Consider the following 57671-nt stretch of genomic DNA (forward strand, 5'->3'; position numbering starts at 1 on the left):
TTCTTTTAGGCTTGGCTTTCTGTCGCTTTTCATATTTGCGTTGAGCTAAATCTGCATCGTATTTACCACTGCGTAAATCACAATTACGTTGTAGCTCTCGTGTTAAGACAGACTTGTCCTTTTTAATAAATAATGCTATTTGGCTTTTGCTGAAATTTTGTTCTAATAATACGCTAATAGTATATCTTTGTTCGCGGGTTAAATGGCTCATTATTTACAACTTTGGTCAGGAGCAAATAAAGACAATTTATTCCATTCGAGAGAGAGGGCTTTTTTGCCCTCTCTCTCGAAAAAATTGTCTTATCGATTTTCCTGAGAGTTGCATTAATTAATTGAATCTAGTATTTTTATTAATTTCTAATTGTTCAGTTTTAAAACAGTAGCAGTTTCTTGTCTGACTTTCGTTAATAAATCAGGATTATCGTTTAAATTCTGGCCAAAAGAAGGAATCATCGTTTTTAATTTTTCCTGCCATTCCGGCGTTTCAAATTGATCTTTAAAACACCTTCCAATCAAATCAACCATAATAGAAACAGCGGTTGAAGCGCCCGGCGAGGCGCCCAACAAAACAGATAGAGTACCATCGGCAGTGGTAATTACTTCGGTACCAAATTCCAGAATTCCACCTTCTTTCTCATCTTTCTTAATCACTTGTACACGTTGCCCAGCTCGTTCTAAAACCCAGTCTTTGGATTTAGCACTTGGCACATATTCTTTTAAGGCATTAATTCTATCTTTCGGAGACTGACGCACTTGCTGAATTAAATATCTAGTAAGTGGTATATTCTTAATACCTGCGGCAACCATAGGAATAATATTATCCGTTTTTATGGATAAAGGCAAATCAGAATAAGAGCCATTTTTTAAAAATCGAGTCGAAAAACCAGCAAAAGGCCCAAAAAGCAATGCTTTTTCTCCATTTATCATTCGGGAATCAATATGCGGAACTGACATTGGGGGTGCGCCTACACTAGCTTTACCATATACTTTTGCCTGATGCTTTGCAATTACTTCTGGATTAATACACTTTAACCACTGTCCGCTCACTGGGAAACCGCCATATCCCTTTCCTTCTGGAACATTTGCTTTCTCTAATAACGGCAATGAACCGCCACCAGCACCAATAAAAACAAACTTAGTGTACGCTTTTTTTGTTTGGCCTGTAGCCACGTCAGTAATTTTTATTCTCCAGGACTTATCGTCTCTTTGTTTTAATTTTTGAACTTCATGGTTGAAATGAATCGTAACACCTTCTAATTTTGTTAAATAGCCAAAAATACTGCGGGTTAACTCTCCAAAATTTACATCGGTACCAATTGCCATTGAAGTGGCGGCAACTTTGTCTGACTCCTTTCTGCCTTCCATAACCAGAGGCATCCATTTTTTCAACTCAGCAAAATCAGTGCTAAAAATCATATCCTTAAATAAAGGATTCGAATGCAAAGCCTCAAATCTTGTTTTTAAGTAGGCTACATTTTTTTCACCCCAAACAAAACTCAGGTGTGGAATGCTTTTTATAAAATTCTCAGGAGACGGAACTTTATTTTCTTGAACGAGATACGCCCAAAACTGTCGGGAAACCTCAAAAGATTCTGCGATACTGATTGCTTTTTTTGGATTGATGATTCCATCTTCGCTTTCTGGAGTATAATTGAGCTCGCAAAAAGCAGAATGTCCCGTTCCAGCATTATTCCAGGCATCAGAACTTTCGGCAGCAGCAATATCCAATCGCTCATAAATTTCAATTTTTATATCAGGCTGCAACTCTTTTAGGATTAAGCCAAGAGTGGCGCTCATAATTCCAGCTCCTATAAGAACTACTTCACTATTTGTACGTACGGTTTTGTCAGACATCACTACATTTTAAAGTGCAAAGATAAATTATATAATTGCAAAAAAAGCATAAATTTTGCCTCAAAAGTTACATTTATCAAACCCTTTTTTGCGAAAACACAGCTTTTTTATATTGATTTTAAAATCTTTTTCGGGTCAAATAATCCTGAAGCATTATCGTTGCCGAAATCTCGTCAATCAGTGCTTTGTTAAGACGTTGTTTCTTACTCATTCCGCTATCAATCATGGATTGGAAAGCCATTTTTGAAGTAAAGCGTTCATCAACCCGAATAACTTTCATCTCCGGAAAATGATTTGTAAAATGCGTTACAAAACCTTTTATAATGGAAGCACTTTCTGAAGGCTCGCCGTTCATTTGTTTGGGTTCACCAATAAGGACAGCTTCAACTTTCTCTTTGGAAAAATAGTCTTTCAAAAAAGCAATTGCGGTTGTGGAAGGAATGGTTGTCAATCCTGAAGCTATGATTTGCATTTCATCGGTAACGGCAATTCCGGTTCGTTTTTGTCCATAATCTATGGAGAGAATTCTTGGCATTTCAATTTTTTTCAAAGGTAACTATTTTAATATCTCAATTCTTAGCAGTAACAGAAAAGTCACTTCGCTATCATTTTTTTTCAAAATTTATTTTTCCCCCATTGAAATACAAAGAACAATTATTATTTTAAATTAAATATTAAAACAAGAAGTTAAATCTGTAACATTTTCTAATCATTTTGCTTTTTTGCTTTTGGCTAAAAATCCTATCTTTGTCAAAAATTATCAAAAAAAATGAATCCATTACAACCGATTATAGAACAAGCTTGGGAAAACCGCGCTTTGCTGCAGGAAACTACAACTACTGACGCAATCAGAGAAGTTATCGAGTTATTAGACACAGGAAAACTGCGCGTAGCTGAACCAAAAGGAGACACCTGGCAAGTAAACGAATGGGTTAAGAAAGCCGTGGTTATGTACTTCCCAATTCAAAAAATGGAAACATGGGAATCAGGAATTTTTGAATACCATGACAAAATGTTATTGAAAAGAGGCTATGCTGAAAAAGGAATTCGTGTGGTTCCTAATGCAGTCGCGCGTTACGGCGCTTACATCTCAAGTGGGGTTATTTTGATGCCAAGTTATGTAAATATTGGTGCTTATGTTGACGAAGGAACAATGGTGGACACTTGGGCAACCGTAGGAAGTTGCGCTCAAATTGGTAAAAACGTACACTTAAGCGGTGGTGTTGGTATTGGTGGTGTTTTAGAACCATTGCAAGCTGCTCCTGTAATTATTGAAGATGGTGCTTTTATTGGTTCACGTTGTATCGTAGTTGAAGGAGTTCACGTTGGCAAAGAAGCCGTTCTTGGTGCTAATGTTTGCTTGACTGCATCTACAAAAATTATTGATGTTACAGGTGAAACTCCTGTTGAAATGAAAGGTTTTGTTCCTGCTCGTTCGGTAGTAATTCCAGGAAGTTATACAAAAACGTTTCCAGCAGGAGATTTTCAGGTGCCTTGTGCTTTAATCATTGGAACACGCAAGCCTTCAACAGATTTGAAAACTTCATTGAATAACGCTTTACGCGAATATGACGTAGCGGTATAGTGCGTTTTTAAAATCTATAAACAAAAAACCTATTGGATATTTCAATAATTATTGTCAATTACCGGGGTTGGAAAGCCTTAGCTGAATGTTTAGAATCTATTGAAATAATTATTTCGAAAACATTCACATTCGAAGTCATCATTGTTGATAATTTTTCTAAAGAGGGGCAATTTCCTGTTTTTAAACAAAAATATTCCAAGTTTACATTTATAGAAAATAATGGTAATAATGGTTTCTCAAATGGTTGCAACTTTGGTGCAAACATTGCTTCGGGAAACCATTTCCTTTTTTTAAATCCAGATACAAAACTTACTCTTAGAGCCCTTGAAACCCTTTTAGAAACAACCGTTTCCCATCCAGAAATTGGAATTTTATCCTGTTTGCAAATAAACGAAAACAAAGTTTTTTACAAACAGAATAATTTATTTCCGGCTTTAGGACGCTTTTTCGGAATCTCAAGATCTCTTTATAGAAAACTAAATAAGGCAAAATTAGAAAAACGTTTTAACAACAACAATGATTTGTTTTACCCAGATTGGGTTACCGGAGCGGTCATTTTTATAAGCCGAGAATGGTTTAACAAAATTAAAGGCTGGAACGAAGATTATTGGCTGTATTTTGAAGATGTTGACCTTTGCAAAAAAGTTTGTAATCTTGGAGGAAAAGTTGCCGTAACCAGAAAAGCAACAATTTTTCATCAGCATGGCGGCGCCTCCCGATTAAATGTAAAAACTAAAGCACTCACAAAAACAGAAGTAATTATTTCTAAACATGTGTACATCAGCGATCAATTTTCAACAGGAATACAACTTTATTTGCATACATTATTAATTTTAGGAGTTCTTAGTGAGAAACTATTTTTGTCGCTTTTAAGCGTATTTTTATTTTTTATTCCAAAATTAAAAGTGAATCGGCTGATGCTTAAAAACCTATCCGTATATTATTTAAATGCCCTACGAAAACAAACCTGGATTAGTCCCCGTGCAATGAATTACTTGAAAACAAAAGCATAATTTTTTCAAATTTACTTCAAATGAAAATACTTGTAATTCAACAAAAAATGATTGGAGATGTTTTAGTCAGCTCCATTTTATGTGATAATTTGCGGAAAGCCTATCCCAAAGCGCAAATTGATTTTATGGTTTACGAATCTACAGTTGCTGTTTTACAAGGAAATACAAGTTTTGATAACCTCATCCTTTTTAAGGAAAAACATCAAAAAAGCAAATGGGAATATTTTAAATTACTAAAATCCATTCGAACGGAAAAATACGATATTGTTATTGATGCGTATTCCAAATTAGAAAGCTGGCTCGTCGTATTATTTTCCGGTGCAAAACAAAAAATATCGTACTGGAAAAAAGGAAGAGGCTTTCTTTATACGGATACCGTGAAACGAAAAAAAACATCTAATATTAATTTGGGTTTAATAATTGAACAACGATTAGCACTGCTAAATCCTTTGCATCTGGATATTGAATTAGAAACTTTGCCCCGAATTTATGTAACTCAAGAAGAAAATGATTTAGCTGCTTCTCTTTTTGATTCTTATGGAATAGACCTGTTTAAAAAAACAATTATGGTCAGTCTCATTGGGAGTAGTTCTGATAAAACATATCCGCTGGAATACATGTCGAAATTAGTGGATTTTATGGCAGATAAAGGGGATATAAATATTCTTTTTAATTATTTTCCAAAGCAAATTGAAGATGCGAAAAAAATCTACAATGGGTGTAAAGAAAGTACCAAACAGATGATTTATTTCTCCCTTTTAGGAAAAAATATCCGGGAGTTTATCGCCATCATGAATCATTGTGATATGATAATTGGCAACGATGGCGGGGCAATAAATATGGCAAAAGCGTTAGAAAAACCCTCTTTTATTATTTTTTCGCCTTGGATTGACAAAAAAGGATGGGCCACATTTGAAGATGGAATCAATCATGTTTCACTGCATTTACAAGAGTTTAAACCTGATTTATTTGAGGGCAAAACGGCTAAAATTATAAAAAAAGAAACCATCGCGTTTTACAAAGAGTTTACTCCCAAGTTAATTTTTCCTGCTTTAAATACTTTCTTGAAAACACATTTAGAATAATGCTCTATTTTTGTAAAACATCCAAAAATTAATGAAATACGATTACAATATTAACATTTCAGTTTTAATAATTACATTAAACGAAGAAAATCAAATGAAAGCACTTTTAGCTGATTTGGATTTTGCTGCCGAAATTATTGTTGTAGATTCATTCAGCACAGATAGCACTGAAGTTATTTGTAAAGCATTCGATAACGTAAAATTCATTCAAAATAAGTTCGAAAATTATTCTTTACAAAGAAATTTTGCAATTGCTCAGGCAAAAAATGATTGGATTTTATTTCTCGATGCCGATGAAAGATTAACTCCTGAATTAAAAAAAGAAATTGTAGGTACTGTAAAAAATAATGAAAATTACGCCGCTTTTCTATTTCGAAGAATTTTTATGTTTGAAAATAAAGTTTTGCATTTCAGCGGAAATCAAAATGATAAAATATACCGTCTGTTTCATAAAAAACATGCGGAATACACTACGGATAAACTCGTACATGAAAAATTAAAAGTAAATGGAAATATAGGTGTTCTAAAAAACAAACTCATTCATTATTCCTACTCCAATTACCAAGCATATAAGTCAAAAACTACTCGCTACGGAAAATTTAAAGCTCAAGAGATGTTCATGAAGAAACAAAAATCTTTGGTTTTATTTCATCTTTTACATCCAATATATAACTTTTTATTCAATTATATTGTACGATTAGGCTTTTTAGACGGAGAAAAGGGGCTGATTATTTGTTATTTAAATGCTTATTCGATTCACATTCGCTATCAAGAATTAGGACAACTTTGGAAAAGAAAACTACAGTTACCTCCAAAACAATAATTTCTTTTTACGAGCAATTTTTCTACGAAATTTTGACTGAAAATCATTCGTATAAAAACACATTTTATTGAATATCTCATCGTATTTCTTATCGTACAATTTTGCATACTCATCACTCATTACAGCCAACATTTCAATTTTTGGCGTAAGCCGATGAAAATTTTTCATACGAGAATCAAAATCCATTACATCATGAAAATTCATTCGGTTTAAATCTACCAAATAGAAATTATATTTACCTTCCAATCGCTTTTGTATCAATGTATTTCCCGGAGAATGATCTAAAAACTCAATTCCTTTTTGATGTAAATCAAATGTAAATTGGGTAAACTGACGCAATATATTCTCATGGTCTGGGTAATCCGGATTTTGTACCAATTCTCTAAAGGTCAATTCGGACGGAAGGTGTTCACTAATGTAAAAACTGTTTTCCAGTCCTAATATCTTAAAATTTTCAGCATAAGCAATGGGTTGTGGCGTTCCTATACCGTTTGTGATTAATTTATTTGCATACTCAAAAGAACGTCTGGCTTTAGATTTTCTGAAATATTTATAGGCGAATTGATTAATAAGATTAGGGATTTTAAACGATTTGATATTAATCGTTTTGTTTTCTAAATCGAAGAGTTTTATCTTATTTCTTTGACCGTCACCAAATAATGTTCCCTGCTTATCAAAATTATTTACACAGTTCCGAATTTGTTTCTCAAAAGATTTAAAAGAAGGGTTAAAGATATATTTCATAAAAAGGAGAATTGATTGACAAAAGTAGGTATTGAATTCAAGACTTAAAATATTTAATGTAATTTTACCTGAAATTATGCCTAAATCCTACTGTATTATTATATGTATGAGAAAGTATATTAGGATTTAAATAAATAAATATTAGAATTATAAACAAACTTTCTAATAAAAACCAAAAATTAGTAAACAAATTTAAATACTAAAATCAATACATGACCATTCTACATATATCTGCAGTAAAAAGTTGGGGCGGTGGCGAAAACCATATTGAAACCTTATGTTATGAATTGAAACAATCCAATCCTGAAATAAAAAATATTGTCTTATGTGTTGAAAACACTCTTTTTCATGAACGTCTAAATCAAACCCAAATAGAATTTCAAACTGCACCTTTAGCTTATAATTTAGATCTCCGCTTTTCATTAAAAATCATTAATTTATGTAAAACTAAAAAAGTTGATATTATTCACATTCATGATCCATCTGCAATTGCGTTGACAATCATTGCGGATAAATTCGCTAATTTACCACCTTTTATTTTTAGCAAGAAAACATCATTCCCAATAAAAAACAAAAAACTTACACTTTATAAATATAATTATTCTAAAATAAAAAAATATTTATGTGTTTCAGACGAGACTAGAAGAATTACTTTACAGTCAATAAAAGATCGAGATAAAGTAATTACAGTTTACCAAGGCACCTCTATTACCAATAAAAGCACTGCAACAGATTTTTTATTACGCGAGAAATTTGCTATTGATGACTCTAAAAAAATAGTGGGAACAATAGGAAATCACATTAGGGCTAAAAATCTTGAGACATTCATAGAAACAGTTAATCTAATTGTGAATGTAAAAAAAAGAACAGATATCATATTTGTGCAAATTGGCTCTTTTACGGAGCGCACAGAAGATTTATTAATAAAAATTAAAGAATTAAAATTAGAAAACTACATCCATTTTTTAGGATATGTACCGAATGCTTCTAACTTCATCCCACAATTTGATGCATTATTGATGACATCACAAAGCGAAGGTATACCCGAAGTAATTTTTGAAAGTTTTTATCATAAAAAACCTGTAATAAGCACTGATGTAGGAGGAATTCCTGAAATTATACAAGAAGGTATTAACGGTCTATTAACCCCCAAAGAAGATTTTGAGATGATGTCAGAAAAAATAATTTATTTGTTTAACAATAAAGAGCTTGAGGAAAAATTTGTAACGCTTTCTTACGAAAAATTAATTTCAAATTATACTGCTTCAGTAATGGCTCAAAAAACTTTAAAAGAATATAAAACTATTTTAAATGGAAATTAACGACGAAATACATAAAGCTTACGAAGTTATAAAAGAAGGCGGAATAATCCTATATCCTACTGATACTGTTTGGGGAATTGGTTGTGACGCCACAAATCCTGAAGCTGTAGCCAAAATATACAAGCTCAAAAAAAGAATCGAAACTCAAAGCATGATCGTTTTGATGAATGGTGAAAAAATGATGTACAATGTCTTTAAAGACATACCAGAAGTGGCCTGGCAAATAATGGATTTATCTGAAAATCCAACCACTTTAGTTCTGGACAAACCCAGAAACGTAGCTCCAAATTTAATTGCATCAGATAATACGTTGGGAATACGAATCGTGAAAGAGCCTTTTTGTTTTAAGTTAATGGAAAAAATGAAAAAACCATTGGTTTCGACATCGGCAAATATCTCGGGACAACCTACTCCAAAAAGTTTTAAAGAAATTAGTCCTGAAATTATAAAAGGCGTGGACTATGTTGTAAATTTGCATCGCGAAAAAATTGCCGGAAAACCTTCTACAATTATAAAATTAACGAACGATTCTCAGGTAAAAGTGATCCGTAAATAGTAATGAGTTTTCAGTCGCAGTTTTCAGTTTTCAGGACTTAAAACCTTAAACTTCAAAATTTAAACACACAAGAATGAATATTAAAACTTCCTATAAAGAGTTTTTAAACAATAAAATTTTCGAGGTCATCTCTCAAGCTTCCCAAGAACTTAACGTTGACAGTTATGTGATTGGTGGTTTCGTAAGAGATTTACTTTTGAAAAGAGACTTTAAAAAAGACATTGACATTGTTGCTGTTGGCAGCGGAATCGAATTGGCTTTAAAAGTTTCTCAACTACTTCCTAACAAACCAAAAGTTCAAGTTTTCAAAACCTACGGAACAGCGATGTTGCGTTTTGAAGACACCGAAATTGAATTCGTAGGCGCCAGAAAAGAATCCTATAATCTCGATAGCCGAAACCCCGTTGTAGAAAACGGAACATTGGAAGACGACCAAAATCGCCGCGATTTCACTATAAACGCTTTGGCTTTATCCTTAAACGCAAAGAATTTCGGAGAATTATCCGATCCTTTCAATGGACTGGAAGATTTAAAACACAAAATAATCAGAACACCTTTAGACCCAGATATTACTTTTTCTGATGATCCGTTACGCATGTTGAGAGGGATTCGTTTTGCGAACCAATTGGGGTTTGAAATTGAAGGAAATTCGTTGAACTCTATAACCAAAAACGCAGACCGAATCAAAATCATTTCCGGAGAACGCATTGTTGATGAATTGAATAAAATACTTTTGACAGACAAACCTTCTGTAGGTTTCTTGTTGTTGTATAAAACTGGACTTTTAGATATTATTCTTCCAGAACTGACTGCTCTGAATCAAGTTGAAGAAATTGAAGGCCATACACATAAAAATAATTTTTATCACACGCTGGAAGTTGTAGACAATATTTGTCCGAATACTGATGATGTTTGGTTGCGCTGGTCAGCATTATTGCACGATATTGGAAAAGCACCAACGAAACGCTTTAATAAAAAGCAAGGCTGGACTTTTCATGGACATGAATTTCTTGGTGGAAAAATGGCGAAGAAGATATTTGAGCGTTTGCACATGCCATTGAATCACAAAATGAAATTTGTACAAAAAATGGTCATGATGAGCTCACGTCCGATTGTTTTATCTCAGGATACGGTTACGGATTCTGCGGTGCGCCGTTTAGTTTTTGATGCTGGAGAAGATGTTGAGAATTTAATGACATTATGCGAAGCGGATATCACTACCAAAAACCCAAATAAATTCAAAAAGTATCATAGCAACTTCGAAATCGTCCGCAAGAAAATTGTGGAAGTCGAAGAACGTGATCAGGTGCGAAATTTCCAGCCGCCTATCTCGGGAGAAGAAATTATGGAAATATTCAACTTGAAACCATCCAAAGAAATTGGGATATTAAAAGAAGCGGTAAAAGAAGCCATTATAGAAGGTGAAATCCCAAATGAATATCAAGCGGCTTATGATTTTGTTTTAAAAAGAGGAGAGAAATTAGGGCTAAATAAAGTTTAACTAGTGTTTAGTTTAAATTTTTAAAGATTTTATTTAAATTTACTAAAAATTAGAAACATGAATATTTCCGATTTAAAACGAGATCTGATTAAAAAAATATCTGAAACTGAGGACAGTGTTTTGTTGCTACAAATCAATGCTTTATTGAACGAAAAAAACGAAAATGAATCAGAAAAAAATATGTCTTCAGTTCATGAACCTGGCTTAAAATATGAAAGTGTCAGAATCTTTTCAGCAGAAGAACAGCGAAAAATAAACATCGCCTTAAAACAAGTTGAAAATGACGAATTTATTTCTGATGAAGAAGCCCAAATTGAAATAGAAAAATGGTTCGAAGAACAAGAAAAGTAGTTTGGACTACATTTGCAAGAGAATCAAGAACTGCAATTTTTTTATATTGGAATAAGAGAAATAAATCTACGAATTACAGTAAAAAACTTCATTTATTATTTCAAGATTCAATACAACAACTTACGATTTTTCCTGAAAGCTCTATAAAATCTAACAATGAAAATGTACGACTCAAAATTGCAAGTCATTTCGAAATTATCTACACTATTTCAGATACTCAAATTTTTGTTTTAGACATTTGGGACACAAGACAAAATCCTCAAAATTTTCCAATTCAATAAATGAAAAATAAAAATAAATCCGTAATTATCTGGCTACTTTCAGGATGCTTATTATTGTTTATGATGGTTGTAGTTGGGGGAATTACCCGATTGACCAATTCCGGCTTATCCATGACCGACTGGCATTTAGTAACCGATACTTTTCCGCCTTTGACAGAGGAAAAATGGTCGCAAGCTTTTGACGAATATAAAAAATTTCCAGAGTATCAAAAAATCAATGTTCATAATGAATTTAAACTCAGTGATTATAAATTTATCTACTTCTGGGAGTGGTTTCACCGCTTTATAGGACGAATTATCGGTTTGGCATTTATTGTACCCTTTGTCTATTTCTTGTTCAAGAAACGTCTTTCTACTGAAACTGTTAAAAAATGTGTCATATTGCTATTTATGGGCGGTTTTCAGGGTTTTCTGGGCTGGTTCATGGTTCGTAGCGGATTAATAGACAATCCGGACGTAAGTCATTTTAGATTGGCATTACATCTCACATTTGCCTTTATTACTTTTGCTTACACGCTTTGGGTAGCTTTGGATTTAATTTACCCGAACAAAACCGCGGTTATTCAACCATTGCGAAATCTTGCGCGTGTCGCATTAGTTTTTCTGGTGATCCAAATCATTTATGGCGGTTTTGTTGCCGGTTTAAATGCCGGATTAATTCACAATCATTGGCCTTTAATGAGCGACGGACAATTCATTCACGACAGCGTCTTCATTGAAAAAAGCACCTTGTTTTTGAATTTTATTGAAGGAAAAAGCGGCGTTCAATTCGTACATCGAACCATGGCGTATGTCGTGGTAGGCTTAATTCTCGCACTTTATTTCACCAGTAAAAAACATATTCTTTCCTCGCTTCAGAAAAAAGGAATTAATATATTGGTGTTGATTGTATTTTTGCAGTTCCTATTAGGCGTGTTTACTTTACTTTATAGTGTTCCACTTTGGCTGGGATTATTACATCAAGTAATGGCTTTCTTTTTACTAACGGCAATGACATTTACATTACATCGATTATCAAAATAAAAGCATAACAACTGTTACACCTGACTATATTGTCGCATTTCTTTGTTTAAAAACATAAATGTCTAAACTTGCCGCTCAAGATAAATTTCTGGATTTATCAGATTATGGAAGACCATTTGGAAAATTTCTTGCCAATAAATTAAAAGATACGCGCTTCACGCCTATTCATGTCACCTTTCTTTTTGGTGTTTCAGGCTTGATTGCCATTTATTTTATTTTGGACGGATCTTACTTTTTAGCAGGTTTTTTCATTTTGTTGAAATCAGGAATTGATGCTGCAGATGGCGAACTGGCACGATTAAAAAAAACGCCTTCTTACACCGGAAGATATTTAGACAGCGTATTTGATATTATCCTGAATTTTCTCTTTTTGATGACAATTTGTTACGTTTCAAAAACGAATATCTGGATGACAATTTTGGCCTTTATCGGCATCCAGTTACAAGGCACATTATACAACTATTACTATGTCATTTTAAGAAATAAATCAGTTGGCGGAGATACAACCAGTAAAATTTTCGAAAATAAATCTCCTGAAGCTTTACCCGGCGAAACGCAAAAATCAGTTGATATTTTATTCCTAATTTATACTATTGTATACGGTACTTTTGATAAAATAATTCACACACTTGATAAAGATGCTTATAAAGTAAAAACGTTTCCAAACTGGTTTATGACTCTGGTTTCTATCTACGGATTAGGCTTTCAATTATTGATTATAGCTGTAATGTTACCTATGAATTTAATAGAATATATCAGTCCGTTTTTTATACTTTATACCGCATTAATTTTTGTTATAATTGGTATTCGAAAAGTATTTTTCAAGGTTTAGATTCATTATAGACATAATCTATATCATAGGCACAAAACACACATTACCAATATTTTAAAAAACTTTACCTCTACTTATAATTTAGTATTTATTTTAATCCCATTTGATACATTGTAACAAAAGGGTGTAATGTAATTTATCGGAATTATATAATAGTTCCCTTTAATTGTATAACAATTTTATGGTTTAAAATTGCAAAATTTGTCAAGAACAAATAGTAATTTAAAACTTGTATATTATGCCAAATTCAAAAGAGATTGAAGGAAACTGGAATGAGTTAAAAGGAAAACTTAAACAAAAATTTGCCGATTTGACGGATGATGATTTATTATACGATGAAGGTAAAGAAGATGAAATGTGGGGTAAATTACAACAAAAATTAGGCAAGACACAAAAAGAAATTAAATCATTACTTGATTAATTTTTAAATCCTAAACTTACATAAACTGCTTCAATTGCAAGCGTCAAAATTTTTCCTTTTCAGGATTTTTTTAACCGCATTTGAAACAGTTTTTTTTACGCTCTAAAACTACCCAATCCAGGTTTTAAAATCAGAAACTTTTTCCCTGCTTACAATCACTTCTTCTTCTTTAAAAGATGGCAAAATAACTTTCAAACGGGAGTTACTGTACAACACAATTTCCTTAATTGCTTTCAACGGAATTATAAATTTTCTACTGATTCGAAAGAAATCTCCGGGATCCAATTCCTGCTCTAAAAGTTCCAAAGTACATTCGATTAAATAATTCCTGTTATCAAAAGTATGTATGTATGTTCCTTTATTTTCACTAAAAAAACATTCGATTTCCTCTATTGAAATCACTTTCAAATGTTGGCCTATTTTTACAGTAAACCTTTTTTTATAGTTTTTCTCAAACGGATTAGTCAGCATCTTTTTGATTTGCTCAAAATCAATTCCAATGCTTTGTGGTTGTATTTCCTGTTTTGGCAAAAGGGATTTAAATTTGGCAACAGCAATTTCAAGATCATCTTCATCAATAGGTTTTAAAAGATAATCGATACTGTTCAATTTGAAAGCGCGAAGGGCATATTCATCATAAGCCGTTGTGAAAATTACGGCACTCTTAATTTCAACTTTTTCAAATATTTCAAATGATAACCCATCCGACAATTGAATGTCAAGAAAAATCAAATCCGGATGTTCATTTTTAGAAAACCAATCAAGTGCTTCTTCTACGGAATGTAACATCACTCCTACTTTCAAATTTAGTTTTTCAAGTTTTCTTTGCAGTAATCTGGCAGCTGGTTTTTCGTCTTCTATTATTATTGTAGTCATTTAATGTTGAATGATTTGTTTGTTGAATATGTTATTTGTTTAACGCAAACTGCGACAGAATACTTATTTCACTCCCATTTTTCACTTTTCTCTTTCTCCATCAACTCCCTGATTTTTTTCTCTTCCCAATTTCTTCCAAAAATCCAATTGGGCAAGAAAACAGTAAATCCGTGTGCCACTATTCCTATTCCCCAAACGAATGCGGTAAAGAAATTCTCTATTTTGAAATAGCTTTCTCCTGGATCCAAGTCTCTAATATTGATGAATACAATCATTATATTTATGACTATATACACTATTAAATGCGTATAAAAACCTTTTAATCGCTTTACTTCACGTTGGGCGGCTGCATACTTATCTTCCGGTTGGAATTCTCCAAACTCAAAATTATAATTTCTTTTCATTTTGGTATTATTAAGTGTCATTAAAATTAAAAACAAAAGCAATTCTATTTTTATGTAAAAACCGGTGGCTTACGTCCAAGTATCTTTTCTCCCATTTTCTTTATCCATCATTTCCTTAATTTTTTGGTTTTCCCAATTTTTACCAAAAAATGGCATATAATTAAAGACTTTCATTCCATGAAAAATCACTCCAATTCCCCACCCTAACATAGGCCAAAAAAACCATAAATGCTCGGGAGTTGTCACTAAATTTATGGTTAGGAGAGCAATATTAAAGACAACATAGGCTGTCAAATTCCCATAGAAACCCTTAATTTCTTCAACTTGTTTTTTCGCTTCAAAATAGCGCTCTTCATTTTGACATGTATTTTTCATGATTCTTTATTTAAATTTTTCTACATTTAAAATGCATCTGATTCTTATCTCCAAGTTTGCTCATGCTCTTCTTTGCGCAAAATTTCCTGAATTTTTCTTTCTTCCCAATTGGAACTGTAACCAAAAACCTTGAATGCATGCATCGTCAATCCAAATCCCCATCCGGCTGCAGAAAACCAAAACCATTGAAAATGTGGTGAAAACGTTAAATTGATATAGATTAGAAATGGAATCACACAACAGTAAGAAATCAAGTTTCCATAGAATCCTTTAAGCTCGTCCACTCTTTTTTTGGCTCTGTAATAAGCACTATTTTCATCCGTGTTTGTAGTTGTTTCCATAATCGTAATTTGTTTCGTCAAAATGGGTATTTTAACCGTAAATGTTTTTTCGTTTTGAGCAATCAAAACTTTTCTATTGGTTATGATTCCATATCGGTTGATGATATTTTGCAAACCAACTCCTTGACGCTCCTGCAAAACTTCTTTCTTTTGATAATCGTTTTGAACTGCCAGATAATCGCCCTCCACATAAATCCTGATGTGCAACGGCCTTTGCTCACTGACCACATTATGTTTTACCGTGTTTTCTAATAATAATTGTAAAGAAAGCGGAACAACCTTAGCCTCGGGACTAATATCAGTTGCAGGTAATTCATAAAATAAGCTATTCTCAAAACGCATTTTCAGCAGGTTCATGTAGGTTTTGGCGAAAGCCAATTCTTCTTCTACAGAAATTAATTCTTTATCTTTTTGCTCTAATACATATCTGTAAATTTTGGACAAGGAAGTCGTAAATCGTTGTGCATTGTCTGGATTTTCTTCGATCAAAGAACTTAAGACATTCAAACTATTGAAAAGAAAATGAGGATCAATTTGGTTCTTTAAACTTTCAAACTTCGCATTTGCTGTTCCTGCGATGATTTTCTGTTCTTTGACTTTATTTTCATTGTAAGCTTTATAAAAATGCAAAGCGTGAACGCCTAACAATACAATAAAAGTAATAATTGATGATTCTATATAAGCCTGAGGAGTTTCATTGGACAAAAATTCTAAAAATGAGTTTCTCTCGATAATTACTTTTATAAAAATTCGCAACAAAAAAATCACAAATAAGGTGAGAAAAAAAGAACTGACAAACCCAATTAGTATCCGTTTTGGAGCGTAAATATTATCTTTAAAAACTTTGTCTAAAAATACGAACAACGCAGCATTTACAAAATACAAAGTAACACTATAAAGCATACAATATAAAAAGTAAACGTACAATCTAGGACTAAACACCTCACTCCCAACAGTAATAAATTCAATAAGAAACGACACTAAAAAAATTATAACCCCAATAAATAAAGCTTTTAGTAATTGTGGTTTTATATACATTATTCTCTTTTTTTCAATAGTTTTTATTCTCTATTTTGTTCATTAAAATGACTAATTCGAAACAACCAACTGAGTTATTTACAGTTTTTCTCTGCTGCGATAGCTCTGTCCAATCCCCATTTTGGAGAAAAAGGTGTTTCAGGTTTAAAAGTAGCAAAAAGTCCAATAGCTTTTTCAATTTGCGCACACATTGGCTTCGTGTCTGTTCCCCAAAATTGAGCTCCACCAATTTCAAATTCGGCTTTACCAAAAACAACTCTTGGGTTTTCCGGAGCAATTGCCTGTGCTTTTCCGTACAATTCCATAACCGTACCAGATAATTTTTGTCCGTTTGTCATTGGGTCAAAAGCAATCCAAGCCGTATGAATCATTGCTTGCATGACCAATAATTCGGCATTATTTGGATTTTTATCCATTTCTATATCTAATGATTTTTGCGCTTTCGAAAGTAATAAATTCATTTGATCTTTATCTTTTGTTTTAAAAGCAGTCGTAGTATTCACCAATGCAACATAATAATTTGGCAACCAACTTGTTTTTTCAGCACCAGCAATTCTTTCAAACAAATCAGAAGCTTCATTGTTTTTTCCTTCGCCCCATAATTGAAACGCCTTTCCCATACCTTGTTCAAATTGCCCTTGAGCCGATAATAAACTACAGATAAAAAATGCGATTGTTGTGATAATTTTAGTCATGATTTCTTGTTTTTAATGGTTGTTTTTTTGATGATTGAAACATTGTGTTATTTATACTTCAAAAGTATCTCGGTTTTCATTGGATTAAAATTTATAAATACTGAACTGTCAATTTTGATGGATGAATTGTGATTTAGTCGAAAGTCATAAAGCCGAAAGTCATAAAGTGGAATGAATTTCCGTTTAATAGGATTTTATACTTTTGACATAATCGTCATTTTTAAAGATTCCTCAACTGATTGTCTTTTTTATCGTTACTAATCGTCCAAAAGAATCCTACGAAGAAAAAACGATCGGCCGTAGGAATAATTGCTTTTCTGTTATAAAAGCCCGCATTATCCGGATTGTTCGCATATTCGTAGCCAAAAACATTTTGACTTCCTAAAACATTAGAAACCGAGAAGTATAAAATCTTTTGCTGTGATAGCAAATACGCCCAATTGAAGCTCAAACTGTTGTACGATTTGGTTTTTCCATTCATAAATTTCGTTTCATTTGGATTGTTGTATGGTCGTCCGGAACTGTATGAATTCGTGAAACCTATTTGCGATTTCCAATCGTTTATCCAATATTTCGTAACGATTGATAAACTGTGATCAGCAACAAAACTTGGTGTCACTTGAGAACTGAAATTTTTATAACTTCTTTCAGTATCGATGTAGGAATAGGAAACCCAATATTCTAAATTTTTGATTGATTTTCCATCTCTCCAAAACAAATCCAAACCTTCAGCATTACCAGAACCGGTATTATTGTAAACCGAATTATATGCGGCCATTTGGGTGTCGAATTTTACTAAATCGCGATAGTCTTTATAATAGGTTTCTGCACGAAATGTTTTCCCGTTTTTATTGTATTGAAAATTCAAAATGTAATGCGACGCTTTTTCGCTTTCAAACTGATTGTTGTTGGAATATTTAATGTATTCCGCACTTGGTGTTTGAGTAAAATCGCCATATGCAAATGAAAACTGACTGTTCTTCGCCATTTTATACGCAAATGAAATTCGGGGTGAAATAGCAGTTTCATTCAGCAAATCGTTATTCGAAGCTCTTAAGCCTACTTTTGCAGCCCATTTTTTAGAGAAGAAAATATCAGCTTCCGTGTAAACGGCCGCTATGTTTGCATCGTAGCCATTGGTAAAAACCGACCCTGAATTTTCGTTGAAATCTTCATTGAACTGGGTAATAAAATAATCCGCTCCAAAGGAAATTTTTACTCTTTCAGAAAAACTTTTTTTCAATTTTAATTTCAAATGAGCTGCATTTTCATCATTTGCCACTTTATCTGAATCAATATTTATTTTATTATTGCTGTAGCCATAACTCAACCCGGAAGTAATTTGCCAATTATTCCCAAAAACGCCTTTGTAAGACGAATTCAAATAGAAATTATTGTTATTTAAATCAACTCTGATTTTCTCCGGCGAATTGATATCTTCCTGATTAATATCGAATTTTGAAGAGTCAAAAGCAGCGTAAACTTTCAAAATCCCATTATTAAAATTATAACGGTAAACCGTTTCTCCAGACAAAGATTGAAAAGGACTGTTCCAATCCACATTTTGTGGAATCAAAGCCTGATAAGGCGCTAAATTGATGTAATTCGCATTTACGCTCAACGAACTTTTTTTCCATTTTTGGGTATTTCCAATTCCTAAACCCACAGTCATCAATGCTATTTCAGTTTTATTTTGGTCTGGGTCATCTTGTGTATTCAACAATAAAACACTGGATAACGCTTCGCCATATTCCGCTGAATAGCCGCCTGTAGAAAATGAAATTCCGCTGAACAGAAAAGGAGAAAACCTTCCTCGTGTAGGCAGATTATTCGTGGTTGCGCCATAGGGTTGCGCCACCCGAATCCCGTCTACAAAAGTTTGTGTTTCATTAGCCTCGCCGCCACGAACAAACAATCGCCCGTCCTCGCCTACCGTTTGTGTTCCCGGCAACGTTTGCAAAGCTGCAATAATATTTCCCGCTGAACCCGCTGTAGTTACAATGTCTAATGGTTTCAAAACCGAAACTCTAGCTTTATCGCCCGCTTCTAAAGTTCCAGCCGTAATCACAACTGCATCTAGCGACGTCACACTTTCTCTTAATTTGATGGTTTTATTTTTAAAATTAGCCACATCAACCACTGTTTTAAAAGTTTCATAAATCAAGAAACTTACCACCAAAGTTTGATTTCCGGTTGTTGTAGTTGTAAAATTAAAATCACCCTTTTCACTACTGGAAGCACCGTCATAAGTTCCTTCGATAAAAATATTAGCGCCAGAAACCGTTTTTCCGTTCTCATCCACCACTTTCCCGGAAACTGTATTTTGTGAAAAAATAGTCAGGCTAAATAATAAAAAGGCAAATAAAAAAATCGAATTAAGACTTTTCTTGAAATGATTTGGCTGCTTAGTAAATGTTAGTTTCATCGTATTTGATTTTTTTATGAAGCAAATATATTTTAGAAAAGAAGGTCGAAAAACAATACGCTACTGAACTGTTGAAATACGAGGATGAGTTGTAATAATTTTAATTTTAGATTATATTTACAACGTACTATTGCGCTACAGTAGCAGGATTAGCATGAGGGATAGTAGTGAAAATCCTTTCTTGGCTCGCTGTTAAAGCGAGACTAGAAAGATTGTAACGAATAGCCCGACCGGAGCTTTTGCGCAGCGCATGCCCAGAAATAAAAAAACTAAGTATGGAAATAAAAACCGAAAAAGAAAAAATGATTGCCGGAGAATATTATTTGGCAGGCGATCCTGTTTTAGTAAAAGACAGACGAAAATCTAAAAATTTACTCCACCGTTTAAATGTTACTGAGTATCGAATAACCAAAAAAGCGCGGGAAATACTAAAAGAGCTGATTCCTAATGCAGGAGCAAATCTCTATGTTGAACCTCCATTTTTTTGCGATTACGGCTACAATATCAGTTGTGGCGAAAATGTTTATTTCAATGTAAACTGTGTTGTCTTAGATTGCGCCAAAGTCACTATTGGTTCGAATGTCTTTTTTGCACCCGGAGTTCAATTGTACACCGCCACACATCCTCTGGATGCTGAACTGAGAAAAACGTTGGAAAATGCACTACCAATAACCATTGGCGATGATTGCTGGATTGGCGGAAATTCAGTTATTTGTCCCGGTATTACTATTGGAAATGGCTGTGTCATTGGTGCAGGTTCAGTGGTTACAAAAGATATCCCTGACAATTCTTTGGCAGTGGGAAATCCGGCAAAAGTGATTCGGAAACTGAATGTGTGATGAATTTAAAAAGCAAAATAGAAACAATTCAAAACTAAATTTGACTATATTTGTTATATTAAATTAAACATAAACAACTGATAATGAAACATCTAAAAACTTTTCTACTCTTGGCACTTATTGTTGTCGCAAACTCAGTTTCGGCACAATCCACTTTCGAAACATGGCCCGCCATAAAAGAATTTCACGAAGTAATGTCGCAAACATTCCATCCGGCAGAAGAAGGAAATTTAGCGCCAATAAAAGCACGTTCGGAAGAAATGATGAACAAAGCAGCGATGTTATTAAAATCTAATATCCCAAAAGAATTTAGAACGGACGCTATATTAGCTTCAGCGGAACGATTACAACTTAAAAGCAAAGCGCTTCACAAATTAGTAAAGTTTAATGGAACTGATGCCGCAATTGTGAAATCAATTACTGAGTTACACGACACTTTCCATCAAATTGTGGGACTTTGTTCCGATGTAAAAAAATAAAAACCTAAAGCCTAATCAACCGATTAGGCTTTTTGCATTTTACACCTTATCCATTCAAAAAAAATGTCGTAATTAGTATCTAAACTTCAGAACTTTCCCATTGCAATCGTTAGGAAATTCCTGAAAAAAGACAAACCTTTTCAAGTTTAAAATAATATGTTTTTGGAAGATATTTAGCAAAATGCCGATGATGAAAATGAAGTATTGACTATTTTTCGAATAAATATTATTGATGAAAATAAAGCGCTGATTCATCACCTTCATTCTGATGCTTTTACACAAGATCCCAAAGCAAATCTACCTGAAACAACTTATTTTACACAACATTCTACAACTTAATAAAATTCACCATATTGCCGTTATTTGTTCGGATTATCAGAAATCTAAAACGTTTTATACAAGAATTTTAGGGCTTACAATTATTCAAGAAATTTACCTTGAGGAAAGACGATCGTATAAACTTGATTTGGCACTTGACGATGAATATGTGATTGAATTATTCTCATTTCCAAATCCACCAAAACGTCCTTCCTTTCCTGAAGCGGCTGGAATGCGCCATCTAACTTTTGAAGTGAACGATATTCAAAAAACGCGAGATCATTTAGTGAATCAAAATATAACTGCGGAAGCAGTTCGTATTGATGAATTTACACAAAAAAGCTTCTTTTTCATCAAAGATCCCGATGAGTTACCGATAAAATTTTATGAAAAAAAATCGTTTTTATTCACAAAAAAGTAAAAATATTATCAAAATCGTAAAAGGAAATTCTCAAACTCTTTTTTCATTTCAAATCTGATTTTGTTTCTTTAATTTTGTAATAATCATACACATTACTTTTTTAAATGATTGCTCTTTTATTTAGAGTATTTAAAAGATGACAAACAATTTTAAATGAACAATACCGCAAAAATTAAAAAGAATTATCATTTCATTAAATTTCAAAAACTAGTTATTGTATCCCTTTTAATTGGTTTTCTTTCTGCTTTTTTAGGTGTTATTTTAAAAAACACAACAGAGTATTACGAAGAAATCTTTTTTCACCAAACGATTGTAAATCCAATATTTTTTGTTGTTTTTCCAGTTTTTGGCTTGTCAGTTATTTATTTCCTACGGGAATATTTATTTAAGAAAAAGGAAAATAAGGGAATAAAAGAAGTTTTTGAAAGTACCAATTCCCAATCTAAGAATTTACCCAGCTATAAAATCACTTCTCATTTCATTAACGGCTTATTAACCGTAGTTTTTGGCGGCTCTACCGGAATAGAAGTTTCGACAGTTGTCGCTTCGGCTACTATTGGTTCCGTTGCACAACGCAAGCAAAACGTTTTTAGACAATACAAAACCGAGTTGATTTGTGCGGGAGTTGCGGCGGGAATTACCGCATTATTCAGCAGTCCCATAGCCGGAATTTTATTTTCGCTCGAAGTAATCTCGAGAAAAGTAACTCGGGCATTTGTACTAACTAACCTTATAGCTGTTTCAATCGCTTTTGGACTCATTTATTTGTTAGACGAAAAACCTTTGTTTGCAGTACAAAGTATCACTTGGCATGTAAGAGCAATTCCCTACTTCATCATTTTGGGAATTATAGCAGGAATAAATTCGGTTTATTTAACGCGTTGTGTGTTATTTTTTAAGGAACAATTTTCGAAAATAAAAGTGCCTTATTTCAAAATCATCTTTGGATCTGTGATTTTAAGTATTTCCCTTTTTGTATTTCCACAACTTTATGGCGAAGGATATCATGCCATCAAAACTATTTTTATCAATCCTAATGATATGGTGCTTTCGCTTTCATTGGTGCTAACTTTTATCGGGATTATAGTTTTGAAACCTATTGTTACTTCAGTTACTTTAGCGGCAGGAGGAGATGGTGGTGTTTTTGCCCCAAGCCTGTTTATTGGTGCTTTTTTAGGACTATTGGTAGCATTAATTTTGAACAAGTATTTCAATGCAAATGTAATTCCGATAAACTTCATTATTATAGGTATGGCAGCGGTTTTGAGCGCCAGTATTCATGCGCCTTTTACCGCTATATTTCTAGTTTGTGGCTTAACCAATGATTATACATTGTTTCTTCCTATTTTAATGGTTTGTTTGATTTCAAAATATACAGCTAAAATGATCTATCCGTTCACAGTTTATTCATATTCCCCAAGTTTAGCAAAATAATTTTCGATGAAAGTTCAAAAAATAAAAAGGAATTATCGTAAAACCAAATACATTCTGTACAAAGAAACTTTGGTTGATTTCAAAGAACATTTCTGGGCTTTTCTCGGTTCTTTTATAGGTATTGGAATAATAGCGTATTTGCAATCTCAAACGCTGTCACAATCTGATGTGGTTTATTTGATCGGTTCTTTTGGCGCATCCAGTGTTTTAATTTATGGTGTAATTCAAAGTCCATTAGCACAACCCCGAAACCTTATTGGAGGACATCTGATTTCTGCAATTATTGGGGTTACAATATATAAATTCGTTCCGGATGTAGTTTGGCTAACCGCTCCGCTTGCTGTTTCTCTGTCTATTGTTTTTATGCAAATGACTAAAACATTGCACCCACCGGGCGGCGCAACCGCTCTGATAGCAGTCACTGGCTCAAACGAAATTAAAAATCTAGGTTACTGGTATGTATTTTCTCCTGTTTTAAGCGGTGTACTTGTTTTGCTTGCCGTAGCTTTAGTTTTTAATAATTTTGCTCATAGCAGGCAATATCCAAACCATAAAAAATACCATCAGGTCCGAAAAAGAATCGCTACAGTTTTTCAAAATAAGCCAAACCGTTAAAAAACTAAAGCTTCATCATTACGAATAGTAGTTCGGAAAAGAAAAACACTTCCTTTTCTGACTTCTAAAACTTTCATTTTTGCATATTTTTTGGTTATGTATACGCAAAAATCTTATCAACAGATAGAGCTGAACCACTGCCAACAAATAACATTTATTTCCAAGTTAAATACAGTCAGACATTTGGTTTTGATGTTTTTCAAAAAAATGTATATCATGAAGCTCACTTTTGTATTATTCGAGAATAAAAAACTCCGCTAACGGAACAAACTCCATAGAGTTTATATCCAAAAACCAATTGTGTTGTGAGGCAAAAATCCTTATAATCGAATAGTTTCAAACTCATCTCTGTCAATTTTTATTCAGTTATGAACTTAAATTTACAGATTTTAAAAAGCATAATCTCTACAATAAAATAATCTTCAAATTAAAGAAATGAGACGCTAATAAAATTCAAGTTTTCTAATATAATAAAATAGTTTTTTTTCTTTTGTTAGATTGATTCCGATAAATTGGAACCTGATTTTGAAAGTATAAAGTTATTACAAGAAGAAATTTCACTATCAATTTACAGAAATTCAGCTGTCAAATTAAATGTAACAAGCTGTAAATTTCATATTTAAAATAGTGGACTGATGTACTGAATTACAGAAAAATAAATTTTACATTCTTACTAAACAACTCACAAAAAACCATCGCGGGGAAAGTAGACATAAACTAAAAAAAAAATCGGAACTGGATGAATCCAGTTCCGATTTTATTATTGATGGGATAGTATTTTTTAGCTTTTTTTCAGCCGTTATATTTATTTTATTCTAAAATAAAACTCACTAAAACATTAGCCGTGATATTAATTTCTCCTAAAGCAAGAGTTTCTCTTGGTTCACTAGCATCACTCTTTTCCATTGTTTTCATTGCTGCATACATTGGCTGCGGATAATAGGTTTGCGAATTATCCGAAATGGTCATTGCACGTCCTACTTTTTGTCCCAAAACAGATACATAATCTTCAGCTTTCATTTTGGCCTCTTTCATCGCTAGTTTTCTAGCCTCAGATTGATATTGCGCTAATTTTGAAGATTGGAATGTTACCGCATCAATTCTATTAATTCCTTCGTTTACTAATCCTTCCATTAATTCATCATATTTTGACAAATCTCTCAGTAGAATTTCAATTGTTTGAGTAGCATTGTAACTGTGTTTCTTTTTTTCATAATCGTACTGCGGATTCAATGAAACACGCTGCGTTTTATAATCTGCCGGTGTCAAGTTCATTTTTTTAATAAACTTTAAAACAGCATCTATTTTTACATCATTTTCTTTTTTTACATCTTTGGCATTATTCCCTTTTGTTTCAACTGTAACAGCTATTGTAGCTTGGTCCGGAATAACTTTAACTTTTCCTTCTCCATTTACATTTATTTGAGGAATTTGCTTCACTTCTTGTCCGTAAGACATCGAAATAAATAGAACAGACAGAATCAATATTGCTTTTTTCATTTTTATATAATTTAATTGTTTGTACTAATTCCTTTTCAAAAGTTGTGCCATTATAGTTTTCCCATTTTTTCCATCACAAACAGAATTACGATTGGAACTGCTAATAAAATCACCATCAAAGTATGATCTACAAACAAAGTAGGTTCTTTCAATAATGTAATTAAATAACCACCTACAGCACCGCCAAAATGAGCCGTGTGACCAATATTATCATTCTTCGCCTTCATTCCGTAAATAGAGTACAATAAGTAAAGGATTCCAAAAATATAAGCAGGCATTGGAATAATAAAAAAGATGCCCAACATCATGTCCGGCTGCAACAATATCGCCGAATATAAAACTCCAGTTACCGCTCCAGAGGCTCCTACAGCTCTATAGCCATAGTCATTTTTATGAAAAACCATTGTCAGCAAACTGCCGAAAATTAAACTCCCGAAATAAACTAACACAAACGAAAAATCACCCAAATAACTAATGACAACCGGAGCAAAAAACCAAAGTGTCAACATATTAAAAATCAAATGGGTCATGTCAGCATGTAGAAAACCAGAGGACAACAACCTGATTTGTTCTCCTGAACGGATACTGCCAACATGAAATTCGTATTTTCTAAAAAAAGAAAGATCATTAAACCCTTTGTAACTAACTAACACATTTACTACAATTATTGCTATTAAAACGGTATTCATAAAGTATATTTATTTTGAAATGTAAAGATAGTCATTCTCAAATACTGATACAGTAAGCTACCAAAATATATCTCGACAATCATTTTTACATTATATTTGCAAAAAAAATTCTGCATGCAATTACTTATTTTTATTTTAACCTTTCCGTTTTTATGGATTATTTCCATTCTTCCATTTAGGTTTTTCTATTGGTTTTCTGACTTCATCTATTTAATTGTTTACCATATTATTGGCTATCGCAAAAAAACGGTTAAATATAATTTGGCACTGGCTTTACCTCATCTTAGTTCCGAAGAGCGTCTGATAATCGAAAAAAAATCATACCACCATTTGTGTGATATGTTTTTGGAAATGATAAAAACGATGACTATTTCATCTGCTGAAATGAACAGAAGATTTGTGGTTACCAATATTGAATTGGTAAAAGAATATGAAAAAAAAGGAAAAAGTGCTATTTTATTAGCATCACATTACGCGAGTTGGGAGTGGTTATTGTCTATTAATGAGAAAACTAAATTTAAGGGAATAGGAGTTTATAAAAAAATTGCCAATAAATATTTTGATAAATTACTACGAGACATTCGATCCAAATACAATGCTGAATTAGTGGAAACTAATAAAGCTATTCCATTAATGGCAGAAAATCAAAAAAACGGGATTCTTAGTATGTACGGACTTGCCAGCGATCAGTCTCCAAAATTAAACAGAGCTTTTCATTGGGATACATTTATGGGTGTAGAAGTTCCCGTTCATACCGGTGCCGAAATGCTAGCCAAAAAATACGATTTGAATGTTCTTTTTGTAAAAGTAAAAAAAGTAAAAAGAGGTTTTTACGAAGCTACTTTTGTACCTATTACTGATAACCCTAACTCTTTTCCTGATTTTGAAATCACCAACATCTTTTTACGAGAAGTAGAAAAACAAATTCTCGAAGCTCCTGAATATTATTTCTGGACACATAAAAGATGGAAACACAGAAAATAGTGTTCAGTTAGCGGTATCAAGCAAAAAATTTCAAAAAAAAATCACATAGTATAAACAATAACGGTTATACTATGTGATTTTTTTTTTCTTTTAAACCCCCGCTTTCTGTCTCTATTTACAATATTTTCAATTCCCATTTTCTCTTTCATTTGAGTGGAAAATGCGGTTTTTTGCACTTGAAGCAACTTCGGAACACCGCCATCTTCCCTTGCAACTTTATAATACGGAGTTCGAATTTCCGCTGCCAATAAAAAAATTAATCTTTATTGGTTTTAATAATTGAAAAGATATAGAATTGCTTTATTTATTTTTTCCAAACTCTACCGGCGAAGGCTGCATCAACTTCAGCATTAGTAATGTGATTGGAGTAATTGCTCATTAATTTTACTGCAATTCCTGCAATAATACCCAACACATGCACTTCTTCATATCCAGCTGCTAAAAAAGAATCTACGTCTGATTGTGCAGCATTACCCCGCGTTGAAGTAAGAATTCGTGTTAATGTAGACAATGCTGCTAATTTGGCATCCGGAACTTGTTTTCCATCACGGATAGCATTTGTTACTTCCGTTGGAACTTTTGACATTTTATCCGCAATAAAACTATGAGCTGCAACGCAATATTCACAATTATTCTCGAAAGCTGCTGATAAAAAAATAACTTCCTGCTCCACAGAATTAAAACCTGAATTAGCTCTGAAACTATTGTAAGAATAAATATAGGAATCCAACAAAGCAGAATTCTGTCCCATTTTTGTGTACATATTGGGGATAAAACCTAAACCTTTTTGCGTTTCATCAAAAATTTTCTGTGAGATTGGAGAAATTGAATTATTTTCTAATTTTAAATGTGCCATTTTTTTCTTTTTTAAATTAAATAACGGCTTTGCTATCTAACATGACAAAAGTAGCTAGAATAGCTCGAAAAAACTTTTGTAATTAGTTCAACAATTTGCCTATTTGGTTCAATCGATACGCTGAAGGAGCACAATTGTATTTATCATGAAAAAGAGTGGAAAAATTCGCCAAATCTTTAAAACCGCAATCAAAAGCAATATCCGTGATTCTTTCTTCAGAAATCAATAATAAGTCTGCTGCTTTTTCTAACTTTTTATTCCGAATATAATTCGCGGGACTGTCATTGTAATTTTTTTTGAATTCTCTTTTAAAAGAAGAAAGACTAAGATTTGTCATTTGTGCAAAGTCACCGGTGGTAAAGTGGGAAAATAAATTATCCTCAATAACTTGTTTAAAAGAATAACTTGTAGGGGAAAAAAGTTGAGATAAAATTTGCTGAATTACAGAAGCATTTTTTGTCTGACACAATAACAAAACAATCTCTTTTAACTTTATGACCAAAATATCCTCATTTATAAGCGTTGGATTATCGAAGTAAAACAACATGCCTTCAATGTATTTTTGTATTAGAAAATCATTATTGATTTTTCCTAAACTTACACTTAGATCTCTTTTAGCAGGTTCTTGAAAAATCTTGGGTAAATCCGGATCATAAATTTTTTTTAGGATTTCAGGATGAAAATGAACAATTACAATCTGATTATTTTTTGACGTTGTACTATTTCTGATTTGGCTAAAATAATTACCACACTTTAACATTACAGCATCATTAACTGGAATAGTAATGCTTTTATCTTCAATTTCATACTTAATTTGACCCTCTACCATGTAAATAAAACAAGCTTCCTCTGGCATTGGATTTGGTATTTTAAAAGGGGCTTCAATAATCACTTTCTCAAAAATGATTTTTCCAAATAATTCATATTGTTTTCTAAAGAGTATCATTAATATGTATTGGTTTTCGTTTATTAACGACAAAAAATTACAATTACAAAATTAGCATTTTTAATTTACGTTAAAAACTATAGGCTTTTAAAAGCTTAAAATAGAATTTTATTTTGGATAATTAGATTCGTAATAGGCTGACTATATGTCTTTATATTACTTTTTATACAAGTTAATCTTCGTTGTATTATTTCTGTAATCTAAAAAAATAATAATAAGATATTCAGTCTTATAAAGAAAACCAATTTTTCACCAGTTCATCTTCTAAAGGTTCTGCGTTCTGATGCACAAACTCATTGGTAGCCGAATTATAATCATAATCTAAAGCCCAGGTTTTATGGCTTTCAGCCAATGCTTTTATTCCGTTACAAACAAATTCAATTTCCGCATTTGTAGTTGTGGGATGAATCGACATTCTGATCCAGCCCGGTTTTCTGATTAAATCTCCAAGTGTAATTTCGTCAATTAATTTATGCGAGGTTTCTTGATCTACATGCAGTAAAAAGTGCCCGTACGTTCCCGCACAACTGCAACCGCCACGGGTTTGAATTCCGAATTTATCATTCAATAATTTCACGCCCAAATTAAAATGCAAGTCTTCCACAAAGAAAGAAATCACCCCTAACCTATCCTGATGCTGTCCTGCAAGGATTTTAATATTTGAAATACTTCCTAATTCCGAGAAAATATAATCTACTATTTCGTGTTCTCTTTTTAGGATATTTTCAATTCCCATTTGCTCTTTCAACTGAATAGCCAATGCGGTTTTTATCACCTGAAGAAACCCCGGAGTACCACCATCTTCCCGATCCTCAATATTATCGATGTATTTGTGTTCTCCCCACGGATTCGTCCAACTTACCGTTCCACCACCTGGATTATCGGGAACTAAATTTTGATATAATTTTTTATTAAAAATCAAAACGCCACTTGTTCCTGGTCCGCCAAGAAATTTGTGTGGCGAAAAGAAAATGGCGTCCAAATAACTTTCAGCATCTTCTGGATGCATATCGATTTTGACATAAGGACCAGAGCAAGCAAAATCTACAAAACAAAGTCCGTTATGTTGATGCATCATTTTTGCCACTTCATGATACGGAGTTCTGATTCCGGTAACATTGGAACAAGAGGTAATCGAAGCTATTTTAAAAGGTCTATCTTTATATTTTTCCAATAATAATTCAAGATTTTCTATGCTGAACAATCCGTCTTCCGAAGAAGGAATAACTTCCACATCAGCAATAGTTTCCAACCAGGAAGTTTGATTGGAATGGTGTTCCATGTGCGAAATAAAAACAATTGGTTTCTTTTCGGCTGGAATAGTGATGAAATTTTTTAAGTTTTCGGGTACTTTTAAACCTAAGATTCGTTGAAATTTATTGACAACGCCTGTCATTCCTGTTCCGTCAGTAATCAAAACATCGTCAGCACTCGCATTCACATGATGTTTGATAATATGGCGCGCCTGATGATACGCTTTGGTCATTGCTGTTCCTGAAACAGTAGTTTCGGTATGCGTATTGGCCACAAAAGGACCAAATTGGTTCATTAGTTTTTCTTCAATAGGACGATACAAACGACCACTGGCTGTCCAGTCCGTGTAAAGAATTTTTTTTGGTCCGTACGGAGATTCAAACTCTTGATCTATTCCAATTATGTTATCACGAAACTTTTGAAAGTATTGCTCTAGTTGTATTGGTGTTTCTTTGGTAATCATTGCTCTCTAATTTGAGTTCAAAGATATAGGTTTTCTTGGTATTTCTAAAATTAGAAACTTATTTGGAATATCAATTATGAAATTCGGTAATGCAATTTTCTGATAAGTCCAAAAAAGGAACCATTTTTCCAAATTTAGCCCCGGTTGCAGTGAAAATCCTTTTCCTTTTTTCTTTAAAAAGGAAAAGATTACAACGGAAAACGGGAACGCTATTTCTGAAAAAGCCTCAATAACTCGCTCCAGAAATGGAAACAAATTTGGCTTAAAAGCAAAATCCTTTCAAAAGTTTACACTCTGAAAGGATTTTTATCTAAGAACCAGTTACGATTATAAATCAAAGCCTAATGAGAATTGCAACACTCTATTTTGTGCTTTGCCTTCATCATATAAATCTCCTAAACCTAAATGATAACGCACTCCTAAACTGATACCGGAATCCGTTTTAAATCCTCCTCCAAAATTAATTCCCCAGTCAAAATTATTAGGATCATACTGTTGTGAACCGTTAAAAAGTCCCTCATATTCTTCTTTATGTGAAACCGCTAATCCAATCTGTGGACCCGCTTCCAAAAAGAAGTTTTTACTTGGATACGCTTTAAGCATTAACGGCAGGTTTATGTAATCTAGCTTTTGCGTAAAAGTTCCGCTGCTATTTGTTATTTTATATCCTTGCTGAGAATACATTAATTCAGGTTGAATAGAAAAGCTTTCGCTAATAAAGGACTCGCCATAAACTCCGATATGAAAACCGTGTCGTTGTTCAGTTTCGCCATCCCCGTCAAAACTTACCGCCGCTAAGTTATAGCCTCCCTTTATCCCTCCATTCGATTTGGGAACAGTAGTGTCCTGTGCATTCATTGTTGCTATTGCACCAGAGAATAATGCTATTGCTATATATTTTATTTTCATCTTTTTTGTTTTTGATTATAGAAATTATACTTTTATTTTCCTCCATTAGCGCGAAGGTCTGCAATACATTGCGAATCTAATTGTGGAGCTGCGCCAGCTGAAACCATATTTGAAATACCTGCTCCTGTTTCTGAAGACCAATACATTAAACACGTTTTTTCAATACAATGTTTTGGATGCGCTGCGTCTTCGTGATTGCTTTGCAACGCTGTGCCAAGGTTTGTCAATCCAAGAATATGCCCAAATTCATGGGTAATTACCGTTGTTTCTAATAAACTTCTGTTGGGTTCAAATGGACTGTTGCTTAAATTTTGAATAGTTTGTTCATATATGACAAAAGAAGTATTTCTGTAAGCAGTTCCCAGAATTACGGATGTGTCAGTATCTTTCGAAGATTTTCCATCCACAAAAAATGCCCAAACCGCTATTTGATCTGAAGTATTGTATTTTGTTCTGTTAGCATCTTCAATACTTACAATTTCTTCATTAGTGTACGGTGAATTCCCTGGTGGTGGTATCGAACGTTTTATAACACTGATACCGTTTGGTTTGTAAGTTCTTGCAGTAAGAAAATTTACAAAATTATTAATTGCTGTGCTGCTTGGTTCAAAACCGGCTACGTATACGATTTCAATAACCATGCTCTTAAACTTTTTATCAGATAATAAATCGTTAGAAGAACTTCCTGTTTGCTGTTTATTCGTAATGGGATTTACTGCAACTGAGTTATCTATGGGATCATCTTCTTTTGAACAGGATGCTACTGACAGGAATAAACCTATAGTCAGCAGAGTAAGTACTTTTTTCATTTATTATCTTTATTATTACGTTAATTTATGTAAGAACAGCTGCATTGTTTTAGGCAGCTGTTCTTACTAAACTACCAACTGAAATCCAGCTATATTTGTTTCAATACTAATGTTACCGCTGCATTAGTAGCGCTTTGCAATGTGATTGTCGAAGCAGTAAAACTTGTTACTTTCCAAGTATTATTCAGTAAAGCAAACGAAGCATTTCCAGAGAAATTTAGTTTTAGTAAAACATCCAATTCTGAACGTACTGCATATGTACCATTTACTGTTGAGTTTAATGTACTAACAGCGGTTACAGACAAATTATTTGCAAAATCAAACGTGTAATCTTTGTAGCTCGTTGCCGTATTGACTCCTGATGTTAAAAATGATTCCACTCTAAACTTTCCGTTTATTAAAATTGTTTCTAATTTTTTACCGTTTTGCACTGCTGCTGCCATCGTTGCTTCTGTTTTTAATGAGGCAGTAATAGCGGCTTGCAATTCTGCATCACTGGATATCGTCATTTTGGTTCCATCCGCAATTGTCGCAGAAATTGGGTAGTTTACCGAAAATAGTTCCGTGCTGCTTACATTTGACATATACGTATATAATTGCTGTTCGGATTTGATGACAACACTTCCTGTTTGTACTAAACTAACATTATACGTTAAAATTGTAATTGGAAAGCTAATATTTACCGAAGAAATAGCATCTTGGCCAGAAGCTTCCGCAGATGTACATGCATTAAGAATAGCATTATACTCGGTTTGATTAGTAACGGTGACCTCAGTGTAGTTACTTAATCTTACTTTTAAAGGAAATTGTAACACAACAGTATCTTGGTCATTATTAAGCTGTCCAAAAATAGAAATAACTTGTTGGTAGTCTAATTGACTTAGAATAGAAACCTGAACTCCATTTACTTTAGCGGTAACTGGTAACAAAATTGAAGAACAAGATGCTCCATCCAAGAAATCATCAAATGAACCATCGTACATGGAAGTACGTTTCAGGTTGGTTGTTGTAGTTGAATTAGCCGAATTAGTATTTGGATTCTCTCCTTGTACGTCATCAATTTCACTTTGGCATGATGTAAATCCCAAGATAGCCATCAATGCAATTCCTGTAATCGTTTTTAATTTTTTCATAATTTTCAAATTTAATATTTTTTTCAATTTATAGGCGATGTTTCTAACGCCTTTCTGTTAGTAAGACAACTACGCTTATTTTTACCCTACGAAAATTTTAAAAAAAATATAAAATTTTACTAATAAATTCATAAAATACTATTAATCAATAAATTAAATTTTAAACTATTTTTTCATAGAAAAGCAATTATTAGTAACGCAACTGCTTTTTAAAAAAATAATTTACATTTACAGCCTACAAAAAATGAATTAATACTCAATGAGCGCCGAAAAAAGTACACTTTGCGAAGAAAATCACTTTAGAGACTTTTACTTAAAGCACGTGCAATCTGCAAATAATTTTGCGTATTACAAATGTGGTGATGATGAAGCTGCATTAGATTTGGTGCAAGATGCGTTTACTAAAATTTGGGAAAATTGTTCCAAAATTGACTTTAGTAAAGTCAAAACATATTTGTTTACCAGCATTAATAATTTATTTCTGAATAACATAAAGCATCAAAAAGTGGTATTGAGGTACGCTAAAGATGCGCCTAACTTAGATACCAATAATCAAAGTCCCGAATATTTATTCGAAGAAGAAGAATTCAAACAAAGACTCACAAAAGCCATTGCATCATTAAGTGAAGTCCAGCGCGAAGTATTTTTATTGAATCGAATAGATGGAAAAAAGTACAGAGAAATAGCTGAACTACTTGATATTTCTCAAAAAACCGTAGAAAAAAGAATGTCCGGTGCGCTGCAACTATTAAGAGCCCAAATAGAAAATATATAATTACTCATTCATCTGTAGGGTAATTTAAAAGTTAGTTGTCTTATAAACATATAGATACAAAATGAAAAACGAAAAAGAGATCTTAAAATGGTTAAATAATGAGCTTTCAAGCGAAGAAATTGAAGATTTAAAACAATCTGAAAATTTGCAAACACTTGAAAAGATTGCTCATTATGCATCCCAACTGGAAACTCCAAAAGTAGATGCACACGATGCTTTGGAAGCTTTTAAGGCCAAAAATCATTCTAAAAAGAAAACAAAAGTCAGAACTTTAGACTTCAAGGCATTGTATAGAATTGCCGCTGTTCTGGTTGTGATGTTGACCTCTGCTTATTTTTTGTTTTTTAATAATACCAAATCTTTTGAAACTCAAATAGCGCAAACAAAAAAGGTCACGCTTCCCGATAATTCTGAAGTAATATTAAACGCCGCTTCAAAATTAACTTTCAATGAAAAAAAATGGGCTGATAAAAGAGCTTTGACTTTAGAAGGAGAAGCTTTTTTTAAAGTACAAAAAGGGCAAACTTTCAAAGTAAATACAACTTCGGGAGTCGTTACCGTTTTAGGGACGCAATTTAACGTAAAAGAACGTAAAAACTATTTTGAAGTGAATTGTTACGAAGGTTTGGTGAGTGTAACGTGTAACAATGAAAGCATTAAATTACCTCCGGGAAAAACCTTCCGTGTTATAAATGGCATTATCGAAAATGTTGAAGATATTAAGGCCCAAAATCCTTCGTGGATTCAACAAGAATCGAGCTTTAATAAGATTCCATTAGATCAGGTTATTGCAGAATTAGAGCGTCAGTACGACATAAAAATTAAAGTGAAAGGTGTAGATACTTTAAAACTCTTTACGGGAAGTTTTACACATACTGACAAAGAAATAGCGCTTCAAGCGGTTACAATTCCGCTTCAATTAAGTTACAGTAGCGAAGGCGAAAATATTATATTTTACAATTATGGTGTTAAATAAATGGATGATTTATTTGCTGGTTTGTATTGGCAGTATTTGTTATGGACAAAATACAGCAAAAAAAACACCTTTGACAGCGGTTATTATTTCTCTCGAAAAACGATATAATATCAAGTTTTCGTATGCCGTTGAAGATGTAGCTACCATTAAAATTGACAAACCGAATACTACTTTTACATTACAAGAAACAATTGATTATCTAAATTTGAAAACGATTTTAAATTTTAAGGCGTTAGACGATCGATATGTAACCGTTTCTATGCTAAACAAAACAATATCCGTTTGTGGTATTGTTTTTTCCGATGAAAAAAAATCTCGTTTGGTTGGCGCTTCAGTTCTTGTAAATGACATCGAAAGAAGTACAATAACCGATGAAAACGGTTCATTTAACCTGCAAAATATTCCAATAACTGCAACGCTTACTATTTCTTATGTGGGTTTTGAATCCAGACAGTTTTCGGCAAACGAATTGTTTTCGGCACAAAATAATTGCAAAGAAATTGTTCTTTCTACAAAAAACGAAGAGTTAAATCAGGTCTTGATAAATGTTTATTTGACGCCCGGATTACAAAAATACCTGGATGGAAGCACCGTTTTAAACACTAAAAAATTCGGCATTCTTCCCGGATTAATAGAACCTGACATTTTGCAATCCATTCAAGTGCTTCCCGGTGTGGAAAGTACCAATGAAAGCATTGCTAATATAAACGTGCGTGGCGGAACCAACGATCAGAATTTAGTGCTATGGGACAATATCAAAATGTATCACTCTGGTCATTTTTTCGGGTTGATTTCAGCCTACAATCCTAATCTTACCAATAAAGTTATTGTTAGCAAAAATGGAACAAGCGCTGAATACAGCGATGGCGTTTCCAGTACTATAAATATGCAAACTAAAGACTTGATTTCAAATATATTTTCTGGTGGCGGAGGAATTAATTTGATAAGTTCCGATGTTTTTTTAGAAATTCCAATAACGAAAAAAATAGAACTTCATATTTCGGGACGTCGCTCCATTACTGATTTGTTTAAATCTCCTACATATACTAAGTACTTTGATCGTAGTTTTCAGGATACAGAAATCAATGCCGATAGCAATCAACGCGATACGTCTTCTGATTTTTACTTTTATGATTATACCGCAAAATTACTTTTCGATTTAAATGAAAAACATCAATTCAGAGCGAATATTATTGGCATCAATAACGCTTTGGATTATTCGGAACGAAACATTATAAACTCAAACGAAACCCAATCTAAAACCAGTAATTTATCCCAGAAAAACATGGGTTACGGCGGAAATTGGAAAGCACAATGGAATTCAAAATTAAGTTCAAACTTCATCACGTACTTTTCCAGATACAATATTGACGCTAACGATTACAGGGTAGAAACAGATCAGCTTTTAACCGAAGCAAATGAGGTGCTCGAAACGGGAGCTAAACTCAATACATATTACAAAACTAATGACAACTTAAATTTCTTGCTTGGGTATCAATTTAATGAAACGGGGATGTTAAATCAAACTACCGTTAGTGCTCCGTTGTATTCTAGTACTAAAAAAGATGTTTTATTAAATCACGCCTTATTTTCTGAGGTGGAATACCATAAAAAAAATACCTATTTCAGAGTTGGATTGCGTTTGAATTATTTTCAAAAATTCGAAAAACTTTTGGTCGAGCCAAGAATAAACATTCGACAAAAATTATCAGAGCAATTTGCTTTAAAATTAGAAGGAGAATTCAAAAATCAATCTACTACTCAAATAGTGGATTTTGAAGATGATTTTTTAGGTGTCGAAAAAAGACGTTGGGTATTAGTAAATGATAAAGATATTCCGATTGCGACGAGTAAACAAGGTTCTTTTGGTGTGGAATTCAATAAAGACAAATTAAATATTGAGGCTACCGGTTTTTATAAAATTGTTGACGGCATTACTGCTTCTAATCAGGGTTTCTATAACAGTTTTCAGTATACCACCGCAAATGGAAGTTACACCTCCAAAGGTTTCGAATTTTTAGCCAATAAAACAGCGCGTCACTATAGTGTTTGGGTGAGTTACACATTTAGTATAAACGACTATGAGTTTGATACTTTCACCCCTTCCACTTTCCCAAATAATGCAGATATAAGGCATTCTGTATCGCTTGGTTTTTATTACAACATTCTTAAAAATCTAAAATTAGCTGTCGGTGGTATTTATAGAAATGGACAACCGTATACAAAACCAATTGAAGGCAAAGAAACCATACAAAACGGAAATAACACCGTAGTAAATTATGATTCTCCAAACAGTGAAAACCTGGATAATTTCATGCGATTAGACGCTTCTTTAAATTATAATTTCAATCTGTCGGAATCTATTAAAGCTTCGGTTACTGCTGGTGTCATTAATGCTACCAATCAAGATAATGTCATCAATCGCTATTACAAAGTCGATCCAAATGACTCGAATGATGCTATTCAAGCAGATAACAAGTCACTTGGTTTAACGCCAAATGTAAGTTTTAGAGTAAATTTTTAATTCCATTTTATACCGTAGAATAAAAAACAAAACCCTTTCAAATACTATTTTGAAAGGGTTCTGTTTACATAAAAATTCAGAATTATAATCCAGCCACTGCTTTTATTTCATCAATGATTCGCAGTGCCAAAGCATCTGCTTTTTCTTGTGAAGCCGCTTCGGTATAAATACGAATTATTGGCTCCGTATTCGATTTTCTTAGATGAACCCAATTTTCAGCAAAGTCAATTTTTACACCGTCAATGGTTGTAATATCTTCATTTTTGTATTTCTCTGTCATAGCAACAAGAATCGCATCTACATCAATTTGTGGCGTCAATTCTATTTTGTTTTTACTCATGTAATATTCAGGATACGAAGCACGCAAAGCAGAAACCGTCATTTTTTTGTTGGCCAAATGCGTTAAAAACAGTGCGACTCCCACCAAACTATCCCGACCGTAATGCAATTCCGGATAAATGATTCCGCCGTTTCCTTCGCCACCAATTACAGCATTATTCTTTTTCATCAATTCTACTACGTTCACTTCACCCACGGCACTGGCTTCATAGCTTCCGTTATGCCCATTAGTCACATCACGCAACGCACGGGAAGACGACATATTCGAAACCGTATTTCCTGGTGTTTTACTCAAAACATAATCGGCGCAAGCCACCAAAGTATATTCTTCACCAAACATTTCACCATCTTCACAAATAAAAGCCAAACGATCCACATCAGGATCTACCACAATTCCTAGATCAGCTTTTTCTTTAACTACTAACTCTGAAATATCAGTCAAATGTTCTTTTAAAGGTTCCGGATTATGAGGGAAATGACCATTCGGTTCGCAATATAATTCTACTACTTCAACGCCCATTAATTCCAGTAATCTTGGGATAATAATTCCACCTGAAGAATTTACACCATCAACAACCACTTTAAATTTAGCTGCTTTTACTGCATCAACATCTACTAAAGGCAAATTCAACACTTCATCAATATGAATATCCATGTAAGCATCGTTAATCATAATTTCTCCCAAATCATCCACCTCTGAGAAATCAAAAGCTTCCGCTTCCGCAATTTCAAGAATTTTTAATCCTTCTGCACCATTCAGAAATTCTCCTTTCTCGTTCAATAATTTTAGAGCATTCCATTGTTTTGGATTATGTGAGGCGGTAAGGATAATTCCACCTTCGGCTTTTTCTAACGGAACAGCAACTTCAACAGTTGGCGTTGTTGAAAGACCTAAATCAATGACGTCAATTCCTAAACCAATTAAAGTATTTACCACCAAATTGTGAATCATTGGTCCCGAAATACGGGCATCACGACCTACAACAACAGTAATTTTTTCTTTCCCGATATATTTTTTTAACCAAGTTCCGTACGCCGCGGCAAATTTAACCGCATCAACAGGTGTCAGGTTATCCCCTACTTTACCTCCTATTGTTCCACGTATTCCCGATATTGATTTTATTAAAGTCATTGAATATTATTTTAAATTTTGAATTATAAATTTTAAATTGCTCACAAATATAATAATTGACGGTTTACAAAAGTCATTTAGAATTCAAAATTAAGCATTTAAATTCCTAAATTAGGCGAATGAATTTTCTAGCACACATCTATCTTTCCGGTGATAATGATTTAATTAAAATTGGCAATTTCATGGCTGACGGAATTCGTGGAAAACATTTTGAGAGTTATCCTTTAGAAATTCGACAGGGAATTATTCTGCATCGTGCCATTGACACTTTTACTGATGCACACCCAGTTTTTAGACAAAGCACCAAACGGTTACATGAGCATTACCATCATTATGCCGGTGTGATTGTAGATGTTTTTTACGACCATTTTTTGGCAAAAAACTGGAGGAAGTATTCCGATGAAAAACTGGAGGATTTTGTGGAACGATTTTACCAATCCTTGCATTATAATTACGAAATGCTGTCAGAACGAACCAAAGGACTAATGCCTACCATGATGAAAGAAAATTGGCTGGTGACTTATCAAACGGTTGAAGGAATTGAGCATATTTTGACTCAAATGGACCATCGCACCAAAAACGAATCTAAAATGCGGTTTGCTACCAATGAGTTATCGGAATTTTATTCGGAATTTGAAAATGAGTTTACCGAATTCTTTGAAGAATTAATCTTATTTTCGAATAGTAAAACAACCACTTTATGAAAAAAATAATGTTCCTGCTTTTACTTATCGTTTTAGGTTGCAAATTGAATGAAAAGATTATTCAACCAACTGGTTTAGTGACTTCAAAAGCGATGGTCGTTTCCGCTCGTGAAGAAGCGTCACAAATTGGAGTTGAAATCATGAAAAAAGGCGGTAATGCTTTTGATGCTATGGTTGCCATGGAACTGGCTTTGGCAGTTTCACATCCTCAGGCAGGAAATATTGGTGGTGGCGGTTTCATGGTTTTTAGAAAAGCAAATGGTGAAACTGGAGCTATCGATTACAGAGAAAAAGCACCTTTGGCGGCGTCTAAAAATATGTTTCTGGACGAAAAAGGAAATGTAATTGAAGGAAAAAGTACCGCGACTGCTTTGGCATCTGGAATCCCGGGTACCATTGCAGGAATATTTGAAGTACACAAAAAATATGGCTCCTTACCCATTAGTGAAATTCTCAAACCAGTAATCGCTTTGGCAGAAAGAGGTGTTGTTGTTACTAAATTTCAAGCCGAAAGTTTGGCGTACCATAGAGCCAACTTTATAAAAAGTAATGGTAAGAACAGTTTGTTTTCCAAAACATATAAAGAAAATGATACGATAAAATATATTGCTTTGGCAGCAACATTAAAACGTATTGCTAAAAACGGAAGAGATGAATTTTACCAAGGGGAAACAGCTCAAAAATTAGTTGCTTTTCTTGCTAAAAAAGGTGGAAATACCACATTAGAAGATTTAAAAAGTTATAACGCCAAATGGCGAACTCCAATTACCTTTCAATATAAAAATTTAAAAATCACCTCTATGTCGCCTCCCAGCAGTGGCGGAATCTGTCTGAATCAAATTATGAAAATGATTGAACCTTTCAATCTTTCGCAAATGGGACACAACAGCGTAAAAACAATTCAAGTAATTACAGAGGCAGAACGAAGAGCCTTTGCCGACAGAAATTATTTCTTGGGTGATCCTGATTTTATAAAACTGCCGTTAAAAGAATTAGTGAGTCCATCCTATTTAGAAAAAAGAATGGCTGATTTTTCATTCGATAAAGCTTCTAAATCTTCGGATATTGCCCACGGAACAATAAAAGGATATGAAAGCAACCAAACCACGCATTACTCTATTGTAGATTCAAAAGGGAATGCAGTTTCGTCAACGACTACTTTAAATGATAATTATGGTTCGAAAATATATTGTGACGAATTAGGTTTCTTTTTAAATAATCAAATGGACGACTTTAGTGCCAAAGCCGGCGTTCCAAACTTATACGGACTAACGGGAAGTGAAGCCAACAGTATTGCTCCCGGAAAAAGAATGTTGAGTTCCATGACGCCAACTATTGTCGAAAAAGACGGTAAACTTTTCATGGTTGTAGGTACACCGGGAGGATCCACCATTATCACTTCGGTTTTACAAACGATATTAAATGTGTATGAATTTGATATGAGTATGCAAGAAGCGGTAAACGCACCACGTTTCCACCATCAATGGTTACCCGATGAAATTACTTTTGAACCCAATTCTTTCGCCAAAGATGTAGTAAATCAATTGAAAGAAAAAGGATATTTTATCAACGAAAAAAACAAAGAAATCATTGGCGAAGTAGACGCTGTTTTGGTTCTTCCAAATGGAAAACTGGAAGGTGGCGCAGACAAAAGAGGTGATAATAAAGCCGTTGGTTTTTAAATTTATAGTATTCGAATGAAAAAAATGATTATTTTATTGAGTGTTTTTTCTATTGGTTGTAAAACCCAAAATGTAATGGTTCAACCTACAGGACTAGTTGCTAATAAGGCAATGGTAGTATCGGCTCGTGAAGAAGCCTCCAAAATTGGAGTGGAAATCATGAGAAAAGGTGGCAATGCTTTTGATGCGATGGTAGCAACCGAATTGGCTCTTGCTGTGGCTTACCCATTTGCTGGAAATCTTGGCGGTGGTGGTTTTATGGTGTATCGGAAAGCAAATGGCGAAGTTGGTTCATTGGATTACCGAGAAAAAGCACCATTGGCAGCCACTAAAGACATGTTTCTTGACGAAAAAGGAAATGTGATAAAAGGAAAAAGTACTGAATCTCCACTTGCTATTGGAGTTCCCGGAACGATTGCTGGTGTTTTTGCCGTTCATGAAAAATTGGGTTCATTGCCTATTGAAAAACTGCTGAAACCCGTAATTGCATTGGCTGAAAGAGGTGTTATTGTTACTAAAAGACAAGAAGCCAGACTGAATGATTACCGAGCTAAAATCATAAAAGTAAATGGTAACAAAACGCTATTTGCAGCTGCTTTCAAAGAAAATGATGTTATAAAATATCCTGCGCTGGCAGCTACATTAAAAAGGATTTCAAAAAATGGCAGATCTGAATTTTACAGAGGCGAAACAGCTAAAACATTAGTAAAATACCTTCAGGAAAAAGGAGCCATAATTACCATGGAAGATTTGGCTAAATACGAAGCCAAATGGAGGACGCCACTCACTTTTGATTACAAGGATTTAAAGATAATATCGATGCCTCCACCCAGCAGTGGCGGAATTTGTCTTGCTCAAATATTCAAAATGATAGCGCCTTTCGACCTGGCTAAAATGGGACATAATTTAACTGAAGCCATTCAAGTTATTGTCGAAGCCGAAAGAAGAGCCTACGCCGACAGAAGTTATTATCTTGGCGACCCGGATTTTGTAAAAATTCCTTTGAAAGCATTAATGGCAGATGATTATTTGAAACAAAGAATGTCGAATTTTAGTTTTGAAAAAGCCACTTTATCATCGGAAATAAAAGAAGGAAAAGTAAATTATAATGAAAGTACAGAGACGACGCATTATTCGATTGTAGATCAATTTGGTAATGCTGTTTCGGCAACAACAACATTAAATGACGGTTATGGGTCTAAATACTATTGTGATGAATTGGGGTTTTTCTTAAACAACGAAATGGATGATTTCAGTGCCAAACCAGGTGAACCTAATTTGTTTGGATTAGTGGGAAATGAAGCCAATAGTATTGCGCCACAAAAACGAATGCTGAGTTCCATGACGCCGACTATTGTAGAGAAAAACGGAAAATTATTCATGGTTGTGGGTTCTCCCGGAGGCTCTTCAATTATTACATCCGTATTGCAAACGATTTTAAATGTTTCTGAATATAATTTTAGCATGCAACAAGCGGTAAACGCACCTCGTTTTCACCATCAATGGTTACCGGATTTAATCACTTTTGAGCCTAATACTTTCGATTCTAAAACTTTTGAAACCTTAAAGTCACGAGGGTATCTCATTAATGAAAAAACAACACCAGTAATAGGAAAAGTAGATGCCATTTTGGTTTTACCAAGCAAAAAATTAGAAGGTGGCGCTGATTTCAGAGGCGACGATAAAGCGATTGGATTTTAACTTGTCGACTACCCTCACAATCTTGACAAATTTATTATTTATGAACTTTACACTCGTCCTAGAAAACACTTTTTAACAAAATAAAAATTTGGAAAATGCGTTTAAAATTGCAAAATACATGAAGAATAATTTTCCTTTTTTCGAAATAAAAACAGAGGAACGAAGACCCAAATGGAAGGAAATTTAGAACGAAAACAAAAAATAAGTTTCAGTTAACGCAATTGCGATTGCATTAAATATATATTGGAAACAAGAACGGGTCTTTTAATATTGTACAATTATAATTTTGTAAAAAGAATTTAAAGTGAATTATAAATAGGAAGATATTCAACTGATTGAAAAACGAATATCTAACAACTCTTGCTGGGATAGCGCGGACAACGTTACTATTTACATTTTAGTAAAGTGTCTATTGGAATTTCCATTAGACACTAAAAATGTAATAATACCTTTTTCAAATTCGGATAATGTGTGATTGAATTGAACTGCAATTTAATTTCAATTGGGTTACGAACAAAAAACAAATCCTGATTTTTTGTTCTCATAATGCGCAAAACAGTCACATTTTAAGGTTTTTTTTATCCAAAAAGTAATTGATTGGGCGTTGAGGGAATATGCGAAAATAAATCCAGAAGTTGTGCGGCAGTTTGAGGCAAATTGTAATTTACTACCTTTAAGCGCAAAAGAAGCGTTGAAAAATATTTGTTGAAATTAAAATAATAGTAATTTTGCACCCCTCTTAAAAATTATCATGTTCAAAAAATATATTTCCAAATTAGAAACAATAATAGCTTTTGCACAATCTCTTTTAACGCCAAAGCAGTTTATATTTTTATCAGCTGTTTTAGTTGGTATTTCATCTGCCTTTGCCGTAATAGTTTTAAAAACTTTTGCGCATTGGGTTTTTTCTTTCGCTACTTATGTCAGTGGAATATTAAAATTAGGGTTCATCAACAGTATTTTACCCATAATTGGTATTCTGCTTACCGTATTCGTTGTTAAAAGGGTATTAGGAGGAACAATTCAAAAAGGGACTTCACAAATTTTGTATGCCGTTGCAAAAAAAGCGAGTATTATCCCTAAAAAACAAATGTATGCCCAGATCGTCACAAGTTCCCTAACCGTTGGTTTAGGAGGTTCTGCGGGTTTAGAAAGTCCGATTGTAATTACCGGAGCAGCTTTTGGATCAAATTATGCTCAAAAATATAAATTAAGTTATAAAGACAGAACGCTCCTTATCGGTTGTGGTGTTGCCGCAGGTGTTGCCGCTGCTTTTAATGCGCCAATTGCCGGGGTTTTATTTGCAATCGAAGTATTGCTGGTTGATGTTAGTATCGCCGCATTTACGCCCATTATGATTGCAGCTGCCACAGGCGCTTTAGTTTCCGTAATTGCATTAGATGAAGGTATTTTGCTTTCGTTTAAACAACAGGAAAGTTTTGATTATCATAACATCGCTTATTATATTCTTTTAGGTTTGTTTACCGGATTTATTTCGGTTTATTACTCCCGTAATTTTCAGAGAGTAGAACATTTTTTTGCGAAATTTAAATTATCTCCTTATAAAAAAGCGTTGTTTGGTTCTTCGATTTTAGCCATTCTAATTTTTATTTTCCCAACGCTTTTTGGAGAAGGTTACGAAAGTATCAAAACATTATCTGACAATGATCCCGGGAAATTACTTGAAAACACATTGTTTAGCGGTTTTCGTGACAATAGCTGGGCTTTATTGATTTTCGTAGGCTTTACGATGATGCTAAAAGTTTTTGCAACTGGAATTACTTTAGCCAGTGGCGGTAATGGTGGTAATTTTGCTCCTTCCCTATTTTTAGGATCATATGTTGGTTTCTTTTTTTCTAAATTTTTAAATCTGACAGGACTTACTAAATTACCTGTTAGTAATTTTACATTAGTTGGAATGGCCGGAATTTTAAGTGGGCTTTTTCACGCTCCTTTGACTGCAATTTTCTTAATTGCTGAAATTACTGGAGGGTATAACTTGATGATACCGTTAATGATTGTGGCCTCTATTAGTTTTGCAATTTCAAAACGATTTGAAAAACACTCTATGGATGTTAAGAATTTAGCTCAAAAAGGCCATGCTTTTACAAGTAATAAAGATACGAATGTCCTCTCTACATTAGAAACAAATTCTATTATCCAAACTGATTTTTTGACTATTGCCCCCGATGAGAATTTAGAAAAATTAGTGGATTTAATTTCGCATTCTAACCAAGTGATATTTGCAGTTGTAGATGATAAAAATCAACTTTTGGGAATTGTACATTTTAATACAATTCGGGAAATCATATTTAATAGTTATCGGGTCAAATACACGCTGGTAAAAGAAATTATGATGAAGCCTATCGAAATTGTCACTCCAGATGACAGTATGGAAACTGTCATGGATAAGTTCGAAAAATCTAAAGTTGCATTCCTTCCGGTACTCAAAAATGACGAGTACTATGGGTTTATATCCAAATCAATTGCACTTGAAGCTTATAGAACTAAACTAAAATCGATGACAATAGATTAATTTTAATATTCTAAGAATTCACCTTTTTCATCCAAAAAAATTTGATTTGGAGTTAAATAAAAAAATGCAGACCTATAAGCCGGATTCTGTCTCCAATAAATTAGAGCCTCATCATTTATCTAGATCCCGCATTACTGCGGGACTCAAGCTATCTACCCTTCAACAACGGACGAGAAGCCCTTAAATGCTGATATACTTGATATTTCACCGCATAGAGTTTACCTGGTTTCACTACAGCATTACCTGTACATACTTTCTGTTGCACTTGTCCTAATCCCGATAAATCGGTACCGACGGGTATTACCCGCTATGCTTCCCTCTGGTGTCCGGACTTTCCTCCCTTTTGAATACTCAAAACGGCGATAAGGCGGTCTGCGGTGCGAAATTACACTATTTTTTTGTGTATCTCTATTTTAGACAATTTACTTTCACAACCATTTTACAACGACTTAATAATAAATTAGTTACCTTTATATTTCACAATTAATCTTTCGTTATTTATGAAACCTTCCTATCATTATACCACAGTTTTAGAAGCTTTAGAGGATTTAAAAGAAAAAGGGTTTACCTATGATTTTAATATTCATCCAAATGACATTAAAACTAATCCCCATAATTATAAAGTAAATCATGTATATCGCTACGAGGGCGACACTGATCCTGCAGAAGAATCAGTGGTTTACGGCATAACTTCAGATTTAGACATAAGAGGAGTTTTTGTGGCGGGATTTTCAGCTAATTCGGATGATGATGCTGCGCTTTATTTGGAAAAGCTATGTATCGATGGCGGCGGACAGTGCAAACTCTAATTTTGCTCTATTATTTTTGTAACAATGTAAAACTGCTTTTTGAAAGTATCAATAAAATATTTATCTATTCGCAATGCAGTTATCCGAAATAATAATTCAGCGAATCAAAAAAGAAGGTCCTCTATCTTTTCACGATTTTATGGAAATGGCACTGTATCATCCTGAATTAGGCTATTACAATGCAACACAAACTAAAATTGGAGCTGATGGAGATTTTTACACTAGCCCGTATATCTCTGCTGATTTTGGTGCCATGATCGGGCGCCAAATTGAAGAAATGTGGAAGAATTTAGGAAAAGAACCTTTTAAAATTATTGAGTATGGAGCTGGTACGGGTTTATTATGTCATGATATCTTAGATTATCTCAAAAAAAATGATGCTTTGTATAGTACCTTAAACTATTGCATTATTGAAAAAAGTGTCAGCATGCGCGAAATTGAAAAGCGATATCTGAAAGAAAAAGTCAGTTGGTACAACTCAATCCAAGATATTCCCCAAATTAACGGTTGTATAATATCAAATGAATTAATTGACAATTTTTCCGTACATCAGGTCATTATGGAAGAGGAACTTAAAGAAGTATTTGTAGATTACAAAGAGGGTTTTGTTGAAATTTTAAAACCTGCCAGTAAAGAACTGAATCATTATTTTAAAACATTAAACGTACAACTGCCGAAAGGGTTTCGCACAGAAGTCAATTTGCAGGCAATATCGTGGATAAAGGAAGTTTCTTATTCACTTCAAAAAGGATACATTATTACAATAGATTATGGATCATTGTCCAGTGATTTATACACTAATCGTCGAAGTTGCGGTACACTATTATGTTATCACAAACATCAAAAAAACGACAATCCCTATCAATTTATTGGGCAACAAGACATTACAACACATATAAATTTTTCCGCTTTATCCCAATGGGGTTTACAGTATGGAATGGAGTGTTGCGGAATGGTAGATCAAGCACAATTTTTATTAGGCTTGGGTATAAAAGAGTATCAAAATGTTGCTTTAGTAAAAAATCAAAATAATTTACAGTCAGCAGCCCATGAAGCACTTATGAATTATAGATTATTGGTGGATATGGGGATAAAATTTAAAGTTTTGATTCAACAAAAAAAAGTACCTAAACACACTTTATCAGGTTTGAAGTTTTTAAATTCATCATTAACTATCTCGCGTTAAGAATGAAATCATAAACATTCTGCACAACCCATAATCAGTTGTGACAGAACCAAAAATTACAAGTGAAAAATTTTACAATACTTAACAATAATTATATAAAAATTTATAACTGTTATAAGTATACCTTTAATTAAATAAAATTAACCCATAAAAAAAATATCATGGATAAGCGAATGTATCATTATGCGACTGTTTCTAAAGCTTTGGAAGAATTAAAAGAAAAAGGATTTACAATCGATTTTAACGTTCAAGAAAAAAGGATAATTGACAGTCCGGATGATTTTGAAATAGTGCACCTATATCGCTATGAAGGAGAGAGTGATCCTGGAGATGAAGCAACGGTTTTTGGTATTAAATCAAGTACCGGAGAAAAAGGTGTTTTTGTAGCAGGACTATCTGCATTTGCTGATAACAGTGCCGCTATGGTTTTGAATGAACTGACGATTAAAGGAAGAGAAGATCGTCCTGAATAATATTACAGTACAATGAACCGCTTACAATCTAAGTTAGAAAAAATGGGTAGGGATCCCATAATTACAGCAAAAGCAGTAAGCCTTCGCTATTGTGTAAATTATAGTAAAGGTTATTTTAGAATCAAAAGAAACAATACCTACCATTACATTGATCAAAATGAGAATTCAATTAATGATCCTGAAATCTTAACCCGAATTTTAAAATTAGTGCTTCCGCCTTCATGGGAAAACGTATGGATTTCGCCTTATGAAAACGGTCACTTGCAAGCTACAGGGGTTGATTCTAAAGGTAGAAAACAGTATCGTTATCATGAGCAATGGAACAAAATCAGAAATCAATCTAAATTTTATCGCATTCAAAGTTTTGCTTTAGCCTTACCTTTGATTCGAAAACATGTGGAACAAGATTTAAAAAATAAAAATTTAACTTACGAAAAAGTTATTGCGCTCGTAATAAAACTAATAGAGATAACTAATATTCGTATTGGAAATGAAGCATACAAAAAATTATACGGCTCATTCGGATTAACTACTTTACAAGATAGACATGTCGGATTTCAAAATTCAAAAATTCGATTTGAATTTACAGGTAAAAAAGCTGTCAAGCATAAAATCAGTTTCATCAGTAAAAAATTAGCGACATTAGTCAAAAGATGTAAAGATATTCCCGGACAAGATTTGTTTCAATACTATGACTTACAAGGAAATCATCATACAATTGGTTCGGCAGATATAAATAATTACTTAAAAAACATAACAAATCAAGATTTTACGGCTAAGGATTTTCGGGTTTGGTCAGGAAGCGTAAACGCGTTAAGTGCGTTCCAAAAATTAAAACCACCAATATGTCAAACGGAATCTAAACGCAAAATAATCGAAGTAATTGATGAAGTTGCATTAAAACTGGGCAATACAAGATCCGTTTGTAAAAAATATTATGTTCATCCAACTGTCATTGCTGCATTCGAAAAAGGTTCTATTTGGCAATACAAATCCAAAAAAATTAATGCTAAATTTCTGCCTGAGGAATACGCACTACTTAAGCTACTTGATAAAGAAATAATTGCAAATATTTAGAATAAATTTTTAGGAAATCTAGTTTTAATTTGTCTCAGGCCAACACTTAAATTGTGTTTTATTTTTTGTTATTTGAATTACCAAAACCTATATTTGTGCTTGAATTAATTTCTATGGAACAATTTGTTGTATCGGCACGTAAATATCGACCTCAAACATTTAAAGATGTTGTAGGACAAAAAGCCATTACTAATACTTTACTAAATGCCATAGAAAGCAACCATCTTGCTTCTGCACTCTTATTTACGGGACCACGTGGTGTTGGCAAAACTACTTGCGCTCGTATTTTGGCCCGAAAAATAAACCAGCCAGGATACGATGATCCCAATGAAGATTTTGCTTTTAATGTTTTCGAATTAGATGCAGCTTCCAACAACTCTGTGGATGATATAAGGAATTTAATTGACCAAGTTCGGATCCCACCACAAACAGGACAATACAAAGTATATATTATTGATGAGGTTCACATGTTGTCATCGGCAGCTTTCAATGCTTTCCTAAAAACACTGGAAGAACCGCCTAAGCACGCCATTTTTATTTTGGCAACGACCGAAAAACATAAAATTATTCCAACGATACTTTCTCGTTGTCAGATATTTGATTTCAAAAGAATTACCGTAAAAGATGCTAAAGAACATCTTGCCGAAGTCGCTACTAGTCAAGGCGTAGTTTTTGAAGATGATGCTTTGCATATCATTGCTCAAAAAGCGGACGGCGCCATGCGTGATGCTTTATCTATTTTTGACAGAGTCGTTTCTTTTTGTGGAAAAGACTTAACGCGTCAGGCCGTTACGGAGAATTTGAATGTGTTGGATTACGAAACGTACATCAACATTACCGATTTGATTTTGGAAAACAAAATCCCGGATTTATTAATGGCGTTCAACGAAATTCTTTCTAAAGGATTTGATGCGCATCATTTTGTATCCGGATTGGCTTCCCATTTCAGAGATTTGTTAGTTTCCAAAACACCTGCAACGTTAACTTTATTAGAAGTTGGTGAACAAGCACAACAAATGTATGGTGTGCAGGCACAAAAATGCAGTCAAGACTTTTTATTAAAAGGAATCGAGATTGCAAATGATTGTGATCTAAAATACAAACTGAGCCAAAATCAACGACTTCTTGTTGAACTTTGCTTGATGCAACTTGCCTCTATCACTTTTGATGGAGAAAAAAAAAAGTTGAACAATATATAATTCCACCTACTTATTTTAGAAAGAATGATTATTCAATAACGGTTCAAACAAAAATTGAAGATTCAAAACCTGCCATCCCAGTTTTAGAATCAGTTCAATTAAAAGAACCGGAAACTACAATTGACGTACCGTCAATTCCAGTTCCTACTCCTACAGTGAAAATTAACATTCCACAATCGAATGAACTAAAGGTTTCTGCGTTTTCATTAGCTAGTATTCGCGCCAAAAAAGCATTAGAAGAAAGCAGTAAAGGAATTGTAAAAGAAGTGCTTCATTTGCCAACTGAATCTTTCTCAGAGACAGAAATGTTGCTGCAATGGAACAAATACGCGCAACGTTTAGGAGACAAAGGCTATAAAATCATGGAATCGTTATTACTCATCAACGATCCAAAATTAAATGGAACCGCAATTACAATTGAATTGCCAAACGAAGGCTCAAAATTAGATTTTGAAAAAGAAATACATGGCCTTTTAGGACATTTGAAAGGGCATTTACACAATCATGACATTACAATTGAGGTTGTTGTCAATGAAAGTATAGAAAATAAAAGAAGTTTTAACGACCAGGACCGCTACAATAGATTATTGGAAATAAATCCAAACATTGAGCTGTTACGCACAACATTTGGATTGGATTTAGACGCATAATCTATATTAAAATTAAATTTTACCGTAGTACATTGCTTTTACAATTCCATCCGAAAGACCAATCTTTGGTACATAAATATTTCTTGCTCCACTCCATTTCATGGCATTCAGATAAATTCTTGTGGCAGGAATAATTACATCGGCACGATCCGGATTGAGACCTAGTTCAGATATTCTTTGCTCATAAGAAAGAGAATTTAAAAACGCATATTGCGAATTCATATAAATATAAGAAAGCGGCTTTTCTTGTAATTTCCCCGACATTTTAAAAAGCTTATTTATATTTCCACCAGAACCTATCAGCGTAACTTCATCAAATTCTTGCGTATTTGTTTTAATCCATTTTTCAATTTCATCCCACACCACATCGCAGACCATATCATTCAGTAAACGAACGGTTCCAGCTTTGAAAGATCTTGAAATGATCATTTTACCATTAGAGAACAAAGTAAATTCGGTACTTCCACCGCCAACATCCACAAAAAGATAGGTTTGATCCGTTTTTAACAAATGATGTAAATCAGTCGATGCTATTAAGGCAGCTTCTTTTTTACCATCAATAATTTCTATTTTTATATCAGCTTTTTTCTTAATCAATGCTACAACTTCTTTACCATTATAAGCTTCTCGCATCGCAGAGGTCGCAAAAGCCATGTAACGTTCTACTTTATGTACTTTCATCAAAAGATTAAAAGCCTTCATGGCATCACACATTCTCTCAATATTCTCTTCTGAAATTTCACCAACTGTAAAGGCGTCCTGACCAAGACGAATAGGTACACGAACGAGGGAACTTTTGTTGAACTGAGGCTCTTTACCTTCCTGTTCCACGATATTAGCAATCAACAAACGCATGGCATTAGAACCAATATCAATTGCTGCATATTTTTTTATTTTAATCATTTCCAATTCGTTATTTACTAATTATAGTGTAGAATTCTTAATTATAGGAGTGCAAAATCCAGTCCAGATATAAACAATTAATTATACTTTTTCTTTATCAGGCACAACTTCTTCCTGTTTTTTTTGATAGTATTTATACGTTTCAAATTGCGCTCTAAAAATAGGATTATGATTTCTTGTACGGTATTTATTATCTAATTTATACGAATGAAAACGCGCTTTCACGTTACCTTTCCAGCCAATATCAAAATTATCAATCAGTTCATTTTTTATTCCCTGATCGTAAATTGGACACGTTACTTCGACCCTTCCGTCAAGATTTCTGGTCATAAAGTCTGCTGATGAAATGTAAACTTCCGTTTGCCCTGCATTGCCAAAAATATAAATTCTGGAATGTTCCAGATAATTATCCACAATACTTATTGCCTCGATATTATCACTCATTCCGGGAATTCCGGGAATCAAGGAACAAATTCCTCTTATTTCAAGTTGAATTTTTACACCGGCTTTACTTGCTTCATATAATTTATCAATCATTGCAAAATCAGATAAACTATTCATTTTTAATTTTATATGCGTTTTTCTTCCTGCCAAAGCATGTGTAATTTCCCGATCAATCAACTTTACGAATCTCGTTCTGGTATAATGCGGCGAAACAATAAGGTGTTTGTAGCGATGCACCCTGTAATTGATGTCAAAGAACTCGAATATCCGCATGATGTCTTTCAAAATCTGTTGATGACTGGTAAAAAGAGTAACATCAGTATACACTTTCGCAGTAGATTCATTAAAGTTACCGGTTGAAATAAAACCATATCGTTTTATTTTGTCATTCTCCATTCTTTCGATAACACATATTTTACTATGTACTTTAAGTCCTTTTATTCCAAAAATGAGTTCAATACCTTCCAATTGCATTTGTTCAGCATAGGAAATATTGGAAGCCTCATCAAAACGAGCTTGCAATTCAATTTGAACGGTTACTTTTTTTCCATTTTTGGCCGCATTTATGAGAGAACTGATAATTTGCGAGTTTTTTGCCAATCTATACAAAGTAATTTTTATCGAAATTACTTTAGGATCTAACGCCGCTTCACGCAAAAACTTGGTCAAATAGGAAAAGGATTGATAAGGCGCATTTAATAAATAATCTTTCTCGCTTATTTTTTCGAGCATACTTCCTTCAAGACTTAATCCCGGAATAGGAAGCGGATCATTCGTTTGGTACAACAAATCATATCTTCCAAGATTTGGAAAATTCATATAATCCCTTCTGTTATGATATCTTCCGCCAGGAATGATGCTGTCAGTGGACACAATTTTCATTTTGTCCAAGAAAAAATTCAAAGTATCTTCTTCGATTAATTGGTCGTAAATAAAACGTACTGGTTCTCCAATTCTTCTGTCTTTTACACTTAATGATATTTTTTCGATCATACTTTTACTCAAATCACTATCAATGTCAAGTTGTGCATCTCTGGTAATTTTTATCATGTGAGCCGAAACGCTTTTGTAGTCAAAAATATTGAAAATATTACTCAGGTTGTGTCGAATAACATCATCCAGAAGAATGACATACTGTTTTTCGTTATTAGACGGTAGCACAACAAAGCGGTTAATCATTTTGGGAATTTCGATAACTGCATACCGTACTTCTGAATTTTTATTCATAACCAATTTGATCGCTAAATATCCCGAAGTATCTTTTAATACTGGAAATTCAGCTAAATCATTTAAGATAATCGTTACCAATTCAGGGCTTACTTTTTGAATAAAAAAATCTTTTAGAAAAATTTCTTGTTCAATCGTAATATCCGATTCGGTAATGATAAATATGTTTTTAGTTTCAAGTTCGTTTTCGATAATATTTAAAATTCGCAAACTTTCAGATTGTTGCTGTATGACAATTTCAGTAATATCTTTGACTAATTGTTGCGCTGAAATACCTCCCAAATATTTTTCTCCAGATATACCCGTTAAACTTAATCGTCTGATAGCTGCAAAACGAACTCTGAAAAACTCATCTAAATTATTTGAAAAAATACCTAAAAAACGCAACCTGTCTAATAACGGAACCGAATGATCGCCAGCTTCTTGAAGTACTCTTGCGTTGAATGCCAACCAACTTTTTTCTCTATCAATATATTTATATTCTAATACTTTATTCATCTTAGATCTTTGGGGAATATTATTTTTTTTATTTTACCATTCTTTATTTTTTTCCAATCATCAGCATCAAATTTTAACCATACGAAACCAGCTGTTGGAACATTTTCGATAAAAATATCTCCAAATCTATTAACAAAATCTGTAATTGCCGCATTATGTCCAAAAAGAATAACACTTTCAAAAATATTACTGCATGATTTAATAACATTCTCCAGATTCTTTTCATCAAAAGTATAAAGGTCGTCTTTGTAAACAATACTTTCGACAGGATATAAAATATTTTGAGCAAAAATTAACGCCGTATCAGTGGCTCTTTTAGCAGAACTACTCTTGATTATATAGGTTTTAGGAATCAAATCTTTGGCTTGAGCAGCAACAAGATGAGCATCTTTTATTCCTTGACAGGTCAAAGCACGATTTTTATCATGGATGGGAATCTCCCAACTTGATTTTGCATGGCGGACCAAAATTAAGTTTTTCATGTTGGAAAAATTTCTGTTTTCGATTAATAAAATTGATGAAATACAATTTACAAAACAAAAAATTATAATATTATTTTTTAACTTTTTATTCTATATAATCTTGATTAAAATTTTTAAATATATACCTAATAAAAGATTGAAACAACTCCTAATATAAAGTTAAAAGAAAAAGAGGAATTGTTATTATAGCCTGATATTACTGCAAATAGGCTAACAGTTTAATATATTTTTTTAAGATTAAATTAGCAAAACATGCGCTTCACCGAGTATTTAGGTTGTTGACAGAAAAAAGAAACAACTGTAATTTATTACGTATAATTTAGTCCTTTATTAATTTCCCAATTCCCAAAAAACCTAATTCTAATCCTCATAGTTTACATGGAAAAAAAATACTTTACCTCAAAAAATAGGGTCTCAGACTTTTCTAATTTTTTTAATAATTCATCCAGTGAACTTTTAAAAAAATTAGTCTTCGTTTGTTTTACATTATTGGCAAGTTTAGCTTCTGGTCAAGTATTAAAATCCAGTGATAAAACTCCTCAAGTGATGGAGGTAAAATCTTTTATAGCAACAATGAAGAAATCTGAGCAAAATTCAAGATCAGTAAATCCTGAATCTAAACGTTTGGAAAATTTATTGAATGATGTACAACAGACCCTTTACTTTTATTCTGGCAAAGTTGAAAGTTATGGAGATAAACCAAACTCTTTGTTTACTAATACAAAATCTTTGAACGCAATTGCCTCGTCAAACATCGACATTGAAGATATTGAAATTGTAACTATTAAAATTGATAACAACGCTGATTTAAATATTCCAATTGATTTATCAGTACTTTCTACATTTTCTAAGTTAAATTATGTGTACATCCTGTCTAATATTAGTAGTAGTGAAACTTCTATAATCAAACTTATTAAAAACATTAATCCGCGATATACTGTTTTTTATAAAATAGACCAAAGCGAATAAATCTAGATTAGATAACAACCTACAATTATTATTATTATTATTATGAAAAAACTGTACTCCAAATCTAAAATAGTTTACCCAATATACCGTCTTTTTTTTATAGCAATCTTTTTTTTAGGATTTGCGTTTTCTTTGAATGCGCAGGTAAAAGTTCCTTTTAAGGAGAGGACTTCGACATTTTCACCACTTAAGAAAACGTATAATGTAAAAGGTGATTTTACGATGATTGGTAATACCAATTTAACATTACAGAATTATGGTGACAATGTTACCAATGATAATCCAATGATTTATGTTGACATTGATAACGATTCAAAAACTTGGAATTCATCCTCGTCAACCTTATCATTACCTGCAGATAATGGAACTGCTTCTTCTTGTTCAAATATTGTTTATGCAGGATTATATTGGACAGGAAGAGCGTCAGATAGCGATACCAATAATTATATCGTAGCTGCATCGAAAGATGGTGATAACAAAAATTTTGACAAAAGAGTTATCTCATTAAAAGGACCTGGAGAATCCAAATACACGAATATAACCGCAAGTTCAATAGGGAACGTCAATGAAATTTATTATCCAAATAATTTAGATGGATACATGTATTCTGCTTATGCAGAAGTTACTCAATATGTAAAAGATAACGGAGTTGGAGAGTATTTTGCGGCTGATATTGCTCTTAAACAAGGAAGCGGTGGTGGAACTGGATTTTATGGTGGTTGGGGATTAATTGTTATTTACGAAAATTCAAGCATGAAAAATCGTGACATCACTGTTTTTGATGGACATGGTTACGTAAAAGGTTCTACAACAATAAATCACGAAATTGATGTTACAGGTTTTAATGCAGTACCTTCAGGAAATGTTGGTATTAAACTTGGAATGATTGCTGGCGAAGGCGATAGAGGAATATCCGGTGATTATTTTCAGATTCAAAAAAAGAACTCCACTAATTATTTAAGTCTTAACCATTCCGCAAATTCGACTAACAATTTTTTTAATTCTTCGATACAAACGGGAGGAAATCAAAGGAATCCATCACTTGTAAATAATACAGGATTAGACATTAGCATGTTTACCATTCCTAATACAGATAATTCCATAATAGGTAATAACCAGACATCAACAAAATTCAAATACGGTTCAACACAAGACACCTATGTCATATTTGCAATAGCAATGGCTGTTGATGCCTATGTTCCCGATATCGAAGGTATTATTACTGCCACAAAAATCGATAACGTTCCAGTTTCTGGCACTAGCCCTACAACAGCTTTACCTGGTCAAGAGTTAGAATATAAAATTCAAATAGAAAATAGAGGTACAGAAGCCATCAACAATACAAAAATTGTTATACCAATACCTTACAATGCCACATATATTGCAAATAGTGCTTCTAAAACCATTAATTTCACACCAAACCCTTCTCCTAATACCTTAATTTACGAACCTACAACTGGGGCAAATGGTTCTGTTGTTTGGGATTTTGGTACTTTACCGCTACCTGCTAACGGAGATAAAAATAGCGTATTAGCAGAACTTACGTTTAAATTTAAAATTACCGAAGATTGTACATTATTAAAAAATGCTAACTGTAATAATGTAGTTTCAGTCATTGGTTTTTTAAGTGGTACCGGATCAGTATCTACAGTAAAAGTTATCGATAAATCTTTAATTCAAGGCTACACCTCAGGAGGTAATTGTCAAGGAACCGCAATTCCAACTCCTTACATAACAACAATCGATGCTGCTGCTTATGTCAATGCAAATTGTCAGGCTACTCCACCAATCACTGCGTTTACATTTTGTAACGCTGGAAGTACTATTCCAATTACCGCTGTAGCTGGTGCATTTCCTACTGGAGCAACATTTTACAACTCGTATCCAGTTGTTAGTGGAACAACAATTCAATATACAATAAATAAACCATTTCCTGCAACTGTTGGAACTTCTACATATTATTCAGTACCTCCAGGGGTTGGTAGTGGTTGTTATTTCCAATTTACCATTACTGTTTCAAGCATTACGTCATTGCCCATAGTAACTGATGTAAAATATTGTATTGGTGAGAATACAGTACCGCTAATCGCCACTGCAAGTAATCCTTCGTATAATTTATATTATTATACTAGTGAAACATCATCAGCTCAAATGTCTATTACTCCATCGTCAACTACTGTTGGAGAAACTA

The 57671-nt window shown here is 33.4% G+C and carries 55 protein-coding genes, 1 other RNA gene and 1 pseudogene (1 of these 57 running past the window's edge); 34 read left to right on the forward strand and 23 right to left on the reverse strand.

Features of this window, described 5'->3' with window-relative positions:
* The 3 genes from BMZ76_RS14340 to ruvX all read right to left on the reverse strand — a co-directional run.
* A partial coding sequence (locus tag BMZ76_RS14340) for a helix-turn-helix domain-containing protein (protein WP_143071104.1) occupies nucleotides 1-211 on the reverse strand: 211 nt, incomplete at its 3' end.
* Between the two features lie 146 nt (nucleotides 212-357).
* Nucleotides 358-1854, reverse strand: a complete 1497-nt coding sequence (locus BMZ76_RS14345; protein WP_091208418.1) for a malate:quinone oxidoreductase — start codon at nucleotides 1852-1854, stop codon at nucleotides 358-360.
* A gap of 118 nt (nucleotides 1855-1972) precedes the next feature.
* Nucleotides 1973-2389 carry a Holliday junction resolvase RuvX gene (ruvX, locus tag BMZ76_RS14350; RefSeq protein WP_091208422.1) on the reverse strand — a complete coding sequence of 139 codons (417 nt, stop codon included), beginning with the start codon at nucleotides 2387-2389 and terminating at the stop codon, nucleotides 1973-1975.
* A 234-nt stretch (nucleotides 2390-2623) separates the two neighbouring features.
* Here ruvX and BMZ76_RS14355 point away from each other — a divergent pair, with 234 nt between their 5' ends.
* Genes BMZ76_RS14355 through BMZ76_RS14370 form a run of 4 tightly spaced genes read left to right on the forward strand, consistent with a single transcriptional unit; the run spans nucleotide 2624 to nucleotide 6360 of the window.
* Entirely contained in the window at nucleotides 2624-3439 is an 816-nt protein-coding gene (locus BMZ76_RS14355; protein ID WP_091208425.1) for a 2,3,4,5-tetrahydropyridine-2,6-dicarboxylate N-succinyltransferase, read from the forward strand.
* A 32-nt stretch (nucleotides 3440-3471) separates the two neighbouring features.
* Nucleotides 3472-4452 carry a glycosyltransferase gene (locus tag BMZ76_RS14360; protein WP_091208430.1) on the forward strand — a complete coding sequence of 327 codons (981 nt, stop codon included), beginning with the start codon at nucleotides 3472-3474 and terminating at the stop codon, nucleotides 4450-4452.
* Between the two features lie 20 nt (nucleotides 4453-4472).
* Nucleotides 4473-5537: a glycosyltransferase family 9 protein gene (locus BMZ76_RS14365; protein ID WP_244281830.1), complete on the forward strand. Its 1065-nt coding sequence runs from the start codon at nucleotides 4473-4475 to the stop codon at nucleotides 5535-5537.
* Nucleotides 5538-5568: 31 nt separating this feature from the next.
* Nucleotides 5569-6360, forward strand: coding sequence for a glycosyltransferase family 2 protein (locus tag BMZ76_RS14370; protein WP_091208435.1), 792 nt, complete (start codon nucleotides 5569-5571; stop codon nucleotides 6358-6360).
* On the opposite strand, the gene BMZ76_RS14375 is transcribed toward BMZ76_RS14370, so the two are convergent.
* Nucleotides 6343-7104, reverse strand: coding sequence for a lipopolysaccharide kinase InaA family protein (locus BMZ76_RS14375; protein ID WP_091208439.1), 762 nt, complete (start codon nucleotides 7102-7104; stop codon nucleotides 6343-6345). The genes BMZ76_RS14370 and BMZ76_RS14375 overlap by 18 nt on opposite strands.
* Before the next feature lie 212 nt (nucleotides 7105-7316).
* Between BMZ76_RS14375 and BMZ76_RS14380 the strand changes: the two genes are divergently transcribed.
* The 8 genes from BMZ76_RS14380 to BMZ76_RS14415 all read left to right on the forward strand — a co-directional run bounded on the left by BMZ76_RS14380 (nucleotide 7317) and on the right by BMZ76_RS14415 (nucleotide 13391).
* Nucleotides 7317-8426, forward strand: coding sequence for a glycosyltransferase family 4 protein (locus BMZ76_RS14380; RefSeq protein WP_091208442.1), 1110 nt, complete (start codon nucleotides 7317-7319; stop codon nucleotides 8424-8426).
* Complete coding sequence (locus tag BMZ76_RS14385) at nucleotides 8416-8982, forward strand: L-threonylcarbamoyladenylate synthase (RefSeq protein ID WP_091208446.1); 567 nt, start codon at nucleotides 8416-8418, stop codon at nucleotides 8980-8982. The genes BMZ76_RS14380 and BMZ76_RS14385 overlap by 11 nt, the downstream gene beginning before the upstream one ends.
* Nucleotides 8983-9055: 73 nt before the next feature.
* Nucleotides 9056-10483 (forward strand): CCA tRNA nucleotidyltransferase, encoded by a 1428-nt coding sequence (locus BMZ76_RS14390; protein ID WP_091208450.1) that lies wholly within the window; start codon nucleotides 9056-9058, stop codon nucleotides 10481-10483.
* Between the two features lie 57 nt (nucleotides 10484-10540).
* The gene (locus BMZ76_RS14395; protein ID WP_091208454.1) at nucleotides 10541-10834 is read left to right on the forward strand and encodes a hypothetical protein; all 294 of its coding nucleotides are present in this window, start codon (nucleotides 10541-10543) and stop codon (nucleotides 10832-10834) included.
* Nucleotides 10810-11115 carry a type II toxin-antitoxin system RelE/ParE family toxin gene (locus BMZ76_RS14400; RefSeq protein ID WP_091208459.1) on the forward strand — a complete coding sequence of 102 codons (306 nt, stop codon included), beginning with the start codon at nucleotides 10810-10812 and terminating at the stop codon, nucleotides 11113-11115. The genes BMZ76_RS14395 and BMZ76_RS14400 overlap by 25 nt, the downstream gene beginning before the upstream one ends.
* On the forward strand, nucleotides 11116-12138 hold the full coding sequence (locus tag BMZ76_RS14405; RefSeq protein WP_091208464.1) for a COX15/CtaA family protein: 1023 nt from the start codon (nucleotides 11116-11118) through the stop codon (nucleotides 12136-12138).
* 58 nt (nucleotides 12139-12196) lie between these two features.
* The gene (locus BMZ76_RS14410; protein ID WP_091208468.1) at nucleotides 12197-12970 is read left to right on the forward strand and encodes a CDP-alcohol phosphatidyltransferase family protein; all 774 of its coding nucleotides are present in this window, start codon (nucleotides 12197-12199) and stop codon (nucleotides 12968-12970) included.
* Nucleotides 12971-13208: 238 nt separating this feature from the next.
* Entirely contained in the window at nucleotides 13209-13391 is a 183-nt protein-coding gene (locus BMZ76_RS14415) for a CsbD family protein (protein WP_091208473.1), read from the forward strand.
* 108 nt (nucleotides 13392-13499) lie between these two features.
* Here BMZ76_RS14415 and BMZ76_RS14420 read toward each other — a convergent pair whose 3' ends face one another.
* The 6 genes from BMZ76_RS14420 to BMZ76_RS14445 form a co-directional block, all read right to left on the reverse strand.
* Nucleotides 13500-14267 carry a LytR/AlgR family response regulator transcription factor gene (locus BMZ76_RS14420; RefSeq protein WP_091208478.1) on the reverse strand — a complete coding sequence of 256 codons (768 nt, stop codon included), beginning with the start codon at nucleotides 14265-14267 and terminating at the stop codon, nucleotides 13500-13502.
* 68 nt (nucleotides 14268-14335) lie between these two features.
* Nucleotides 14336-14671, reverse strand: a complete 336-nt coding sequence (locus tag BMZ76_RS14425) for a 2TM domain-containing protein (RefSeq protein WP_091208618.1) — start codon at nucleotides 14669-14671, stop codon at nucleotides 14336-14338.
* 69 nt (nucleotides 14672-14740) lie between these two features.
* A complete protein-coding gene (locus BMZ76_RS14430) occupies nucleotides 14741-15046 on the reverse strand; it encodes a 2TM domain-containing protein (RefSeq protein WP_091208483.1) in 306 nt (101 codons plus the stop codon).
* Between the two features lie 44 nt (nucleotides 15047-15090).
* The gene (locus tag BMZ76_RS14435) at nucleotides 15091-16425 is read right to left on the reverse strand and encodes a histidine kinase (RefSeq protein ID WP_091208488.1); all 1335 of its coding nucleotides are present in this window, start codon (nucleotides 16423-16425) and stop codon (nucleotides 15091-15093) included.
* 74 nt (nucleotides 16426-16499) lie between these two features.
* The gene (locus tag BMZ76_RS14440) at nucleotides 16500-17120 is read right to left on the reverse strand and encodes a hypothetical protein (RefSeq protein WP_091208491.1); all 621 of its coding nucleotides are present in this window, start codon (nucleotides 17118-17120) and stop codon (nucleotides 16500-16502) included.
* Nucleotides 17121-17340: 220 nt separating this feature from the next.
* A complete protein-coding gene (locus BMZ76_RS14445; protein ID WP_091208494.1) occupies nucleotides 17341-19545 on the reverse strand; it encodes a TonB-dependent receptor in 2205 nt (734 codons plus the stop codon).
* A gap of 281 nt (nucleotides 19546-19826) precedes the next feature.
* On the opposite strand from BMZ76_RS14445, the gene BMZ76_RS14450 reads away from it, so the two are divergent.
* The 5 genes from BMZ76_RS14450 (at nucleotide 19827) to BMZ76_RS14470 (ending at nucleotide 23651) form a co-directional block, all read left to right on the forward strand.
* Entirely contained in the window at nucleotides 19827-20384 is a 558-nt protein-coding gene (locus BMZ76_RS14450; protein ID WP_091208622.1) for a sugar O-acetyltransferase, read from the forward strand.
* Nucleotides 20385-20467: 83 nt separating this feature from the next.
* Nucleotides 20468-20863, forward strand: a complete 396-nt coding sequence (locus BMZ76_RS14455) for a hypothetical protein (RefSeq protein ID WP_091208498.1) — start codon at nucleotides 20468-20470, stop codon at nucleotides 20861-20863.
* Between the two features lie 325 nt (nucleotides 20864-21188).
* Nucleotides 21189-21602 (forward strand): SMU1112c/YaeR family gloxylase I-like metalloprotein, encoded by a 414-nt coding sequence (gene gloA2, locus BMZ76_RS14460; protein WP_091208625.1) that lies wholly within the window; start codon nucleotides 21189-21191, stop codon nucleotides 21600-21602.
* A 153-nt stretch (nucleotides 21603-21755) separates the two neighbouring features.
* Nucleotides 21756-23036, forward strand: a complete 1281-nt coding sequence (locus tag BMZ76_RS14465) for a chloride channel protein (protein WP_091208502.1) — start codon at nucleotides 21756-21758, stop codon at nucleotides 23034-23036.
* Nucleotides 23037-23042: 6 nt separating this feature from the next.
* Nucleotides 23043-23651, forward strand: a complete 609-nt coding sequence (locus BMZ76_RS14470; protein ID WP_091208506.1) for an HPP family protein — start codon at nucleotides 23043-23045, stop codon at nucleotides 23649-23651.
* 810 nt (nucleotides 23652-24461) lie between these two features.
* Here the strand turns inward: BMZ76_RS14470 and BMZ76_RS14475 are convergent.
* On the reverse strand, nucleotides 24462-25151 hold the full coding sequence (locus BMZ76_RS14475) for an SIMPL domain-containing protein (protein WP_091208509.1): 690 nt from the start codon (nucleotides 25149-25151) through the stop codon (nucleotides 24462-24464).
* A gap of 50 nt (nucleotides 25152-25201) precedes the next feature.
* Nucleotides 25202-25840, reverse strand: coding sequence for a rhomboid family intramembrane serine protease (locus BMZ76_RS14480; protein ID WP_091208512.1), 639 nt, complete (start codon nucleotides 25838-25840; stop codon nucleotides 25202-25204).
* A 114-nt stretch (nucleotides 25841-25954) separates the two neighbouring features.
* Here BMZ76_RS14480 and BMZ76_RS14485 point away from each other — a divergent pair, with 114 nt between their 5' ends.
* Nucleotides 25955-26824: a lysophospholipid acyltransferase family protein gene (locus tag BMZ76_RS14485; RefSeq protein ID WP_091208515.1), complete on the forward strand. Its 870-nt coding sequence runs from the start codon at nucleotides 25955-25957 to the stop codon at nucleotides 26822-26824.
* A 304-nt stretch (nucleotides 26825-27128) separates the two neighbouring features.
* Here the strand turns inward: BMZ76_RS14485 and BMZ76_RS14495 are convergent, their stop codons facing one another.
* From BMZ76_RS14495 to BMZ76_RS14525, 6 genes are all read right to left on the reverse strand, one after another.
* Nucleotides 27129-27680: a carboxymuconolactone decarboxylase family protein gene (locus tag BMZ76_RS14495; protein ID WP_091208521.1), complete on the reverse strand. Its 552-nt coding sequence runs from the start codon at nucleotides 27678-27680 to the stop codon at nucleotides 27129-27131.
* A gap of 82 nt (nucleotides 27681-27762) precedes the next feature.
* Nucleotides 27763-28626 (reverse strand): helix-turn-helix domain-containing protein, encoded by an 864-nt coding sequence (locus BMZ76_RS14500; RefSeq protein WP_091208524.1) that lies wholly within the window; start codon nucleotides 28624-28626, stop codon nucleotides 27763-27765.
* Nucleotides 28627-28855: 229 nt separating this feature from the next.
* Nucleotides 28856-30343 (reverse strand): aminotransferase class V-fold PLP-dependent enzyme, encoded by a 1488-nt coding sequence (locus BMZ76_RS14505; protein ID WP_091208526.1) that lies wholly within the window; start codon nucleotides 30341-30343, stop codon nucleotides 28856-28858.
* Nucleotides 30344-30670: 327 nt separating this feature from the next.
* Entirely contained in the window at nucleotides 30671-31252 is a 582-nt protein-coding gene (locus BMZ76_RS14515; RefSeq protein ID WP_091208534.1) for a porin family protein, read from the reverse strand.
* 32 nt (nucleotides 31253-31284) lie between these two features.
* Nucleotides 31285-32061: a membrane metalloprotease gene (locus BMZ76_RS14520; RefSeq protein WP_091208538.1), complete on the reverse strand. Its 777-nt coding sequence runs from the start codon at nucleotides 32059-32061 to the stop codon at nucleotides 31285-31287.
* 89 nt (nucleotides 32062-32150) lie between these two features.
* On the reverse strand, nucleotides 32151-33194 hold the full coding sequence (locus BMZ76_RS14525; RefSeq protein WP_091208543.1) for a hypothetical protein: 1044 nt from the start codon (nucleotides 33192-33194) through the stop codon (nucleotides 32151-32153).
* Nucleotides 33195-33453: 259 nt separating this feature from the next.
* On the opposite strand from BMZ76_RS14525, the gene BMZ76_RS14530 reads away from it, so the two are divergent.
* The 3 genes from BMZ76_RS14530 to BMZ76_RS14540 all read left to right on the forward strand — a co-directional run bounded on the left by BMZ76_RS14530 (nucleotide 33454) and on the right by BMZ76_RS14540 (nucleotide 37469).
* Nucleotides 33454-33969, forward strand: a complete 516-nt coding sequence (locus BMZ76_RS14530) for an RNA polymerase sigma factor (protein WP_091208546.1) — start codon at nucleotides 33454-33456, stop codon at nucleotides 33967-33969.
* Between the two features lie 61 nt (nucleotides 33970-34030).
* Entirely contained in the window at nucleotides 34031-34945 is a 915-nt protein-coding gene (locus tag BMZ76_RS14535) for a FecR family protein (RefSeq protein WP_091208549.1), read from the forward strand.
* Nucleotides 34932-37469: a TonB-dependent receptor gene (locus BMZ76_RS14540; RefSeq protein ID WP_091208553.1), complete on the forward strand. Its 2538-nt coding sequence runs from the start codon at nucleotides 34932-34934 to the stop codon at nucleotides 37467-37469. The genes BMZ76_RS14535 and BMZ76_RS14540 overlap by 14 nt, the downstream gene beginning before the upstream one ends.
* Nucleotides 37470-37551: 82 nt before the next feature.
* Here BMZ76_RS14540 and glmM read toward each other — a convergent pair whose 3' ends face one another.
* Entirely contained in the window at nucleotides 37552-38940 is a 1389-nt protein-coding gene (gene glmM / locus BMZ76_RS14545; RefSeq protein WP_091208557.1) for a phosphoglucosamine mutase, read from the reverse strand.
* 119 nt (nucleotides 38941-39059) lie between these two features.
* On the opposite strand from glmM, the gene BMZ76_RS14550 reads away from it, so the two are divergent.
* The 5 genes and pseudogenes from BMZ76_RS14550 to BMZ76_RS14570 all read left to right on the forward strand — a co-directional run bounded on the left by BMZ76_RS14550 (nucleotide 39060) and on the right by BMZ76_RS14570 (nucleotide 45563).
* Nucleotides 39060-39644 carry an acyl carrier protein phosphodiesterase gene (locus tag BMZ76_RS14550; RefSeq protein WP_091208561.1) on the forward strand — a complete coding sequence of 195 codons (585 nt, stop codon included), beginning with the start codon at nucleotides 39060-39062 and terminating at the stop codon, nucleotides 39642-39644.
* Entirely contained in the window at nucleotides 39641-41326 is a 1686-nt protein-coding gene (gene ggt, locus BMZ76_RS14555; RefSeq protein WP_091208565.1) for a gamma-glutamyltransferase, read from the forward strand. The genes BMZ76_RS14550 and ggt (BMZ76_RS14555) overlap by 4 nt, the downstream gene beginning before the upstream one ends.
* A 15-nt stretch (nucleotides 41327-41341) precedes the next feature.
* Complete coding sequence (ggt, locus tag BMZ76_RS14560; protein WP_091208568.1) at nucleotides 41342-43027, forward strand: gamma-glutamyltransferase; 1686 nt, start codon at nucleotides 41342-41344, stop codon at nucleotides 43025-43027.
* A 574-nt stretch (nucleotides 43028-43601) separates the two neighbouring features.
* Nucleotides 43602-43736: pseudogene (locus BMZ76_RS16545) on the forward strand (DNA alkylation repair protein); the annotation flags it as partial.
* Between the two features lie 42 nt (nucleotides 43737-43778).
* The gene (locus tag BMZ76_RS14570) at nucleotides 43779-45563 is read left to right on the forward strand and encodes a chloride channel protein (RefSeq protein ID WP_091208574.1); all 1785 of its coding nucleotides are present in this window, start codon (nucleotides 43779-43781) and stop codon (nucleotides 45561-45563) included.
* A 59-nt stretch (nucleotides 45564-45622) separates the two neighbouring features.
* On the opposite strand, the gene rnpB is transcribed toward BMZ76_RS14570, so the two are convergent.
* An RNA gene (gene rnpB / locus BMZ76_RS14575) (RNase P RNA component class A) lies at nucleotides 45623-45942 on the reverse strand.
* A gap of 121 nt (nucleotides 45943-46063) precedes the next feature.
* Here rnpB and BMZ76_RS14580 point away from each other — a divergent pair.
* From BMZ76_RS14580 to BMZ76_RS14605, 6 genes are all read left to right on the forward strand, one after another.
* Nucleotides 46064-46372, forward strand: a complete 309-nt coding sequence (locus tag BMZ76_RS14580) for a hypothetical protein (protein ID WP_091208578.1) — start codon at nucleotides 46064-46066, stop codon at nucleotides 46370-46372.
* Nucleotides 46373-46445: 73 nt separating this feature from the next.
* Entirely contained in the window at nucleotides 46446-47558 is a 1113-nt protein-coding gene (locus BMZ76_RS14585) for a class I SAM-dependent methyltransferase (RefSeq protein ID WP_091208582.1), read from the forward strand.
* A 161-nt stretch (nucleotides 47559-47719) separates the two neighbouring features.
* Nucleotides 47720-48031 carry a hypothetical protein gene (locus tag BMZ76_RS14590; protein WP_091208587.1) on the forward strand — a complete coding sequence of 104 codons (312 nt, stop codon included), beginning with the start codon at nucleotides 47720-47722 and terminating at the stop codon, nucleotides 48029-48031.
* A 12-nt stretch (nucleotides 48032-48043) separates the two neighbouring features.
* Nucleotides 48044-49108, forward strand: a complete 1065-nt coding sequence (locus BMZ76_RS14595; protein ID WP_091208590.1) for a DNA topoisomerase IB — start codon at nucleotides 48044-48046, stop codon at nucleotides 49106-49108.
* A 113-nt stretch (nucleotides 49109-49221) separates the two neighbouring features.
* Entirely contained in the window at nucleotides 49222-50307 is a 1086-nt protein-coding gene (gene dnaX / locus BMZ76_RS14600) for a DNA polymerase III subunit gamma/tau (RefSeq protein ID WP_091208630.1), read from the forward strand.
* Nucleotides 50308-50462: 155 nt separating this feature from the next.
* The gene (locus tag BMZ76_RS14605; protein ID WP_244281832.1) at nucleotides 50463-50957 is read left to right on the forward strand and encodes a DNA polymerase III subunit gamma/tau; all 495 of its coding nucleotides are present in this window, start codon (nucleotides 50463-50465) and stop codon (nucleotides 50955-50957) included.
* 12 nt (nucleotides 50958-50969) lie between these two features.
* On the opposite strand, the gene BMZ76_RS14610 is transcribed toward BMZ76_RS14605, so the two are convergent.
* The 3 genes from BMZ76_RS14610 to BMZ76_RS14620 all read right to left on the reverse strand — a co-directional run bounded on the left by BMZ76_RS14610 (nucleotide 50970) and on the right by BMZ76_RS14620 (nucleotide 54511).
* On the reverse strand, nucleotides 50970-51860 hold the full coding sequence (locus BMZ76_RS14610; protein WP_091208595.1) for a Ppx/GppA phosphatase family protein: 891 nt from the start codon (nucleotides 51858-51860) through the stop codon (nucleotides 50970-50972).
* A gap of 81 nt (nucleotides 51861-51941) precedes the next feature.
* Nucleotides 51942-54029: a polyphosphate kinase 1 gene (gene ppk1 / locus BMZ76_RS14615; RefSeq protein ID WP_091208599.1), complete on the reverse strand. Its 2088-nt coding sequence runs from the start codon at nucleotides 54027-54029 to the stop codon at nucleotides 51942-51944.
* A complete protein-coding gene (locus tag BMZ76_RS14620; protein ID WP_091208602.1) occupies nucleotides 54026-54511 on the reverse strand; it encodes a SixA phosphatase family protein in 486 nt (161 codons plus the stop codon). Before BMZ76_RS14620 ends, ppk1 begins: the two co-directional genes overlap by 4 nt.
* Before the next feature lie 378 nt (nucleotides 54512-54889).
* Here BMZ76_RS14620 and BMZ76_RS14625 point away from each other — a divergent pair, with 378 nt between their 5' ends.
* Nucleotides 54890-55480, forward strand: a complete 591-nt coding sequence (locus BMZ76_RS14625; protein ID WP_091208606.1) for a hypothetical protein — start codon at nucleotides 54890-54892, stop codon at nucleotides 55478-55480.
* 42 nt (nucleotides 55481-55522) lie between these two features.
* Nucleotides 55523-57671, forward strand: part of the annotated coding region (locus tag BMZ76_RS14630) for a hypothetical protein (protein WP_091208610.1) (this coding region is incomplete at its 3' end). The annotated region continues 965 nt past the right edge of the window; 2149 of its 3114 annotated nt are in view.

The sequence above is a fragment of the Flavobacterium xueshanense genome (assembly GCF_900112975.1).
GTDB lineage: Bacteria > Bacteroidota > Bacteroidia > Flavobacteriales > Flavobacteriaceae > Flavobacterium > Flavobacterium xueshanense.

Excerpts from the sequence above, each read along its gene's own strand:
- BMZ76_RS14345 (WP_091208418.1), bottom strand. The coding sequence starts at position 1,854 with ATGTCTGACAAAACCGTACGTACAAATAGTGAAGTAGTTCTTATAGGA.
- ruvX (WP_091208422.1), bottom strand. The coding sequence starts at position 2,389 with ATGCCAAGAATTCTCTCCATAGATTATGGACAAAAACGAACCGGAATT.
- BMZ76_RS14355 (WP_091208425.1), top strand. The coding sequence starts at position 2,624 with ATGAATCCATTACAACCGATTATAGAACAAGCTTGGGAAAACCGCGCT.
- BMZ76_RS14365 (WP_244281830.1), top strand. The coding sequence starts at position 4,473 with ATGAAAATACTTGTAATTCAACAAAAAATGATTGGAGATGTTTTAGTC.
- BMZ76_RS14370 (WP_091208435.1), top strand. The coding sequence starts at position 5,569 with ATGAAATACGATTACAATATTAACATTTCAGTTTTAATAATTACATTA.
- BMZ76_RS14375 (WP_091208439.1), bottom strand. The coding sequence starts at position 7,104 with ATGAAATATATCTTTAACCCTTCTTTTAAATCTTTTGAGAAACAAATT.
- BMZ76_RS14380 (WP_091208442.1), top strand. The coding sequence starts at position 7,317 with ATGACCATTCTACATATATCTGCAGTAAAAAGTTGGGGCGGTGGCGAA.
- BMZ76_RS14385 (WP_091208446.1), top strand. The coding sequence starts at position 8,416 with ATGGAAATTAACGACGAAATACATAAAGCTTACGAAGTTATAAAAGAA.
- BMZ76_RS14390 (WP_091208450.1), top strand. The coding sequence starts at position 9,056 with ATGAATATTAAAACTTCCTATAAAGAGTTTTTAAACAATAAAATTTTC.
- BMZ76_RS14395 (WP_091208454.1), top strand. The coding sequence starts at position 10,541 with ATGAATATTTCCGATTTAAAACGAGATCTGATTAAAAAAATATCTGAA.
- BMZ76_RS14400 (WP_091208459.1), top strand. The coding sequence starts at position 10,810 with ATGGTTCGAAGAACAAGAAAAGTAGTTTGGACTACATTTGCAAGAGAA.
- BMZ76_RS14405 (WP_091208464.1), top strand. The coding sequence starts at position 11,116 with ATGAAAAATAAAAATAAATCCGTAATTATCTGGCTACTTTCAGGATGC.
- BMZ76_RS14410 (WP_091208468.1), top strand. The coding sequence starts at position 12,197 with ATGTCTAAACTTGCCGCTCAAGATAAATTTCTGGATTTATCAGATTAT.
- BMZ76_RS14415 (WP_091208473.1), top strand. The coding sequence starts at position 13,209 with ATGCCAAATTCAAAAGAGATTGAAGGAAACTGGAATGAGTTAAAAGGA.
- BMZ76_RS14420 (WP_091208478.1), bottom strand. The coding sequence starts at position 14,267 with ATGACTACAATAATAATAGAAGACGAAAAACCAGCTGCCAGATTACTG.
- BMZ76_RS14425 (WP_091208618.1), bottom strand. The coding sequence starts at position 14,671 with ATGAAAAGAAATTATAATTTTGAGTTTGGAGAATTCCAACCGGAAGAT.
- BMZ76_RS14430 (WP_091208483.1), bottom strand. The coding sequence starts at position 15,046 with ATGAAAAATACATGTCAAAATGAAGAGCGCTATTTTGAAGCGAAAAAA.
- BMZ76_RS14435 (WP_091208488.1), bottom strand. The coding sequence starts at position 16,425 with ATGTATATAAAACCACAATTACTAAAAGCTTTATTTATTGGGGTTATA.
- BMZ76_RS14440 (WP_091208491.1), bottom strand. The coding sequence starts at position 17,120 with ATGACTAAAATTATCACAACAATCGCATTTTTTATCTGTAGTTTATTA.
- BMZ76_RS14445 (WP_091208494.1), bottom strand. The coding sequence starts at position 19,545 with ATGAAACTAACATTTACTAAGCAGCCAAATCATTTCAAGAAAAGTCTT.
- BMZ76_RS14455 (WP_091208498.1), top strand. The coding sequence starts at position 20,468 with ATGAAACATCTAAAAACTTTTCTACTCTTGGCACTTATTGTTGTCGCA.
- BMZ76_RS14465 (WP_091208502.1), top strand. The coding sequence starts at position 21,756 with ATGAACAATACCGCAAAAATTAAAAAGAATTATCATTTCATTAAATTT.
- BMZ76_RS14470 (WP_091208506.1), top strand. The coding sequence starts at position 23,043 with ATGAAAGTTCAAAAAATAAAAAGGAATTATCGTAAAACCAAATACATT.
- BMZ76_RS14475 (WP_091208509.1), bottom strand. The coding sequence starts at position 25,151 with ATGAAAAAAGCAATATTGATTCTGTCTGTTCTATTTATTTCGATGTCT.
- BMZ76_RS14480 (WP_091208512.1), bottom strand. The coding sequence starts at position 25,840 with ATGAATACCGTTTTAATAGCAATAATTGTAGTAAATGTGTTAGTTAGT.
- BMZ76_RS14485 (WP_091208515.1), top strand. The coding sequence starts at position 25,955 with ATGCAATTACTTATTTTTATTTTAACCTTTCCGTTTTTATGGATTATT.
- BMZ76_RS14495 (WP_091208521.1), bottom strand. The coding sequence starts at position 27,680 with ATGGCACATTTAAAATTAGAAAATAATTCAATTTCTCCAATCTCACAG.
- BMZ76_RS14500 (WP_091208524.1), bottom strand. The coding sequence starts at position 28,626 with ATGATACTCTTTAGAAAACAATATGAATTATTTGGAAAAATCATTTTT.
- BMZ76_RS14505 (WP_091208526.1), bottom strand. The coding sequence starts at position 30,343 with ATGATTACCAAAGAAACACCAATACAACTAGAGCAATACTTTCAAAAG.
- BMZ76_RS14515 (WP_091208534.1), bottom strand. The coding sequence starts at position 31,252 with ATGAAAATAAAATATATAGCAATAGCATTATTCTCTGGTGCAATAGCA.
- BMZ76_RS14520 (WP_091208538.1), bottom strand. The coding sequence starts at position 32,061 with ATGAAAAAAGTACTTACTCTGCTGACTATAGGTTTATTCCTGTCAGTA.
- BMZ76_RS14525 (WP_091208543.1), bottom strand. The coding sequence starts at position 33,194 with ATGAAAAAATTAAAAACGATTACAGGAATTGCATTGATGGCTATCTTG.
- BMZ76_RS14530 (WP_091208546.1), top strand. The coding sequence starts at position 33,454 with ATGAGCGCCGAAAAAAGTACACTTTGCGAAGAAAATCACTTTAGAGAC.
- BMZ76_RS14535 (WP_091208549.1), top strand. The coding sequence starts at position 34,031 with ATGAAAAACGAAAAAGAGATCTTAAAATGGTTAAATAATGAGCTTTCA.
- BMZ76_RS14540 (WP_091208553.1), top strand. The coding sequence starts at position 34,932 with ATGGTGTTAAATAAATGGATGATTTATTTGCTGGTTTGTATTGGCAGT.
- glmM (WP_091208557.1), bottom strand. The coding sequence starts at position 38,940 with ATGACTTTAATAAAATCAATATCGGGAATACGTGGAACAATAGGAGGT.
- BMZ76_RS14550 (WP_091208561.1), top strand. The coding sequence starts at position 39,060 with ATGAATTTTCTAGCACACATCTATCTTTCCGGTGATAATGATTTAATT.
- ggt (WP_091208565.1), top strand. The coding sequence starts at position 39,641 with ATGAAAAAAATAATGTTCCTGCTTTTACTTATCGTTTTAGGTTGCAAA.
- ggt (WP_091208568.1), top strand. The coding sequence starts at position 41,342 with ATGAAAAAAATGATTATTTTATTGAGTGTTTTTTCTATTGGTTGTAAA.
- BMZ76_RS14570 (WP_091208574.1), top strand. The coding sequence starts at position 43,779 with ATGTTCAAAAAATATATTTCCAAATTAGAAACAATAATAGCTTTTGCA.
- BMZ76_RS14580 (WP_091208578.1), top strand. The coding sequence starts at position 46,064 with ATGAAACCTTCCTATCATTATACCACAGTTTTAGAAGCTTTAGAGGAT.
- BMZ76_RS14585 (WP_091208582.1), top strand. The coding sequence starts at position 46,446 with ATGCAGTTATCCGAAATAATAATTCAGCGAATCAAAAAAGAAGGTCCT.
- BMZ76_RS14590 (WP_091208587.1), top strand. The coding sequence starts at position 47,720 with ATGGATAAGCGAATGTATCATTATGCGACTGTTTCTAAAGCTTTGGAA.
- BMZ76_RS14595 (WP_091208590.1), top strand. The coding sequence starts at position 48,044 with ATGAACCGCTTACAATCTAAGTTAGAAAAAATGGGTAGGGATCCCATA.
- dnaX (WP_091208630.1), top strand. The coding sequence starts at position 49,222 with ATGGAACAATTTGTTGTATCGGCACGTAAATATCGACCTCAAACATTT.
- BMZ76_RS14610 (WP_091208595.1), bottom strand. The coding sequence starts at position 51,860 with ATGATTAAAATAAAAAAATATGCAGCAATTGATATTGGTTCTAATGCC.
- ppk1 (WP_091208599.1), bottom strand. The coding sequence starts at position 54,029 with ATGAATAAAGTATTAGAATATAAATATATTGATAGAGAAAAAAGTTGG.
- BMZ76_RS14620 (WP_091208602.1), bottom strand. The coding sequence starts at position 54,511 with ATGAAAAACTTAATTTTGGTCCGCCATGCAAAATCAAGTTGGGAGATT.
- BMZ76_RS14625 (WP_091208606.1), top strand. The coding sequence starts at position 54,890 with ATGGAAAAAAAATACTTTACCTCAAAAAATAGGGTCTCAGACTTTTCT.